Origin of the sequence: Xanthomonas nasturtii (genome assembly GCF_001660815.1) — a bacterium.
In the GTDB taxonomy this organism is placed as follows: Bacteria; Pseudomonadota; Gammaproteobacteria; order Xanthomonadales; family Xanthomonadaceae; genus Xanthomonas; species Xanthomonas nasturtii.
On sequence record NZ_LYMI01000027.1, the window covers coordinates 1 to 57,085 of the forward strand.

The 57,085-nt window shown below is 65.7% G+C and carries 46 protein-coding genes and 1 pseudogene; 23 read left to right on the plus strand and 24 right to left on the minus strand.

From position 1 onward, the window contains the following. The first annotated feature begins 463 nt into the window (after positions 1-463). From A7D16_RS11350 to A7D16_RS11365, 4 genes are all read left to right on the plus strand, one after another. The gene (locus A7D16_RS11350) at positions 464-3,514 is read left to right on the plus strand and encodes a TonB-dependent receptor (RefSeq protein ID WP_064632733.1); all 3,051 of its coding nucleotides are present in this window, start codon (positions 464-466) and stop codon (positions 3,512-3,514) included. Positions 3,515-3,716: 202 nt separating this feature from the next. Continuing rightward, the gene (locus tag A7D16_RS11355; RefSeq protein WP_064632735.1) at positions 3,717-5,858 is read left to right on the plus strand and encodes a M13 family metallopeptidase; all 2,142 of its coding nucleotides are present in this window, start codon (positions 3,717-3,719) and stop codon (positions 5,856-5,858) included. A 368-nt stretch (positions 5,859-6,226) separates the two neighbouring features. Further along, positions 6,227-8,323 (plus strand): M13 family metallopeptidase, encoded by a 2,097-nt coding sequence (locus A7D16_RS11360; protein ID WP_064632738.1) that lies wholly within the window; start codon positions 6,227-6,229, stop codon positions 8,321-8,323. Positions 8,324-8,492: 169 nt separating this feature from the next. Beyond that, complete coding sequence (locus A7D16_RS11365) at positions 8,493-10,508, plus strand: M13 family metallopeptidase (RefSeq protein WP_064632740.1); 2,016 nt, start codon at positions 8,493-8,495, stop codon at positions 10,506-10,508. A gap of 203 nt (positions 10,509-10,711) precedes the next feature. Here the strand turns inward: A7D16_RS11365 and A7D16_RS11370 are convergent, their stop codons facing one another. From A7D16_RS11370 to A7D16_RS11395, 6 genes are all read right to left on the minus strand, one after another. Continuing rightward, positions 10,712-11,410 carry a rhomboid family intramembrane serine protease gene (locus A7D16_RS11370; RefSeq protein ID WP_064632743.1) on the minus strand — a complete coding sequence of 233 codons (699 nt, stop codon included), beginning with the start codon at positions 11,408-11,410 and terminating at the stop codon, positions 10,712-10,714. Between the two features lie 40 nt (positions 11,411-11,450). Beyond that, positions 11,451-11,858 (minus strand): MGMT family protein, encoded by a 408-nt coding sequence (locus A7D16_RS11375; protein WP_064632824.1) that lies wholly within the window; start codon positions 11,856-11,858, stop codon positions 11,451-11,453. Between the two features lie 416 nt (positions 11,859-12,274). Beyond that, a complete protein-coding gene (gene gorA / locus A7D16_RS11380) occupies positions 12,275-13,645 on the minus strand; it encodes a glutathione-disulfide reductase (protein WP_064632745.1) in 1,371 nt (456 codons plus the stop codon). After that, positions 13,642-14,892, minus strand: coding sequence for an NAD(P)/FAD-dependent oxidoreductase (locus A7D16_RS11385; RefSeq protein WP_064632747.1), 1,251 nt, complete (start codon positions 14,890-14,892; stop codon positions 13,642-13,644). The genes gorA and A7D16_RS11385 overlap by 4 nt, the downstream gene beginning before the upstream one ends. A gap of 7 nt (positions 14,893-14,899) precedes the next feature. After that, positions 14,900-16,144, minus strand: coding sequence for a DUF418 domain-containing protein (locus A7D16_RS11390; protein ID WP_064632749.1), 1,245 nt, complete (start codon positions 16,142-16,144; stop codon positions 14,900-14,902). Between the two features lie 229 nt (positions 16,145-16,373). Further along, positions 16,374-16,853 (minus strand): FKBP-type peptidyl-prolyl cis-trans isomerase, encoded by a 480-nt coding sequence (locus tag A7D16_RS11395; protein ID WP_064632751.1) that lies wholly within the window; start codon positions 16,851-16,853, stop codon positions 16,374-16,376. A gap of 109 nt (positions 16,854-16,962) precedes the next feature. On the opposite strand from A7D16_RS11395, the gene A7D16_RS11400 reads away from it, so the two are divergent. Both A7D16_RS11400 and A7D16_RS11405 read left to right on the plus strand, forming a co-directional pair. Next, entirely contained in the window at positions 16,963-17,505 is a 543-nt protein-coding gene (locus A7D16_RS11400; RefSeq protein ID WP_064632826.1) for a C40 family peptidase, read from the plus strand. A 109-nt stretch (positions 17,506-17,614) separates the two neighbouring features. Continuing rightward, positions 17,615-18,364, plus strand: coding sequence for a C40 family peptidase (locus tag A7D16_RS11405; RefSeq protein WP_064632753.1), 750 nt, complete (start codon positions 17,615-17,617; stop codon positions 18,362-18,364). A gap of 434 nt (positions 18,365-18,798) precedes the next feature. On the opposite strand, the gene A7D16_RS11410 is transcribed toward A7D16_RS11405, so the two are convergent. The 3 genes from A7D16_RS11410 to A7D16_RS11420 all read right to left on the minus strand — a co-directional run bounded on the left by A7D16_RS11410 (position 18,799) and on the right by A7D16_RS11420 (position 21,718). Then, on the minus strand, positions 18,799-19,290 hold the full coding sequence (locus A7D16_RS11410; RefSeq protein ID WP_064632756.1) for an acyl-CoA thioesterase: 492 nt from the start codon (positions 19,288-19,290) through the stop codon (positions 18,799-18,801). Positions 19,291-19,533: 243 nt separating this feature from the next. Further along, the gene (locus A7D16_RS11415; protein ID WP_064632828.1) at positions 19,534-20,370 is read right to left on the minus strand and encodes a class I SAM-dependent methyltransferase; all 837 of its coding nucleotides are present in this window, start codon (positions 20,368-20,370) and stop codon (positions 19,534-19,536) included. A gap of 7 nt (positions 20,371-20,377) precedes the next feature. Beyond that, a complete protein-coding gene (locus tag A7D16_RS11420) occupies positions 20,378-21,718 on the minus strand; it encodes a dicarboxylate/amino acid:cation symporter (RefSeq protein WP_064632758.1) in 1,341 nt (446 codons plus the stop codon). A 143-nt stretch (positions 21,719-21,861) separates the two neighbouring features. On the opposite strand from A7D16_RS11420, the gene A7D16_RS11425 reads away from it, so the two are divergent. The 5 genes from A7D16_RS11425 to A7D16_RS11445 all read left to right on the plus strand — a co-directional run bounded on the left by A7D16_RS11425 (position 21,862) and on the right by A7D16_RS11445 (position 27,740). Next, positions 21,862-23,568 carry an alkaline phosphatase gene (locus tag A7D16_RS11425; protein WP_064632760.1) on the plus strand — a complete coding sequence of 569 codons (1,707 nt, stop codon included), beginning with the start codon at positions 21,862-21,864 and terminating at the stop codon, positions 23,566-23,568. Between the two features lie 139 nt (positions 23,569-23,707). Continuing rightward, positions 23,708-25,012 (plus strand): tRNA lysidine(34) synthetase TilS, encoded by a 1,305-nt coding sequence (gene tilS, locus A7D16_RS11430; protein ID WP_064632763.1) that lies wholly within the window; start codon positions 23,708-23,710, stop codon positions 25,010-25,012. Positions 25,013-25,043: 31 nt separating this feature from the next. After that, the gene (locus A7D16_RS11435) at positions 25,044-25,304 is read left to right on the plus strand and encodes an exodeoxyribonuclease VII small subunit (protein ID WP_064632765.1); all 261 of its coding nucleotides are present in this window, start codon (positions 25,044-25,046) and stop codon (positions 25,302-25,304) included. A gap of 1 nt (position 25,305) precedes the next feature. After that, positions 25,306-26,181 carry a polyprenyl synthetase family protein gene (locus tag A7D16_RS11440; protein ID WP_064632767.1) on the plus strand — a complete coding sequence of 292 codons (876 nt, stop codon included), beginning with the start codon at positions 25,306-25,308 and terminating at the stop codon, positions 26,179-26,181. Positions 26,182-26,642: 461 nt separating this feature from the next. Then, positions 26,643-27,740: a M35 family metallo-endopeptidase gene (locus tag A7D16_RS11445; protein ID WP_064632770.1), complete on the plus strand. Its 1,098-nt coding sequence runs from the start codon at positions 26,643-26,645 to the stop codon at positions 27,738-27,740. A gap of 66 nt (positions 27,741-27,806) precedes the next feature. On the opposite strand, the gene A7D16_RS11450 is transcribed toward A7D16_RS11445, so the two are convergent. Together A7D16_RS11450 and pmbA are read right to left on the minus strand one after the other, a co-directional pair. Beyond that, entirely contained in the window at positions 27,807-28,196 is a 390-nt protein-coding gene (locus tag A7D16_RS11450; RefSeq protein ID WP_064632772.1) for a DUF4870 domain-containing protein, read from the minus strand. Positions 28,197-28,423: 227 nt separating this feature from the next. After that, a complete protein-coding gene (gene pmbA / locus A7D16_RS11455) occupies positions 28,424-29,791 on the minus strand; it encodes a metalloprotease PmbA (RefSeq protein WP_064632774.1) in 1,368 nt (455 codons plus the stop codon). 201 nt (positions 29,792-29,992) lie between these two features. On the opposite strand from pmbA, the gene yjgA reads away from it, so the two are divergent. Further along, entirely contained in the window at positions 29,993-30,571 is a 579-nt protein-coding gene (yjgA, locus tag A7D16_RS11460) for a ribosome biogenesis factor YjgA (RefSeq protein WP_064632776.1), read from the plus strand. Positions 30,572-30,828: 257 nt separating this feature from the next. On the opposite strand, the gene tldD is transcribed toward yjgA, so the two are convergent. Then, the gene (tldD, locus tag A7D16_RS11465; RefSeq protein WP_064632779.1) at positions 30,829-32,274 is read right to left on the minus strand and encodes a metalloprotease TldD; all 1,446 of its coding nucleotides are present in this window, start codon (positions 32,272-32,274) and stop codon (positions 30,829-30,831) included. A gap of 97 nt (positions 32,275-32,371) precedes the next feature. Here tldD and A7D16_RS11470 point away from each other — a divergent pair. Continuing rightward, positions 32,372-33,120, plus strand: a pseudogene (locus A7D16_RS11470) (DUF6065 family protein). Positions 33,121-33,240: 120 nt separating this feature from the next. Here A7D16_RS11470 and A7D16_RS11475 read toward each other — a convergent pair. The 3 genes from A7D16_RS11475 to A7D16_RS11485 all read right to left on the minus strand — a co-directional run bounded on the left by A7D16_RS11475 (position 33,241) and on the right by A7D16_RS11485 (position 39,379). Then, a complete protein-coding gene (locus A7D16_RS11475; protein ID WP_064632781.1) occupies positions 33,241-37,167 on the minus strand; it encodes a YhdP family protein in 3,927 nt (1,308 codons plus the stop codon). A gap of 140 nt (positions 37,168-37,307) precedes the next feature. Beyond that, positions 37,308-38,807 (minus strand): ribonuclease G, encoded by a 1,500-nt coding sequence (gene rng, locus A7D16_RS11480; RefSeq protein WP_064632783.1) that lies wholly within the window; start codon positions 38,805-38,807, stop codon positions 37,308-37,310. Next, positions 38,807-39,379 carry a Maf-like protein gene (locus A7D16_RS11485; RefSeq protein ID WP_064632831.1) on the minus strand — a complete coding sequence of 191 codons (573 nt, stop codon included), beginning with the start codon at positions 39,377-39,379 and terminating at the stop codon, positions 38,807-38,809. The genes rng and A7D16_RS11485 overlap by 1 nt, the downstream gene beginning before the upstream one ends. Positions 39,380-39,529: 150 nt before the next feature. Between A7D16_RS11485 and A7D16_RS11490 the strand changes: the two genes are divergently transcribed. Both A7D16_RS11490 and A7D16_RS11495 read left to right on the plus strand, forming a co-directional pair. Then, positions 39,530-40,264, plus strand: coding sequence for an SIMPL domain-containing protein (locus A7D16_RS11490; RefSeq protein ID WP_064632786.1), 735 nt, complete (start codon positions 39,530-39,532; stop codon positions 40,262-40,264). A gap of 368 nt (positions 40,265-40,632) precedes the next feature. Continuing rightward, the gene (locus A7D16_RS11495; RefSeq protein WP_064632788.1) at positions 40,633-41,307 is read left to right on the plus strand and encodes an energy transducer TonB; all 675 of its coding nucleotides are present in this window, start codon (positions 40,633-40,635) and stop codon (positions 41,305-41,307) included. Positions 41,308-41,518: 211 nt separating this feature from the next. On the opposite strand, the gene rlmH is transcribed toward A7D16_RS11495, so the two are convergent. Continuing rightward, complete coding sequence (gene rlmH, locus A7D16_RS11500) at positions 41,519-41,989, minus strand: 23S rRNA (pseudouridine(1915)-N(3))-methyltransferase RlmH (protein WP_064632790.1); 471 nt, start codon at positions 41,987-41,989, stop codon at positions 41,519-41,521. 121 nt (positions 41,990-42,110) lie between these two features. Between rlmH and A7D16_RS24470 the strand changes: the two genes are divergently transcribed. Together A7D16_RS24470 and A7D16_RS24475 are read left to right on the plus strand one after the other, a co-directional pair. Further along, complete coding sequence (locus A7D16_RS24470) at positions 42,111-42,266, plus strand: twin-arginine translocation signal domain-containing protein (protein ID WP_372368174.1); 156 nt, start codon at positions 42,111-42,113, stop codon at positions 42,264-42,266. Positions 42,267-42,302: 36 nt separating this feature from the next. Further along, complete coding sequence (locus tag A7D16_RS24475; RefSeq protein ID WP_374053779.1) at positions 42,303-42,827, plus strand: alkaline phosphatase PhoX; 525 nt, start codon at positions 42,303-42,305, stop codon at positions 42,825-42,827. On the opposite strand, the gene A7D16_RS11510 is transcribed toward A7D16_RS24475, so the two are convergent. From A7D16_RS11510 to A7D16_RS11540, 7 genes are all read right to left on the minus strand, one after another. Then, positions 42,778-43,914: a J domain-containing protein gene (locus A7D16_RS11510; protein ID WP_064632792.1), complete on the minus strand. Its 1,137-nt coding sequence runs from the start codon at positions 43,912-43,914 to the stop codon at positions 42,778-42,780. The two genes, A7D16_RS24475 and A7D16_RS11510, sit on opposite strands and share 50 nt — an antisense overlap. A 10-nt stretch (positions 43,915-43,924) precedes the next feature. After that, positions 43,925-44,335: a ribosome silencing factor gene (gene rsfS / locus A7D16_RS11515; RefSeq protein WP_064632795.1), complete on the minus strand. Its 411-nt coding sequence runs from the start codon at positions 44,333-44,335 to the stop codon at positions 43,925-43,927. Between the two features lie 56 nt (positions 44,336-44,391). Beyond that, positions 44,392-45,078 carry a nicotinate-nucleotide adenylyltransferase gene (nadD, locus tag A7D16_RS11520; protein WP_239686990.1) on the minus strand — a complete coding sequence of 229 codons (687 nt, stop codon included), beginning with the start codon at positions 45,076-45,078 and terminating at the stop codon, positions 44,392-44,394. A gap of 146 nt (positions 45,079-45,224) precedes the next feature. Continuing rightward, the gene (gene holA / locus A7D16_RS11525) at positions 45,225-46,253 is read right to left on the minus strand and encodes a DNA polymerase III subunit delta (protein WP_064632800.1); all 1,029 of its coding nucleotides are present in this window, start codon (positions 46,251-46,253) and stop codon (positions 45,225-45,227) included. Positions 46,254-46,273: 20 nt separating this feature from the next. Continuing rightward, the gene (locus tag A7D16_RS11530; protein ID WP_064632802.1) at positions 46,274-46,915 is read right to left on the minus strand and encodes an LPS-assembly lipoprotein LptE; all 642 of its coding nucleotides are present in this window, start codon (positions 46,913-46,915) and stop codon (positions 46,274-46,276) included. A 575-nt stretch (positions 46,916-47,490) separates the two neighbouring features. Next, on the minus strand, positions 47,491-50,133 hold the full coding sequence (leuS, locus tag A7D16_RS11535; RefSeq protein ID WP_064632805.1) for a leucine--tRNA ligase: 2,643 nt from the start codon (positions 50,131-50,133) through the stop codon (positions 47,491-47,493). A 72-nt stretch (positions 50,134-50,205) separates the two neighbouring features. Then, positions 50,206-50,817: a DUF998 domain-containing protein gene (locus A7D16_RS11540; protein ID WP_064632808.1), complete on the minus strand. Its 612-nt coding sequence runs from the start codon at positions 50,815-50,817 to the stop codon at positions 50,206-50,208. Positions 50,818-51,022: 205 nt separating this feature from the next. On the opposite strand from A7D16_RS11540, the gene trxA reads away from it, so the two are divergent. The 4 genes from trxA to A7D16_RS11560 all read left to right on the plus strand — a co-directional run bounded on the left by trxA (position 51,023) and on the right by A7D16_RS11560 (position 54,021). Continuing rightward, the gene (gene trxA / locus A7D16_RS11545) at positions 51,023-51,883 is read left to right on the plus strand and encodes a thioredoxin (protein WP_064632810.1); all 861 of its coding nucleotides are present in this window, start codon (positions 51,023-51,025) and stop codon (positions 51,881-51,883) included. A gap of 222 nt (positions 51,884-52,105) precedes the next feature. Beyond that, positions 52,106-52,555: a DUF4442 domain-containing protein gene (locus tag A7D16_RS11550; RefSeq protein ID WP_064632812.1), complete on the plus strand. Its 450-nt coding sequence runs from the start codon at positions 52,106-52,108 to the stop codon at positions 52,553-52,555. A gap of 179 nt (positions 52,556-52,734) precedes the next feature. After that, the gene (locus A7D16_RS11555; RefSeq protein WP_064632815.1) at positions 52,735-52,977 is read left to right on the plus strand and encodes a DUF378 domain-containing protein; all 243 of its coding nucleotides are present in this window, start codon (positions 52,735-52,737) and stop codon (positions 52,975-52,977) included. A 138-nt stretch (positions 52,978-53,115) separates the two neighbouring features. Further along, a complete protein-coding gene (locus A7D16_RS11560; protein ID WP_116906253.1) occupies positions 53,116-54,021 on the plus strand; it encodes a peptidylprolyl isomerase in 906 nt (301 codons plus the stop codon). A 31-nt stretch (positions 54,022-54,052) separates the two neighbouring features. Here A7D16_RS11560 and A7D16_RS11565 read toward each other — a convergent pair whose 3' ends face one another. Beyond that, positions 54,053-54,940 carry a DMT family transporter gene (locus A7D16_RS11565; protein ID WP_064632819.1) on the minus strand — a complete coding sequence of 296 codons (888 nt, stop codon included), beginning with the start codon at positions 54,938-54,940 and terminating at the stop codon, positions 54,053-54,055. A 170-nt stretch (positions 54,941-55,110) separates the two neighbouring features. Here A7D16_RS11565 and A7D16_RS11570 point away from each other — a divergent pair, with 170 nt between their 5' ends. Beyond that, positions 55,111-56,103 (plus strand): LysR substrate-binding domain-containing protein, encoded by a 993-nt coding sequence (locus tag A7D16_RS11570; RefSeq protein ID WP_064632821.1) that lies wholly within the window; start codon positions 55,111-55,113, stop codon positions 56,101-56,103. Between the two features lie 533 nt (positions 56,104-56,636). After that, positions 56,637-57,085, plus strand: a 449-nt coding sequence (locus A7D16_RS11575; protein WP_153043155.1) for an IS110 family transposase, incomplete at its 3' end; no start/stop codon positions are given.

Consider the following 57,085-nt stretch of genomic DNA (forward strand, 5'->3'; position numbering starts at 1 on the left):
CCACCGCCTTGAGCGAGATTGAGGTCTTGCAGGCCTCCTTGGCGACCTGAAGTTTGAAGCGTGCATCATATCGATTCATGAAATCCTCGGAGTTGGACGGGGTGTCCAACTTCCGGGGGTCACTTCAGTGTCGGGGCTTTTTTTTTGCGGGTTCGGCGAGCCTGGGACATTCATCCGCCTCTGCATAAAGCAGATGGCGGTCGAGCTAGCTTGGTTGAGCTGGCTGCAATCTTTATCGAACGTAACCATTAACTCGAACATGCAGTCGAGGTTGTTTGTTTGCATGTGCGCCCGGCCGGGATTCTGTGCCGACTTCCTCGCTTCCTGTGCGGATTTCCATTATTTCATTAACAAATCGTTGTAAATGCTTGCACTGCCGCGCAGACATTCATTACGTTCGGGTTAAGGCCATCCGACTCCCCGATGACCGCCCCTTATCCGCACTCCAGTTGAAAGGTCAGGAATGAGCAATCAGTTTCGTCGCCAGGTCCTCAAACGTACCGCCCTTGCCGTCGTGCTCGGTGCTTGCCTAGCCAACGGCGCGGTCTATGCGCAGAGCACCACCGGCAGCATCTACGGCAGCGCTCCCTCCGAAGCGGGCAGCACCATTGTCGTACAGAGCGATACCGGCCTCAGCCGCACCATCACCATCGACGCCACTGGCCGCTATAACCTGGGCTCGCTGCCGGTGGGCGCCTACACCGTCACCCTGAAGCGCGGCGACCAAGTCGTCGATACCCGCACGAACGTGCAGCTGCGCGTCGGCTCGGGCACCGAAGTCTCGTTCGCTGGCGCTGGTGCTTCCGGCGGCAACGCCGATGCAACCACGCTCGGCGCGATCACCGTCACCGCCGCAAACGCACCGAAGATCGATGTCAGCTCCACGTCGTCACGTTCGGTCATCACTTCCCAGCAGCTTGCGATCCTGCCACTTGGACGCAGCGCCGAAGCAATCGCGCTGCTGGCACCAGGGGCCGTCGCAGGCAGCGGCGCGTTCGATAACGGCTCGCGTTCGGTCGTGTCGTTCGGCGGCGCAGGCGTCACCGAAAATGCGTACTACATCAACGGATTCAATGTCAGCAATCCGCTCAGCAACCTGGGTGGCGTGAGCTTGCCGTATGGCGCCATCGACCAGCAGGAAACCTACACCGGCGGTTACAGCGCGCGCTACGGTCGCTCGACTGGCGGCGTGATCAATCAGGTGGGCAAGCGCGGCACCAACGAATGGCACTTCGGCGCTCAGGCCGTGTGGGAGCCCAAGGCACTGGCAAGCTCGCCCGAAAACGTGCGCTTCCCCAACAACACGCTGCCAGCAGATTTCGAATACACCAATCCCGACCAGCCTGGAACGCTTTACCGTAGCCGCAAGGACGACGCAGCCAACCGTACTGTCTATAGCGCTTACGCGGGCGGACCGCTGATCGAAGACAAGTTGTTCGTGTTTGTTGCCGGCGAATCCGACAAGACCGATGGCGTGTCCACCAACTCCAGCGCAGCAAGCGTCCTGGGGCGGAACAACTACTCCTACAGCGCGCCGAAGTTCTACGGCAAGATCGACTGGAACATCAACGACAGCAACATCCTGGAATACACCCGCATCGAAAGCACCGATCGTCGCGCGGGCTACTACACCGATTTCGACTACGACACCTTGTCCGGCGGTGGTCGTAGCGGGACATTCGCCGATGCCTACAAGATCAAGGACCGTTACGACATCTTCAAGTACACCGGTTATCTCACCGATGACCTGACCTTGAACGCCACCTGGGGCCGTAGCCGCCAGGACAATCTGCAGAGCAATCCGTACGTCTCCAACCTGCCTTACCTGCAGAATGTGACCAATCAGGATCCTGCACTGACCGGCGGTGCGCCGATTACCAACGATCAGGCAAGCAGCCGCACCAAGGCCGATCGCCCACAGAACAAGACCCGCAGCCTGCGGCTTGAACTCGAATACCGGCTCGGTGACCACGACCTGACCGCTGGCGTGGACAACATGTATTTCAATGCGTCTGACGAGGGTGTTCGCACCACTGGGCCTGGATACCAGTGGTTGTTCGCACGGCAGTCCAACCCGGCTGTCGACATCCGTCCTAGTCTGGGTGTCGGCCCATCGGGCGGCAATGGCTACTATGCGCAGCGCCGTATCTTCACCACGACCACCAGCATGGCCGTCGAGCAGAAGGCGTACTACCTGGAAGACCGCTGGCAGGTCAGCGACAAGTGGCTGGTCCTGCTGGGCATCCGCAACGACAAGTTCACCAACTTCAATAGTGCCGGCGCTCCGTACGTTGACAGTGGCGACCAATGGGCACCACGTCTGGGCGTGAGCTGGGATGTGTTCGGCGATTCGTCGCTGAAGCTGTATGCCAACCTCGGGCGTTACTACCTGGCGCTGCCAAACAGTGTTGCAGTGCGTGGTGCGTCTGCCTCCACCTACACCGACGAATATTTCGCGTATAGCGGCTTGGATGCAAACGGAGAGCCGACCGGCTTGAGAGCGCTGGGCCCGGGCCCGGTCTCCTCGAACGGCGAATACGGCCAGACGCCCGACCCGAATTCGTTCGCACCGAGCGATCTGAAGTCTCAGTACCAGGATGAGTTCCTGATGGGCTTCGAAAAGACGCTCGGCGAGAAGTGGAACTCGGGTGCAAAGGTGACCTATCGCAAGCTGCAGACCGCGATCGACGATGTCTGCGATACAGGCCGGATCGCCGACAAGCTCGAAGCCGGTGGCATCGACGCCTCATCGGTCGCCATTCCTGGTTGCGTGATGTTCAATCCTGGCGAAACCAACACCTACAACCTGACCAATGTTGACGGCTCGGGCCGCACGCAGGTGCGCATGTCTCAGGAGGATTGGGGATTCACCAGCGGTGCCAAGCGTAACTACGTGTCGGTCGACTTGTTCCTGGAACATCCATTTGACGAAAAGTGGTTCGGCCGCGTCGATTACACCTGGTCGCATCTGTACGGCAACACCGAAGGCCAGGTGAAATCCGATCTGGGACAGGCTGACGTTTCCAAAACGCAGGATTGGGACTCGGCAGAGCTGATGTACTACGCAGGCGGAAGTCTGGCCAATGATCGCCGCCATCAGTTCAAGGCATTCGGTGCCTATCAGTTCACACCGGAATGGATGGCATCTGCCACAGTGCGCGTGTTGTCCGGCACACCCAAATCGTGCTTGGGCTATTTCGGTGAGGGCGAGCAGGATCCGATCGGCTATGAGTCGGCCTACCACTATTGCGCCGGTTCCCCTTCGCGTCCGGGCGACGCAGGCCGCACGCCTTGGCTGACGAATCTGGACCTGGGCGTGACCTATCGCCCGTCGTTTGCCGATCACAAGCTCGCCATCGGGCTGCAGGTCTTCAACGTACTCAACGACCGCGATGCCACCCGTGCGGAAGCGGTGTACGGGGATGACCGTTACACGGTGTCGAACACGTATGGCATGGGCACCTACTTCAACCCACCGCGGTTCGTTCGTCTCTCTGCGGCTTATGACTTTTAAGCGCAGCATTCGGAACTAGAACACGCACTTCACCACGGCCCCGAAAGGGGCCGTTTTTTTAAGTGCGACTGCTGGTGCAGCTGCTTCGCAGCCCGCCTCCCGACCATCTACACACCCCGCACCCATGAACTCCGACACCATGCCATCCGGCTGGCGAGGCGTAGAGTGCCGGCCACGGCCCTGGCGACGGGGCTTCCCATTGATGCTTCTGGAGTCCTTTGTGATTCGTACACCTCATCTGTTGACGTTGACCCTGGCCGTGGCCACCGCGCTGAGCGCTTGCAAGAAGTCTGAAGACGCCGCGCCTGCCGCCCCCGCGGGCGACACAGCGGCAACCACGTCCGCTGCACCCAAGACGCTGACCCTGGACCAGAGCAAGCTGCCGGCGGTGAACCAGTTCACCGCGGCCGATCTGGATGCCAACGGCAACGCCTGCACCGATCTCAATGCCTACGCCAACGCCAAGTTCCTGGCCGCCAACCCGGTGCCGGGCGACCGCACCAGCTGGGGCGCGTTCGAAATGCTCGACGAACGCTCCAATGCGGTCCAGCAGCAGCTGGCCGAACAGGCCGCCGCCGACACCGGCGCCACCGGCGTGGAAAAGATCGTCGGCGACCTGTGGTCCACCGGCATGGACGAAGCCAAGATCAATGCCCAGGGCATCGCGCCGCTGAAGCCGGAACTGGCCGCCATCGACGCCATCAGCGACCAGACCAAGCTGGTGGGCTATCTGCGCAGCAGCGCCGCGAAGGGCCACAACGTTCTCTTCAGCTTCGGCGCCGAGGCTGACTTCAAGAAATCCAGCCAGAACATCGCCTATGCGATGCAGGGTGGCCTGGGTCTGCCGGATCCTGAGTACTACACCAGCCCCGCCAACAAGGCCAAGCTGGAGGCCTATCAGGCGCACGTGGCCAAGGTGCTGGAACTGTCCGGCGTGGCTGCGGCCGATGCCGCCGCGCAGGCCAAGCAGGTGGTCGCATTCGAAACCCGCCTGGCCAAGGTCTCCAAGACCAGCACGCAACTGTCGCGCGATGCCTCGCTGGCCTACAACCCGATCTCCCCGGCCGATGCCGACACGCTGACCCCGAACTGGTCGTGGACCGAGTTCTTCACCTCGCAAGGCGTGGCCACGCCGGAGATGTTCTCGCTGGCGATTCCGGCGTTCCATCAGGAAGTGAGCAAGATGATTGCCGACACCGACCCGGCGATCTGGCGCGCGTACCTGCGCTTCCACATCGTCGATGGCGCCTCGCCGTTCCTGAGCCAGCCATTCGTGGACGAGAACTTCGCGTTCTACAACAAGACCATGCGCGGCCAGAAGGAAATCAAGCCGCGCTGGAAGCGCGTGCTGGCCACCATTAACAGCAAGGCCGGCGAAACACTAGGCCAGATGTACGTCAAGGTCGCCTTCCCGGCCGACTCCAAGGCCAAGATGGAAACCCTGGTGAGCAACCTGCGCACCGCGTTGAAAGCGCGCATCGAAAAGCTGGACTGGATGAGCCCGGAGACCAAGACCAAGGCGATCGCCAAGTGGGAAAGCTTCACGCCCAAGATCGGCTTCCCGGACAAGTGGCGCGAATGGAACGGCCTTGCCACCAGTCGCGATAGCTACCTGGGCAATGTGCTGGCCGCGCAGGAATTCAACTACAAGTGGAACCTGTCCAAGATCGGCAAGCCGGTGGACAAGACCGAATGGGGCATGAGCCCGCAGACGGTCAATGCGTACTACAACCCGCTGCAGAACGAGATCGTGTTCCCGGCCGCGATCCTGCAGCCGCCGTTTTTCGACCCGAACGCACCGGAGGAAATGAACTACGGCGGCATCGGTGCGGTGATCGGGCATGAGATGACCCACGGCTACGACGACCAGGGCAGCCGCTTCGGTGCCGATGGCAACTTCATCCCGGATCCGGGCTGGTGGACGCAGAAAGACCTGGACGCGTTCAAGGCACGCACCGGCAAGCTGGTGGCGCAGTTCGACAGCTACCGCACGCCGGCCGGTGACAAGGTCAAGGGCGATCTGACCCTGGGCGAAAACATTGCCGACCTAGGCGGCCTCAACACCGCCTACGACGCGATGAAAACGGCCACCGCCGGCAAGGACGACCCCAAGACCGACGGCATCACCCGCGACCAGCGCTTCTTCCTCAACTGGGCCACGGTGTGGCGCCGCAATTTCACCCCCGAAGAACTCGTCGTGCGCCTGAAGACCGACCCGCACGCACCGGCCAACTTCCGCGCCATCGGTGCACCGTCGAACATGCCGGCCTTCGCCGCCGCGTTCTCGTGCAAGGCCGGCGATGCGATGGTGCGCCAGGGCGACCGGCAGGTTGTGATCTGGTAACTGCGCAATCGCTGTAAAAAAATGCGGGCGGCGATCGAAAGATCGTCGCCCTTTTTTTGGGAACTGCAGCGTGAGCAGCGAGATCCCTTCACGCGTCCGATGCAGGGCCTGCGCCGTGGGTTGGCTGTGGCCGCGTATCAGTCGCCAATCTCATTGCCCTACAAAGAGTGTTTGCACCCGAACACTGACGTTTACAACGTCACTCTTTGGCTTCAAACAGCCGTGTTCTTGTGTCTTCTGCGCGCCCTCAGAGCCTCTCTGGCGCAACAGCCACTTGCGTTAAATACAAGTCTCAACAAAGCTCAAGCGCATGCGCCAATACGGTTGCGCCCGCCTATCCTCGGCGCTCCTTCCCGCGACCTTCCCCCATGTCAGCCATCAAGACGTCGACACTCGCCCTTGCCCTGCTGGTCGCACTGGCGGGCTGCAAGCGCACATCCGACGACAACAGCGTGCAGACGCAGGCCGCGCCGGCGCCCACTGCGACCGCCCCCCCATCCAAGCCGGCCTTTGATATCGGCCAGCTGGACACCGCGTCAAGCGCGTGTACGAACCTGGATAGCTTCGTCAATGCCAAGTGGGCCAAAGCCAATCCGATCCCACCCGACCAGACCAGCTGGGGGGTGTTCGACGAACTGCTGGAAAAGAGCCTGGCCACGCAGCGACAGATTGTCGAAGCCGCTGCAGAGCAGGCAGACAAACAATCCGATCCCCTGACCCGCAAACTGGGCGTGCTGTACGCCTCGGGCATGGACGAACGCGCCATCGAAGCAGCCGGCTACGACCCCATTCGTCCGCAGCTGGAGGCGATTGCCGCACTCAGCTCCAGCACCGCGATTGCCGACTACATCACCAAACGCTACGCAGAAGGCGACGCACTGGTGTTCAACTTCGGTGCCGGCCCCGATTTCCGCAAGGCCGAACAGCAGATCGCGTTTGCCCAGGAAAGCGGCCTGGGCCTGCCGACCAGGGACTATTACACCGCTGCGCAATACGCTCCCATCCGCGCGGCCTACCTCGCCTACATTGCCAAATCGTTCGAACTCACCGGGAGCGATGCCGACACGGCCAAACGCCAGGCCAACGACGTCATGGCGCTCGAATCGCGCCTGGCTGCTGCATCGCTTGCGCCGACCGACGCTCGCCAACCCAAGAATCAATACCACTTCCTCAGCGTTGCCGATGCCGACAAGATCACACCGCACTTTTCGTGGACAACCTTCTTCGCCGCACAGGGCGTGGATGTCGGCCCCGGCTTCTCGCTATCGCAACCACGCTTTTTCGCGGCATTCGATCAACAATTAGCCACCGCGCCGGTGGCGCAGTGGCAGGCATATCTGCGCTTCCACACCATCGATGACGCGTCCAAGCAGCTCAGCAAGGCATTCGTCGATAGCAACTTCGCCTTTTATGGAAAGACGTTGTCCGGGCAGCCCGAACAACGGCCGCGCTGGAAGCGCGTTCTTGGCGCGGTCAACGGGGCCATGGGCGAAGGCCTGGGCCAACTGTACGTCGCCAAGGTCTTCACGCCCGACACCAAGCAACGCGCCGCAGAATTGGTGGACAACATCCGCGCCGCACTCAAGACACGGATCGAGCACGTCGACTGGATGAGCGAGCAGACCAAGGCCAAGGCCTTGGCAAAGTGGGAAACCTTCCTGCCCAAGATCGGTTACCCGGACACGTGGCGCGACTGGTCCGGGCTGGAAATCGTGCCTGGCGCGTATTACCGCAACCTGCAGGCCGCGGCAAAGTTCAACTACCACTACGACATTGCGCAGATCGGCAAACCCACCGATCGCAAGCGCTGGACGATGACGCCACAGACGGTCAACGCGTACTACAGCCCCCAGACGAACTCCATCAATTTCCCGGCCGCAATCCTGCAGCCGCCATTTTTCGATGCCAACGCGGATGACGCGCTGAACTACGGCGCGATCGGCGCGATCATCGGCCATGAGGCGTCGCATGGTTTCGACGATCAGGGCAGCCAATTCGATGGCGCGGGCAACAATGTCAATTGGTGGACGCCGCAGGATCGCAAGGCCTTCGAAGCGCGCACCGATTTGCTGGTCAAGCAATTCGACGCCTATGTGCCGCTGCCGAACCATCCAACCCTGCACGTCAACGGCAAGCTCACCCTGGGCGAAAACATCGCCGATCTGGGCGGCATCAACATTGCCTACGATGCCTTGCAAACCGCACTGCGCGAGCATCCCGAGCGCGCACAGACGATCGACGACTACCGCCCGGAACAACGGTTTTTCCTGGGCTTTGCACGCAACTGGCGCGAGCAGATCCGCGAACAGCAGCAGCTGGTCTATCTGGCTTCGGACCCACACTCGCCGTCCAACCTGCGGGCCATCGCCTCGCCGTCCAACATGCCGCAGTTCGCCCAGGCGTTCTCCTGCAAGGCAGGCGATGCGATGGTGCGCGCCGACAAGGACCGCGTGGTGATCTGGTAAGCGGCTGCAAGCGCTTCCAATGCGATAACACCGCACAGGCCCGCACGCGCGGGCCTGTCGCGTTCATGCAAACGGCCGGTAGTGCTGACGAACGGCCGCGCCCGCCCGCCTGCGCGGCACGCAGCCTTGCTAAACTCCGCCGACTTTACTTTGGCCACCCTTCTTCTCGATGCCCACCATTCGTCCGCTTGCCCTCGCTCTTGGCTTCAGCCTGATCTCGCTGCTGTCCGCCCCCGACGCCGACGCCGCTCGCAAGAAGAAGGCCGCAGCGCCCAAGGCCCCGGCGGTCTCGGCGGCCTGCACCAATTTCTACGACTACGCCAACGCCAACTGGCTCAAGGCCAATCCGGTGCCGCAGGCCGGCGCCGTCACCGCGCTGGGCCAGTTGTCCGAGCGCGCCCTGCAGCAGCAGCGCGAATTGCTCGATGCATCGATGAAGGCCCCGCAGGGCAACGTGCAGAAGCTGCTTGGCGATTTCTGGGCCAGCGGCCTGGACGAAGCGGCGGTCGAAAAGGACGGCTCCAACCCGATCGCCCCTCTGCTTTCGCGCATCGACGCGATCAAGAAGGCCAAGGACGTCCCCGCTTCCATCGCCGCATTGCATCAGGTCGGCATCCCGGTCGGCTTCAACTTTGGCCCGGACGTGGACCTGAAGGCGCTCGATCGCCACATCGGCTACTTCATGCAGGGCGGCATGGGCCTGCCCGACCCGGCCTTCTACACCCGCACCGACGCCGACACCCAGGCGCTGATGGGCCGTTACCGCGCCTACGTCAAGCAGATCCTGGCGCTGACCGGCACCCCGGCCGACAAGCTCGAAGCCGATGCCGCCTCCGTGCTGCAGATCGAAACCGCACTGGCGCGTAGCGCACAGTCGGTGCAGGGCATCAACAACCCGTTCAACAACTACGCCCCGATCGCCACCAAGGAGCTGACCAAGCAGTACAAGAACCTGCGCCTGGCCGACTTCCTGGAGGCGCAGGGCGTCAAGGACGATCTGGTGTCGATGGCCGACCCGGCCATGTTCAAGCAGCTCGACAGCATGATCGTCAGCATCAAGCCGGAGCAGTGGAAGGCCTACCTGCGCTGGCGCGTGGGCGATGCCATGGCGCCCTACCTGTCCAAGAGCTTCCACGATGCCGAGTCCCAGTTCCGCGGCCGTCTGCTGCGTGGCGACGCCTTGCCGCCGCAGCGTTGGCAGCAGGTGCTGGATGCGATCAACGTCGCTGCCGGCCCGATGCTCGGCCGCGAGTATGTGGCGCGTTACCTGAGCAGCGACACCCGCCGCCAGGCCGAAGCCATCGCCGACCAGGTGCGCGACGCGCAGCTGGCCGCGCTGGAGCGCACCGGCTGGGGCAATGGCGAAGCGGTGGCCGAAGCCAAGGCCAAGCTGGCTGCGATGAAGATCGAAGTCGGCGCACCGCGTCGCGATCTGGACTACACCGTGCAGCCGATGGGCCGCGGCAGCTTCGGCGGCAACATGCTGATCGCCTCGACCTGGCGCCACCGCGAAGAAATGAAGCGCATCGGCAAGGGCAACGCCGACCGTCGCTGGGACGTGTTGCCGCAGCAGCCGGCGCTGGCTTACGACATCGCGCAGAACCGCCTGATCGTCACCGCTGCCGTGTTGCAGGCACCGGTGCTGAGCACCGGCAGCATCCCGGCGGCCCAGTACGGCGCCTACGGTGCGCTGGTCGCGCACGAGCTCACCCGCGCGATCGACGCCAAGGGTTCGCTGGTCGATGCCAAGGGCGAGCTGCGCAGCTGGTGGACGCCGGCAGAAAAGACCAGCTGGACGCTGCTCACCGGCAAGGTGGCCAATCAGTTCTCGACCTACCCGTACCCGGGCGTGCCCAACGCCAAGGTCAATGGCGCGCAGACCGCCGAAGAGAACCTGGCCGACCTGGCCGGCGTCGAACTGGCCTGGCAGGCCTTCAGCAAGGCGCAGCCGGCAGCGACCGAGGCCGACAAACAGGCGTTCTTCACTGCCTGGGCCGGCTTGTGGGCACAGCAGTTGTCGCCCAACGAAGCGGTGCAGCGCGCAAGCGCCGACATCCGCGCACCGGGCCAGTGGCGCACCAACGGCCCGCTGTCGAACCTGCCGGAGTTCGGGGCAGCGTTCACCTGCAAGCCGGGCCAGCCAATGCAGCGTGTGGATGCGGACCAGATCAAGATCTGGCGCTGACTCAAGCGTCTGGTCATCCCTTGCAATCAACCCGTCACCACTGGCAACAAAAAAAGAGCGCGGATTCCGCGCTCTTTTTTTTATGTCCACCGCCTTCCCCGATCACGCAGGAGCGGACCAGGCCGCGATGGACGTAACCGATAAAGCCCCATCGCGGCCAGGGCCGCTCCTACGACGCAGTGCAGCTCCGGTGAGTGGCCGACTCAGCGCACCACGCGCAACGGCGGCTTGCGGCCCTTGCCACCGCCCTTGCGGCCACCGTTGCCGCCGAACGGCGACTGGCCGCGCCAGTAGCGGATCATCAACCAGCCGAACAGCATGCCGCCCAGATGCGCGAAGTGCGCCACGCCCGGCTGCCAGCCGGTTGCACCCAGGAACAATTCGATCGCGCCGAACACGATCACGAAGGTGCGCGCCTTCATCGGAATCGGTGGGAACAGCAGCATCACGCGCTGATTCGGGAACAACATGCCGTAGGCCAGCAGCAAGCCGAACACACCGCCCGACGCACCCACCACCGGCGCACCGCTTTGCGTGAACCAGGCCATCAGCAGCTGGCACACGCCGGCACCGGCCACACACACCAGATAGTACGTGAGAAAGCGCTTCTGGCCCCAGGTCTGTTCCAACGGCGCGCCAAACATGAAAAGCGCCAGCATGTTGAAGAACAGGTGGTTGAAACCGCCATGCAGGAACGCATAGGTCAGCAACTGCCAGGGCATGAAACTGGCGCCCAGCGAAAACGCATCGAAGCCGTTGGAGATCGGCCACAGCATCAACGACGACAGTGCCGTGTCGGACGGCAGCACCCCGGCGCCCAGATCGCCCAAGGCCCACTGCAACAGGAACAAGCCGATATTGGCGATCAACAACGCTTTGGTGACGGGGGGCAGTTGGGGCATGGCGGCCTCCTTCGGAATGCCCCCGATGATAACGGCAGGCTTATGAAGGCGCCCACACGGCCGCATCCAACCGCTGCGCAGCACTGGCCCGGCGCACACGCCCCCGCGCTACCTGCACGCCTTCGGCGCGTAACCGCTGACACTGCTCGCGATAGCCTGCCGAGCCTTCGGGCAGGGCGATCCGGCCGTCGCTGCGCAACACGCGGTGCCAGGGCAACTGTGGGTCGTCATTGCCGCTGAGCACGCGCGCCACCAGCCGCGCCCGTCCGGGAAGACCGGCACGCAGTGCGACTTCGCCGTAGCCGGCCACCTGGCCAGAAGGAATTGCACGGATCACCGCAACAATGCGCAGTCGCGCCTGCTCGCTGGAAAGTGCTTCCGCCTTGAGAGCGGCACGCCCAGCGGGAGTGGCACATGGATGCGACGCTGGCAGGCGGGCTTTGGACATCGCGCAAGCATGCCAGCTAATGGGCACGCCATTGCGCACCACCCTCCCACGCGAAGACAAGCGAAAAGCCCCTCTCCCCTCGGGAGAGGGGTTGGAGTGAGGGTACGGGGCAAAGCCACACACAGAAATCGATCAGCGCGGTCAGTCGTCACTCGACGCCAAGTGACGCGACAGCCAATGTTGGACATCACAGCGAGCTGGATCGATACGTCGCTTGTACCGACCCTCACCCCAACCCCTCTCCCGCAGGGAGAGAGGCTTCGATCGTTCTCCAATCTGGAGAAGGCGGCGCACGGCGCCGGGTGAGGCTACGACGGCAGTGAACTTCGCAACCTGCCCTTGATCGAAGCTTAGGCACCACCAGCTTGCAATCACCCAACAATCCGCAACGGCGACGCTACTCCGCAACCCGACCCTCAATGCATCAACACGATCTCTTCGGACGAGGTGGGGTGAATCGCCACGGTCTCGTCGAAGTCGTGTTTGGTCGCGCCCATCTTCACCGCCACCGCAAAACCTTGCAGCATTTCCTCGGCGCTCTCGCCCAGCAGATGCACGCCGACCACGCGTTCCTCTTCGCCTACGCACACCAGCTTGAATAGGCTGCGCTGCGGCGCGTCGGCCAGTGCGTGCAGCATCGGGCGAAAATTGCTGCGATACACGCGCACCGCGCCGTTGTAACGTGCGCGCGCCTGTTCTTCGGTCAGCCCGACCTGGCCAAGCGGCGGATGCGAAAACACCACGCTGGGGACGCCGTCGTAGTCCATGCGCGCATCGGGCTGGTTGCCGAACAGCCGGTCCATCAGCTTGCGCCCGGCCGCAATCGCCACCGGCGTCAGCCCGACCTTGCCGCCCACATCGCCGATCGCATGAATATTCGGCACGTTGGTGGTCTGGCCGTCGTCCACCACCACCTCACCCTTGTCGCCAAGCGCAACACCCACCGTCTCCAGGCCCAGACCGGCGGTATTGGCGCGGCGTCCCACCGCCAGGAACACCTTGTCGAAGACGTCGTTGCCCTGCTCGCCCGGATGTTTCGGATGACCATGCACGCGCAGGGCACCATGCGCATCGCGCTCCAGCGCCGTGGTGGTGAAACCGAAATGCAGCCGCACCCCCAGATGCCGCAGGTTGTCGGCCAGCTGCAGCGTGAGCTCGGCATCGAAGCGCTCCAGCAAACGCTCGCCCTGCACGAACAGATGGACGCGGCTACCCAAGGCCTGCAACAGCCCGGCGATTTCTACCGCGATATAGCCGCCGCCGATAATCGCAACCTGCGCAGGCGCATGACAGAGATTGAAGAAATCGTCGGAGACTTCACCATGTTCGGCGCCATCCACATCCGGGCGCAGCGGGTACGCACCGGTGGCGATCACGATGTGCTCGGCGGTCACCGGCACGCCGTCGCCACCCATGATGGTGTGACGGTCCTGCAACACGCCGCGCTGCGGGATCAGCACCACCCCGTCTTCATTGAGACGGCGCCGATAACTGGCGTGGATGTTGGCGATGTATCCCTGCCGATGCGTGACCAGTTCCTGCCAGGCCAGCGTCGGGCGCGGCACATCGAATCCCAGTGCACCTGCCAACTCGATCTTGCCGGCCAGATCGGCCGCCAGCCACATCGCCTTCTTCGGCACGCAGCCCAGATTGACGCAGGTGCCGCCCAATTCGTTGGGCTCCATGATCGCCACCCGCGCGCCATGTTTTGCCGCGCGAAATCCGGCGGCCAGGCCGCCGGAGCCGCCGCCCAGAATCACCACGTCGTAGTCGTAACGCGCACTCATGCGAAACGCTCCGCCCGGTAAGGATGCGGGTCCAGCGCAGGTGCGCGGCCCGTGATCAGGTCGGCCATCAATTGTCCGCTTGCTGTGCTCATGCTGATGCCGAGCATGCCATGCCCGGCCGCGAGCCAGACGTGAGGATGCCCAGGCACTGCACCCAACACCGGCACGTCGTCCCAGGTCATCGGCCGCCATCCGTACCAGCGTTCGATCACCGCAGGGCCGCGCGGCGCATGCAGGTAGTCGGCCGCTGCACGTTCCAGTGCGGCCAGGCGCGTGGCGTTGAGCTGCGTATCGCGCCCGGAAAATTCCATCGTGCTGCCGATCCGCAGGCGATCGCGCCACGGCACCACGAACACCCAGCGATCCTTCAGTACCACCGGGCGGCGCGGCATCAGCGCCGGCGCACTGTAGGTGATCGAATAGCCTTTGCCAGCCTGCACCGGCAAGCGCAGACCGAGTTGCCCCGCCAGTATTGGCGACCATGGCCCGGTTGCGATGACCACCTCGCGCGCAGCGTGCTTGCCATGCTCGGTCTGCACGCAGCTGCCAACGCCATCGGGCACGATTGCCTGCACACGGCAGTGCGCATCGATCACCACACCGCGCGCGCGCAGCACCCTCGCCAGCTCGGCGGTGTAACGCTCCGGGCGCAGATGCGCATCGCCGGGGAAGTGGATCGCGCCGGCAATGCCATCGCGAAATGCGGGGTCCTGGCGCACATAGTCCGCACCATCGATCAGCTCGGCCTGGATGCCCCATTGCGACAACAGCGCACATTCGTCGCGGTACTGCGCAAAGCGGCGCGCATCGCCGAACACGTAATCCAGCCCGTCGGTGCGAAACTCGCAGTCCAGCGCATACCGCGCAACCCAGTCATCGAAGCGCTGCCGCGCATCGTGCAACAACGCCGCGCGCGCCTGCGCACTGGATTGCCAATCGCGTGCATTGCAACGCCGTGCGAAGCGCAGCAGCCAGTGCCATAACCCGGGGTCCAGACGTGGCGGGATATACAACGGCGCATCCGGGGTGAGCATCCATTTCATTGCCTGCGCAATCATGCCGGGCGCCGCCAGCGGCGGTGCATGGCTCGGCGTGATGGTGCCGCAGTTGCCGTACGAGGTTGCCGCACCGGGCGCACCGGCATCGAGCACACGTACCTGCCGGCCCGCCTCGACAAGGGCCAGTGCGGTGGCCAGGCCAATCGCGCCCGCACCGATCACCACCACATCATCGCGGGCACCACGCATGCTGGCGCTACCCCGTGCGTGCCGTGCCGCGCCACATCGGCGGCAGCTGCAGGTAGGTCAGGCTGCGCCACAACCATTCCATCGGCCCGAAGCGGAACCAGCGCAGCCAGCAATGGCTCAGCAGTATCTGCAGCACGAACAACGCCAGCGCCAACGGCAATTGCCACACACGCGGCAGCTGTTCGAAATAGCCCAGCCCGTAGCCGGAGAAGATCGCGGTGCACACCAGCGATTGCAGCAGGTAGTTGCTCAACGCCATCCGCCCCGCCGGCGCCAGCCACGCCAGACGCGGTGCCAGGCGCACCACCCACGCGGCATAGCCCAGGCTCATCAACGGCCCGGCAATCAGCGACAGTGCGAACGCGCCGGACAGGCGCAGGTCCAGCCGCGCCGGATCGATCCACGGCTCCAATGCATAACTTGCCAGCATCACCCCCAGCCCGAGCGGCAACAGGCCATAGCGCAGCGTTGCAAACAGGCGCGGGAAGCGCTCGGGCGCGGCGATCGCGCCGCTGCGTACGAACCAGCTGCCGAGCAGGAACATGCCGAGCATGGCCGGGCCGTTGATGCTCAGGCCGGTCATCGCCTCCTGAAAGTCGTGCCAGCGCTGCAGCGTCGCTTGCAGATAGGTGCCGCTTCCGAATGCGACGCGCTGCGCTTGCACAGTCGCCAGCGCCTGCTGCGAAGCGTCGGCCATGGCGGCCTTCCACTGCAGCGCGGCCGCTGGATCGGCCTGCGCAATCTCGCCTGCCACGCCATACAACAGGATCAGCCCAGGGGCGCACAGGTATACCAATGCAGCCAACCACGGCAACGTCACTGTCGGCACGCTGCGCGCGCTCAGCAGCAGTAATGCCAGTAGCGCATAGGTCACCAGAATATCGCCGGACCACACCAGCAATGCGTGGGCGAGGCCGATCGCCAGCAGCCCAAGGGTGCGACGCAGATACTGGCCGAAAAACGCGCACCCAGCCTGCGCTGCGCGCTGCGCCATCATCGCAAAACCCATCCCGAACAACAGCGAAAACAGCGTATAGAACTTGCCTTGCACGAAGACGTAGACCAGCGCATCGGCAAGCCGGTCGGCACCATGCCAGTGCGGCTCGACGCCGGTCATGGCCAGATCGAGCGGCCCGACGAAGGCTTCCATGTTCATCAACAGGATGCCCAGCAGCGCAAAACCGCGCAGGACGTCCAGCACGACGATGCGCTCGGCCGCAGCAATGGGGAACAGCACGTCGCGGGATGTCATCACGGCTCGGCAATCAAGTGCGGCGGCGCGCGCCGCAGAATGCAAACGGCCCGCCGATGAGGCAGGCCGTCAGGAATCGCAATCACGCAAGATGGGTGGCGAGCTGGAGCGACAGACAGGAATCCACCACCGGCGCATGCCACATCGCCGTGCCCGTGTAACGGCAGGCACCGATTGCGCACGCGCGCCATGTCGATCTACTGCTGCGCCACCGCGTTCCTGCACGACCTCAGTGGTGATGACCGCCGTCGCCATGCACATGGCCGTGGTCGCGCTCTTCCGCGGTGGCTTCGCGCACGTCGATGATTTCCACGTCGAAATGCAGATCCTTGCCGGCCATCGGGTGATTGAGGTCCACATCGACCACGCTCATGCCGACCTTCTGCACCGTCACTGCGCGCGGGCCGAAATTGGTCTGCAACACGACCTGGGTGCCCGGCACCAGCTTGGTGGCGCCGAAATGCTTCTTGGGCACGCGCTGGCTCAGGCCTTCGCGGTATTCGCCGTAGGCTTCGGTGGCATTGACGTCCACGCCGAAGCTCTCGCCGGCTTCCTTGTCCATCATGGCCGCTTCCAGGCCCGGGATGATGTTGCCGTGGCCGATCATGATCGCCAACGGGTCACGCTCCTTGGAGCTCTCGATCGGCTCCTGGCCGATCTCCGAAACGGTGTAGTGGAAGCGGACGACGCTGTCTTTTTCGATCTTCATGCCTGGCTCTGAATGGGCTGCCCGGTGGCAGACGGTGGAGGACGGCTTGTCGGCCGCCGGGTGCGCCGCCATCATGGCGACCTTTCGAACCGCCCATTATCCCGGCTCCATGCATATCACGCCAGTTTTCGCCGCCCGCGCCCGGCGCGCCGCGGCCAGCTCGTTGCTGGGCCTGCTGCTGTTGGGCGGTTGTTCGTCGCCACAGCCGGTCCGGCGCCAGCCTGCGCCGCCGCCTACAGCGCGCGCGTGGCCGCAGGTACCGCCCGCCGACCCGGCCGCTGCCAACAACATCCTGATGCGCGCACTGGGGCTGGTGGGCACGCCATACCGATTCGGCGGCAATACGCCGGAGACCGGCTTCGACTGCAGCGGGCTGGTCGCCTATGTCTACAAGGACGTGCTGGCACTGGCGCTGCCGCGTACCTCGCGCGAGCTGGCCGCAATCCAGGGCCCACCGATCCCGCCGGAGCGACTTGCCACCGGAGATCTGGTGTTTTTCGGCTCCGGCGGCAGCGTGACCCACGTCGGTATTTATGTCGGTGAAGGACGCTTCGTCCATGCCCCCACCACCGGCGGTACAGTCCGCCTGGATTTCCTCGACGGCGCCTACTGGCGTGACCATTATTCAGGTTCAAAGCGTGTTTTGCACTGATTTGTGACGCACGTCACAAGTCATAAAACGGAAAGTTAACTTTTTTTGAACGTAACGATTCGTTCACCAAGGCATCATCCCGCATCGACAGCAGAATTGTGATTCCCGCGTGACGAACGACGAACAGATCAACACTGGCGCCGCACCGCTTCCGCCCCGGAAACCGCTCCGCCTGCTATGCGCCACCGCTCTTTGGCTTGCAGCACTTCCGGCATTGGCGCAAACCGCCAACAGCACCCCACCCGCTCCGCAGACGACCACGCCAGACAACGCCGTCGCCGCCGAGAAAGCCGCAACCCGCAGCCGCGCCGACGCCGCTGCCACCGCAACACTGGCCGCCCTGCTTCCGCACCTGGCCGCCAACGACGCCATTCCCCTGATGGACCGCTCGGCGATGTTCGCCGGAGACCTCAGCCGTCTGCTTGCCAACTACGACGTCTCGCAGAGCGCGGCCAATGCCGCCCAGAACGCCGTGGCCGACAGCCGCGTGCAGGTGATCCTGCAGCGCGCCATGGCCCTGCTCGGCACCCCGTACGTGTGGGGCGGCGAGTCCACCGAAGGCTTCGACTGCAGCGGCCTGGTCGGCTATGTGTTCAAGACCGCGCTCGGTATCGACCTGCCGCGCGTCTCGCGCGACATCGCCCGCGACGAATCGGCCGAACTGATCAAGGACCCGACTGCGCTGAAGGCGGGCGACCTGGTGTTCTTCGGCAAGCGTGGCCGCATCGATCATGTCGGTCTGGTGGTCGGTGACGGCAAGTTCCTGCATGCGCCCAGCCGTGGCAAGGACGTGCGCGTGGATTCGCTGGCCAGCGGCTACTGGAGCGAGAAGTTCATCCAGGCGCGTCGGGTGCTCTGACCTGCTCTGCGCCAGCTGCGCTGATATTAGCGCTCCGGGTGCCCACCTGGATGCCAGGCAAGCAAAGGCACTTCGATTGCCACCTGCGTCGATCGCATGACAACAAAAGCCGCGGCGATCCCGCGGTTTTTGTCGTTTTGGGGCGTGAAGCAGTTCTGAAACAAATGCACGCAAGCCTGGAAGCCCCTTTCGCTCGGGGTGAGGAGTTGGGGTGAGGGTATGGCGGCACGGATGGCGCAGCTGGCATCACAGCTTCATAGGACGCCAGCGCAGTCACATGCAGCGCCACATGTCGTGCGCCCCGCTCCCGAAATAAGTCGCGTGGCGCCCACGCACCTTCATCCACTGCCTGTGGGCACGGCGTGCCTGTTCGCGGTGTGGAGGCATCGCGCCTGCTCTTCGGCACACAGTGCCGAGAGGCCAACGGCCCGCAGCTACCGCGACCTATCGGCCTGATAATGGGCCATGGTGTCCTCGATGCCCTTGCTCAATTCCATCACCTTGAGCGCGTATTCGGCCAGGCGCTGATCTTCCGGGGTGTCGGGGCGCCAGGACGGCACTTCCACCGGGCTCACGCCGTCGGGATCCATCGCCACGAACACGATGATGCAATGCGTGCACAGCCGCGAGTCGCCGCCCATCGGGCTGCGCGCCCGCACATCGATGGCGAAATGCATGCTGCTGCGGCCGGTGTAGACCAGCTTGGCCGACACCGCCACCAGATCGCCGATCCGCACCGGCGCCACGAAGCGGATGCCGCCCACTGCCACGGTGACGCAGTAATGCCCGCTCCAACCGCTGGCTGCGGCGAAGCCGACCTGGTCGATCCACTTCATCACCACACCGCCATGCACCTTGCCGCCGAAGTTGACGTCGCTGGGCTCGGCCAGAAACCGAAATGTCAGATCACGCTGTTGGCCAATCACCGCCCGCCCTCGTCAATGGATGAGCTGGAAGTGTGCCATGTGGGTGGGAGACTCGGCGTACCTGCAACGCGATCGCCACACCGGGCGACATGGAGCGCGCAACACACATCGGCACGCGTCAGCGCACTGTCCATGAACCAGACTCGGGATATTTCGACCTTATCGCGCCAGCCGGAAAAGCGGCATCGCCGAATAACCTGAGTCACGTTGCTCCGCGTTTTCAGACAACCTCGACACGCACCCTCAACCGCCACTCACTCCAAGGTTGTCCCGCTTGCGCAGACACAGCCACGGGAAATGCGGCTGCGGCAGCCGGAGCATCTTGCGCGCACGCGCACTCCAGCGGCGCGGGTCGAACAACCACTGCACCGCAAAGCGGTCGAAGGTGGCGTAGGTGTGCTGGTGGTAGTGTGCGGCCAGCTCCGGAACGCCCAACTCGGTGAAATAGCGCAGGCTGCGCGCTGCACTTTCCTGGCCGCGTTGCGGCGTGGCGTAGAGCGGGCTGTCGAGAATATGCAGCTCGCCATCCTCGCGCAGATGGGCAAGCAGGCGTTCGATCAATGCGGCGGGGTCGGCAAAATATTGCACGCAGGCCGGCAACACGATGACGTCGAATACGTCGCGAGGCAGCGCGACGGTGTGGATGTCGGCAGCGACGAAACTCAAACGCTCCTCGTGGCCGAACACACGCGCGGCCTGAGTGAGTTCGGTGCGATTGACGTCGATGCCGCAGACATCGCGCTGCAGCGACTGCGCCAGCAACTGCGACAGCCAACCATTGCCGCAACCGAGTTCGAGCATGGCGCCCGCACCCGCGCGCGCCTGCAGATGCCGCACCAGCAAACCGCTGGACAGCGCGCGTACGCGCCATTCCAGCGTGGCGCCCAATTTGCCGCTCGGACGCGGCAGGCTGCGCACCTGCGCATCGCTGTAAAGCCGGCCTTCCTTGCGCCGGATTTCCAGGTAGTGCTGCGCGAAGGGGTCGTCAGCCAGGCCGCGCTGCACGAATACGCCATCGACACTTTCCAGCTCGGGCAGCTGCTGCAGCCGTTCGCGCAGCATGGGAAATCCGGCACGCATCGGCACCTCAGCGCAGCGGCTTGGCACTGTCGGCAGGCGGATCTTCCAGCCCGACATTGCTCGACGCCGCGTCGTAGATGCGCTTGTCGAGCAAGCCGGTTTCCTTGGCCACCAGCACCGGCACCAGCATCTGCCCGGTCACGTTGGTCATGGTGCGCATCATGTCCAGGATGCGGTCGATGGCATACAGGTAGCCGATCACTTCCAGCGGCAGGTTCGCCGCGCTCAGCACCATCGTGGCCATGATCACCGCCGTGCCCGGCACGCCGGCGGTGCCGAAGCTGCCGAGTACCGAGGCGATCAGCACCACGAAATACTGGTTGGCGGTCAGCGGCACGCCGGTGTATTGCGCAATGAACACCGCGCACAAGGCGGGGAAGATCGCGCCGCAGCCGTCCATCTTGATGCTGGCGCCCAGCGGCACCGCGAATGCGGCGTAGTCCTTGCTGACGCCCAGGTTGTGGGTGATCGAACGCATCGCCACCGGCATTGCCGCAAAGCTCGATGAACTCACGAACGCCACCTGCATGCCGGGCGCCGCGCCGCGGAAGAACTTCCACGGGTTGAGCCCATGCGCAAGCAACAGACCGCTGTAGACCACCAGGATATGGATCGCGCAGGCCACGTAGAGCGCCAGCACGAAATTGCCGAACGGCAGCAGCTTCGCAAAGCCATAGCTGCCGACCAGGCTGGCGATCAGGCCGAAGGTGCCGAGCGGGGTCATCTCCAGCACGAAGCGGGTGACCTGGATCATGATCTCGCTCAGTTGCCCGGTGAGCTTGCGCGCCTCGGCCACCCGCTCGCCGAGCTTGACCATGGCAAAGCCCAGCAGCGCCGCGAAGAAGATCACCGGCAGGATCGAGCCACGCCCCGCCGCCAGCACGGTTTCGCCAGCCGCATTGGTCTTGGTGCCGATGCCGGTCAACGCGTAGAACGGATTGGACGGGACGACATCCAGCAGCACCTTGATCGGGCTGGGCACATCGCGCGGCGTCCAGGCCGAATCCACGCTCAAGCTGAAATGGCCGGCGCCCGGCTGCATGATCGTGCCCACCGCCAGGCCCACGCCCACCGCCAATGCCGCGGTGATGACGAACCACAAGAACGTGCGCCCGCCGAGTGCGGCGACCGACTTTTGCCCGTGCAACGACGAGATCGCATTGATCACCGCGAAAAACACCAGCGGAATCGCAATCATCTTGATCAGGGTGACGTACAGATCGCCAAGTGGGCCGAACCACACATCGGCCGCCGGGCCCATTGCCGCACCGGCCAGCGCGCCCAGCACGAAGCCGGCCACCACGCGTTGCCAGAACGGAATGCGCAACCAGGCCGCAACCAGTTTCATGTCGTCGAATCATCCGGGGGGAGAGTGCATGCACCATAGCCCAGGCCCGCGCTGCCCGCGAGACCACCACTGGAACAGCGCTGTGTCATCGGTGTGACACCAGCCATCGCGGCATAATGGGCGCCGATTCAGCCACGAGTTCGATGCCGATGCGTTACCGCCTGCCTGCCCTCGCCGCCCTGACCACGCTGTGCGTCGCCGCCTGTGCCTCCACTGCCGGAAGCAGCGCCTCTGCCCCCGCGGCGGTCAAGGTCGACGTGCCGCCAGTGACCCATCCGGCCGGCGAGACCCCACAGTGGTGGTACCGCTCCGGCGCGGCGCGGGCGGCCGGCAACGGCGCCATGGCGGGCAAGGCGCGCAACGTGATCCTGTTCCTGGGCGATGGCATGAGCCTGACCACGGTCGCCGCTGCGCGCATCCTGGATGGCCAGCGCAAGGGCGGGCCCGGTGAAGAAAACCTGTTGTCGTGGGAGCAGTTCCCGGCCACCGCCTTCAGCAAGACCTACAACACCGATTCGCAGACGCCGGATTCGGCCGGCACCATGACCGCGATCACCACCGGTGTGAAGTCGCACATGGGTGCGATCGGGGTCAGCAGCGGCAATCGCAGCGACTGCGCCGACAGCTTGAACAAGGGCCTGTTGAGCTGGTTGCAACTGGCCGACAGCGCCGGCATGGCCACCGGCATCGTCACCACCACGCGCCTGACCCATGCCACGCCCGCGGCAACATATGCGCATTCGCCAGACCGCAACTGGGAAAACGACACCGACCTGCCCGAGTCCGCACGCACCGCCGGCTGCCAGGACATCGCCCAGCAATTGCTGTCCACAGCCCGCTACGGACGCGGCCCTCAAGTCGTGCTGGGGGGAGGACGCAGCCAGTTCCAGACCGTGCAGGAGCGCGACCCGGAATACGACGACAAGGTGGGTCTGCGCCTGGACGGCCGCGATCTTTTGGCCGAGTGGAAGCAGGCGCACCCGCAGGGCGCCTATGTGTGGAACGAGCAGCAACTGAAAGCGGCAGCCGGCGCACCCGCGTTGCTGGGGCTGTTCGAACCGGACCACATGCAGTTCGACCACGACCGCAACCGCACCCCGCAGGGCGAGCCCAGCCTGACCGAGATGACCCGCACCGCGATCCAGTCGCTGTCGCGCGACCCGAACGGGTTCGTGCTGATGGTCGAAGGCGGCCGGATCGACCACGCCAATCACGCCGGCAACGCCTACCGCGCGCTCGATGAAACCGTGTCGCTGTCCGATGCGGTGCGCGCTGCCGTGCAGACCGCGCCGCCGGACACGCTGATCATCGTCACCGCCGACCATTCGCACACGCTCAACTTCGTCGGCTACCCGGTGCGCGGCAACCCGATTCTGGGCAAGGTGCGCGGCACCGGCGGCGAAGAAGGCGACCGCAGCCAGTTGGCCACCGATCTGGCCGGCCAGCCCTATACCACGCTCAGCTACGCCAATGGCCCCGGCTATACCGGCGCCAGCAACGCGCAGCCGGCCGGCTCGAAGAAATACCCGCACGAACCCAGCAGCAGCCAGCCGGCCGCCGGCCGCCCGGACCTGACCCACGTCGACACCGAAGCGCCCAGCTACATGCAGGAATCGCTGGTGCCGACCAAGTCAGAAAGCCATGGCGGCGAAGATGTCGGTATCTGGGCCACCGGCCCGGGCAGCGCGGCGTTCCGCGGCACGCTGGAAGAGAACGTGATCTACCACGTCATCGTCCAGGCCACCCCGCGCCTGCGCGAGCGCCTGTGCAAGGCCGGCACCTGCGATACCGCCGGCGTGCCGGTGGACCTGCCCAAGCCGACCACGTTCGAGGCTGCGGCCAGGCGCTGATGCGTGGGCTGCTGCGCGGCGATGGCAGGCAGATGACGCGCCCGCAGGCAACGCGCCGGGCCGGTGACCGCTTGGCAGCCACGCAGCACGTGCAACGCCGGCCCACCGGGCACGCAGCATTCGCCGCCGGATCGCGCTGGTGCTGACCGCCACCCCGCTGCAGCTGCCCGCCACCCCGCCCGGCCCGGTGCTGCTGGCTTACAGCGGCGGAATGGACTCCAGCGTGTTGCTGCATCTGATCGCGGCCATGCCGCGTTATCGGCAGGCAGGATTGCGCGCGCTGCATGTGCATCACGGGCTGCATGCCGATGCCGACGCCTGGGCCGCACACTGCCAACGCAGCTGCGAAGCGCTGCAGGTGCCGCTGCAGATCGTGCAGGTGCGGGTTGCACGCGACAGCGGCCTTGGCCTGGAAGCGGCGGCACGCAATGCGCGCCACGCCGCTTTCGCGCAGGCACTTGGCAGTGGCGAGTGGCTGGCGCTGGCCCACCATCGCGACGATCAGGCCGAGACCTTTCTGCTGCGTGCACTGCGCGCCGCCGGCCCGGACGGGCTGGCGGCGATGCGCCCGCAACGGCCGTTCGCCAACGGCACGCTGTGGCGCCCGTTGCTGGCGCACGCCCGCGCCGAGTTGCTCGCCTACGCGCATGCGCAGGGATTGCGCTGGATCGAAGACCCCAGCAACGCCGATCCGCGCCACGACCGCAATTTCCTGCGCACCCAGGTGCTGCCGTTGCTGCAGCAGCGTTGGCCGCAGGCAGCCGACGCGCTGTCGCGCAGCGCGCAACTGAGTGCCGACGCCAGCGCACTGCTCCTGCAGGACGATCTGGCGCTGTTGCCGGGCATGCGGATAGCGAGCGGCGCGCTGGATCTGCAACGGCTGCGCGCGCAGCCGGCCGCACGCAGGTCGCGCCTGCTGCGCGCCTGGGTGAGCGCCTCGCATGCGCCACCGCTGCCGGCCCAGGGCGTTGCCGCACTGGAACGCGAAATCGACAACACCGCCGCAGACCGGCAGGCCTGCTTTGCGTGGCAGCAGGTGGAAATCCGTCGTTGGCGCCAATGCCTGTTTCTGCATCGCCCGGTTGCGGCCTGGCCGCCACACTGGCAAGCGCAGTGGGATGGCGCGGCGCCGCTTCACTTACCCGACGGTGCGCAGCTGCAGTTGCGCGGCGCGCCCGGCCTGCGCTTTGCGCAACCGATGACGGTGCGTGCGCGCCAGGGCGGCGAGCGCATCGTGTTGCCGCAGCGCGCGCATTCGCATCAACTCAAACACCTGCTGCAGGCGCTGGACCTACCACCGTGGCACCGCGAGCGCCTGCCGATCCTGTGGGACGAGGCGCATGTCCTGGCAGCTGGCGATCGCATCCTCTCCGCGGCCCTGAGCGAGTGGTTGCAGGCCAACGCCGCCACACTGCAATGGCACGCCGATGCCGATGCGAATTGACCCGCCTGCGTGCGCGCCGCACACTTTAGCGATGGCCAAGAAGTCCTTGAACGAAACATCCCCGGTTGCCCGCTTCGAACAGTCGCTGGAAGAACTCGAGCAACTGGTGCAGAAAATGGAAGTTGGCGACCTGAGCCTGGAGCAGTCGCTCACGGCCTACGAGCGCGGCATAGGCTTGTACCGCGATTGCCAGCAGGCGCTGGAACAGGCCGAACTGCGCGTGCGCCTGTTGACCGACCCCGCCCGCCCCGAGCTTGCCGAAGCCTTCGAACCGCCGACGCTGGACGGCTGAGGTGAGTTCGGCGCTGTTCGAACACTGGATCGCCCGCAACGAACGCAGCCTGGAGGCCAGCTTGCCGAGCGCTACGCTTGCGCCGCAGCGTCTGCATGCGGCGATGCGCCACGCAGTGCTGGGCGGTGGCAAGCGCATACGCCCGCTGCTGGTCTACGCAAGCGGCGCACTGTTCGGTGCCGCTGAAGATCAGCTGGACACCCCTGCGGTGGCGGTGGAATTGATTCACGCCTATTCGCTGGTGCACGACGACTTGCCGGCGATGGACGACGACGCACTGCGGCGCGGTCAGCCCACCGTGCATATCGCCTTCGACGAAGCCACTGCGATTCTGGCCGGCGATGCCTTGCAGACGCGCGCCTTCGAGTTGCTGGCTGCGGCACCGGTCGGCGCAGAGCTGCGCGTCGGCTGGATGCAGAGCCTGGCGATCGCTGCGGGCGCGGCCGGCATGTGCGGTGGCCAGGCACTGGATATCGATGCGACCGGGCAACTGCAATCGCTGCAGGATCTTCAACGCATGCATGCGCTCAAGACCGGCGCGCTGATCCGCGCGGCGGTGCGGATGGGTGCATTGACCGGCGGCGCTGCGGTTGCCGACCAGCAACGCCTGGACACGTTTGCCGATGCGCTGGGCCTGGCCTTCCAGGTCCGCGACGACATCCTGGATGTGGAATCGAGCTCGGCGCAGCTGGGCAAGACTGCCGGCAAGGACGCGGCGCAATCCAAATCCACCTACCCCGCCCTGCTCGGGATGGATGGCGCCAAATCGAAATTGGCCGAACTGGCCACGCGCATGCACGACATCCTGCAGCCCTACGGCCAACCCGGCCAGACACTGGCCACCCTGGGCCGGTTCGCAGTGGACCGCGCGCACTAGACACGGTTGGCAACGCCACAGCGCGCCGCAGTGAGCGGGTGCGGCGATGCCCGAATCGATCTCCGACGCAGTCTGCGGCCATGGCGCGCCATTCGCCCATACGGCCACACATCGACCACTGGCGAAAGAAAACCGGACACGCGGGACATGATTTGCGCACTCCGTGCGCCAGCGCACGGTCAACTGCTGCACGCTGGGGCATCAGCTGGAGAGCTTTGTCACAGATTGCAAATTTTCTCGCGCGGGTTTGTGTCAGGCGCTGACACACGCCAGTTGCGCCGTCATGACACGCGCCACACTTTAATGATGAATTATCAACATCGGTGATGTTACGGGCCACGGCATAGGCGCGATACAGACAAAAATATCTGTAATTGAACGACTTGTCGCGCCCGCTCGTCCTGCCTAGGTTTGGGTTGCCCGCATCTGCGGACATCCCCCGACCACATGGAGAGTCACTGGTGAAGAATGTTTTTCTCGCATCGTTTGCAGCAGGCACGCTTGCCGTTGTTGGCGTGCTCGGTTCGGCGCAGGCGCAGTCCGTGCGCGGCCCGGTTCCGTTGACCATCGAACTGTCGCCAGTGGCCGATCAGGCTGGCCGTCATCAAGGCAAGATCGCCGTCACCGTCACCAATAACGGCAGCCAGATCGCACGCGTGCCGACCTACCAGCTGCCGCTGAAGTCGCTGGACAACGGCATTCTGGAAGTGAGCCGCGATGGCACGCCAGTGGACTACACCGGGCGCTTGGTCAAGCGCGGCCTGCCCAAGGCAGCCGACTTCACCATCCTGCAGCCGGGCCAGAGCGTGAAGGGTGAGGTCGATCTGGCCGGCGCCTACGACCTGTCCACCAGCGGCAACTACACCATCCAGGTGCGTTCGACCCTGCAGTACGCCTCGCTGTCCGATGGCAGCCTGATGAAAGCCGCCAACGGCCTGCCGGCGGTGGCCACCAGCACCCCGCTTACCGTCTGGCTGGATGGCGCACGTCGCGGCGTGCAGCGCCAGCTCGCGGTCGGCCCGACCGCCGTGGTGAATGGCATCAACTACCTCAACTGCAGCACCACCCGCACCAATCAGGCCGCCAGTGCGGTCACTGCCGCGCGCAACTACTCGCAGAACTCACGCAATTACCTCAATGCCGGCAGCACCGGGGCGCGTTACACCACCTGGTTCGGCGCTTATAACGCCTCGCGCTACAGCCGGGTCAGCTCCAACTTCGTCAACATCGACAATGCGCTGGACCAGAACAACGGCCAGCTGACGATCAACTGCAGCTGCGAAGCGGATCTGGCGGATGCCTTCGCCTACGTCTATCCGAACCAGCCGTACGAGATCCACGTGTGCAACGCCTTCTGGAGCGCGTCGACCACCGGCACCGATTCCAAGGCCGGCACGCTGGTGCACGAGACCAGCCATTTCACCGTGGTGGCCGGCACCCAGGACCGCGTCTACGGCCAGTCCGGCGCGCGCAGCCTGGCGATCAGCAACCCGGCCCAGGCGATTACCAATGCCGACAGCCACGAGTACTTCGCCGAAAACACTCCGGCGCAGAACTGATCCAGCCATCGTCTGAAACGACAAAGGCCCGGCAGCGATGCCGGGCCTTTGCGTTACGCGGCCAGATTACTTGACCAGGCGCAGCGTGAACGGATAGCGGTAATACTCGCCGTTATTGGCCTTGACCGCGGCCAGGATGCAGAACACCAGGCTACCGATCCATACCAGGGTGGGCAGGAAGGACAGAATGCCGAACGACACCATGGCCAGGATCACCGCCACGATCATGGCCAGGGTCACCGAGATCTGGAAGTTCAACGCTTCCTTGGCCTGATCGGTGGCGAACGGCTTGGACGGGCTGGCGTCCTTGCTGATCAGCCAGATCACCAGCGCGCCGACGAAGTAAGTCACGATGCCCAGCAAATGTGCGGCCAGCGCCAGGGTGCGTTCCTCCGACGGCGTGCTGGTGCCGATCGGCGGTGGCGGCGGTGCGGCGTGGGTGTCGAATTCGCTCATATGTCTCCCCGAACATGATTGTGGTGCGGCGGACTATAACAACGATTCAGCTAGCCACCAGTGTGGGCCGCCATGGTCTCTCACGGCGGCCGGTCCGGTCCGTGCAGTGCGCACCACCCGGACCCGACGTCCCCACCCACTACATGGCAAGACGGACGCCTGCATGATTCATGCGTCACTGCGCCCGAGCGCAGGCGGCGCATTGACCCGGCACACGAACGCCGCGCTCAGCTATCGCCCGCCACGGTCATCCGGTTGACCAGAACCGGGCCGATCTTGACGTGCGACCGAGGATCGACATCGCTGCCCACCGCTTCGATGCCGGCGAACATGTCGCGCAGGTTGCCGGCGATGGTCAGGCCATCCACCGGGTAGGCGATGGCACCGTTCTCGATCCAGAAGCCGCCGGCACCGCGCGAATAATCGCCGGTCACCGGGTTGACGCCGTTGCCCATCAGTTCGGTCACCAGCAGGCCGCGCGACATGCCGGCAATCATCGACGCCAGATCGCCGGCGTTGGCGGTGACCTGCAGGTTGTGCACGCCGCCGGCATTGGCGGTGGTCTGCAAGCCCAGCTTGCGTGCCGAGTAGCTGCCCAGCACATAGCGCTGCAGCACGCCATCGGTGATCAGTGCGGACTGCCGCGTGGCGACGCCTTCGCCATCGAATGCGGCAGAGCGCAGCCCGCGGCGCAGATGCGGCAGTTCTTCGATGGTGAACCAGTCCGGGAACAGCTTGGTGCCGACGCTGTCGAGCAGGAAGCTGGCGCGGCGATACAGCGCGCCGCCGGAGACCGCACCGAGCAGATGACCGACCAGCGAGCGCGCCACTTCCGGGGCGAACAGCACCGGCAACTGGCCGGTGGGCAGCGAGCGCGGCTGCAGACGCGCCAGGGTGCGCTCGGCGGCATGGCGGCCAATGGCCTCCGGCGCTTCGAGGTCTTCGCGCGCCAGGGCGCTGCTGTACCAGCCGTCGCGCTGCATGCCGTCGCCCTGCCCGGCAATCAACGCGCAGCTGATCGAATGATGGGTGCCGCGTTCGCGGCCGATGAAGCCATGCGAGTTGGCGTACACCGACAGGCTGAGCCCGGTGCTGGCCGAGGCGCCGTCGGAATTGCTGATGCGTGCGTCGGCGTCGCGGCCAGCGCTTTCGCAGGCCAGCGCCAGGTCGACTGCGGTGTCGGCGTCCAGCGCCCACGGATGCCAGCTGTCCAGCTCGGGGAACTCGCGCGCCATCAGCTCCGGGTCGGCCAGGCCGGCGGCCACGTCGTCTTCGGTATAGCGGGCGATCGCGCAGGCCTGCGCAACGGTGGATTCCAGGCTGGATTCCTGCAGATCGGCAGTGCTGGCGCTGCCCTTGCGCTTGCCGAAGTAGACCGTGACCGCAATGCCGCGGTCGCGGGTGGATTCGACCGTTTCCACATCGCCGAGCCGCACATTGACGTCCAGGCCGCGCTCTTCGCTGCAGCTCACCTCGGCCTGGGTGGCGCCGGCCGCGCGTGCGCGCTCGAGCAGGCGCTGCGCGATGTCGGTGAGCGCGTCCAGGCGCTGCAGGCTGTCGTCGGTGACACGGATTTCGGAGGAGAGTGCGTTCAATGCTTTATCCTTGGGAACGCGGATCCGTCCGCGAAAGCCCGGCCAACCGTGGCCGGAGTGTTTGATGTGGATGCGGATCCGTCCGCGAACGCTCGGCCGTTCCTGGCCGCAGTGTCTGAATTGAGTGCGGAGTATTCCGCCGGCGTCCGGCCGTTCAAGGCCGGAGATGTTCTATCAACCAAGTTTCGGGATGTAGTGGCAATGCGCGGACGCGATGAACAGACCGGTGAATTTCGCGGCGCCAGCCGTAGCCAGCAGCGGCGCGAGGCGCTGGAAATTTTCGACCTGGGCGAAAAGCTGGTGGCGCTGACCCCGGCGCAGCTGGCCAAGTTGCCGGTGCCCGAGTCGCTGATCCCGCATATCGAAGAGAGCAAGCGCATCACCTCGCATATCGCGCACAAGCGGCAGCTGGCGTTTCTGGCCAAGCACATGCGCCGCGAGGACGATGAAACCCTGGCAGCGATCCGCGATGCGCTGGATGCCAACAGCGACACCGCGCGCCGCGAAGTGGCGGCGATCCATCGGGTCGAACGCTGGCGCGAGCGCCTGCTCGCCGAAGGCGACGTCGCACTGGCCGAACTGCTGGAAGCCTACCCGGCCGCCGACCGCCAGCAACTGCGTCAGCTGGTGCGCAACGCGATCCACGAACGCGCCAAGAACAAGCCCCCGCGGGCCTACCGCGAACTGTTCCAGGTGCTGCGCGACCTGTCTCACGAGCAGGGATTGGAGAGTGGGGATTCGGGATTGGACGACGACCAGGACCTGGAAGACGACGAATAGCACCTGGCGGCCGCCAATCGCCGAGCCGCTCAACCAGCGCCTCCGCCGCTGCCAACCGCGGCAGCATGCGTCCACCATCAGCAACCCGGGTAGGCGACACCTGAGCGCCGAGGATGCTGCGCGCCTCTACCGCCGCGCTTCCCAATGCTCTGATCCCGCATCGCGGCTTCAAGACCGACGCAGCGCAGGGCACGGCCACATGGCGCCCCGCTCCTGCCGTTGCGAATCCCCAATCCCGATTCCCGAATCCCCGCATCTCAGGCCTGCGTTCCGCCAACCGTGATGCCGTCGATCAACAGCGACGGCTGGCCGACGCCGACCGGCACGCTTTGCCCATCCTTGCCGCACACGCCCACGCCTTCGTCCAGTGCAAGATCATTTCCGATCATGCGCACCTTCTGCATGGTCTCCGGGCCGTTGCCGATCAACGTGGCGCCCTTGACCGGTGCGGTGACCTTGCCGTCTTCGATCAGGTAGGCCTCGGTGGCCGAGAACACGTACTTGCCGCTGGTGATGTCGACCTGGCCGCCGCCGAAGTTCACCGCGTAGATGCCCTTCTTGACCGAGCGGATCATCTCTTCCGGGTCGTGCTGGCCGGCGCGCATGTAGGTGTTGGTCATGCGCGGCATGGTCAGGTGCGCGAACGATTCGCGGCGGCCGTTGCCGGTGGGCGCCACGCCCATCAGACGCGCGTTGTGGGTGTCCTGCATGTAGCCGACCAGTACGCCGTCTTCGATCAGCGTGGTGCATTGGGTCGGGGTGCCTTCGTCGTCGATGTTGAGCGAGCCGCGCCGGCCGTCCAGGGTGCCGTCATCGACGATGGTCACGCCCGGCGAGGCCACGCGCTCGCCCATGCGCCCGGCGTAGACGCTGGTGCCCTTGCGATTGAAGTCGCCTTCCAGACCGTGGCCGACCGCTTCGTGCAGCAGCACGCCCGGCCAACCGGGACCGAGCACCACCGGCATCACGCCGGCCGGCGCAGGAATCGCGTCCAGGTTGACCAGCGCCTGGCGCAGCGCTTCGCGCGCGAAATCTTCCGGGCGCCCATCGGCGAATAGCTCGGCGTAGCCGTAGCGCCCGCCGCCGCCGGAATAGCCGGATTCGCGACGCCCGCCCTGTTCGACGATCACCTGCACGTTCATGCGCACCAGCGGACGCACATCGGCTGCCAGCACACCATCGCTGCGGGCGATCAACACCGTGTCCACACCACCGGACAGGCTCACCATCACCTGCTTGACGCGCGGGTCGGCAGCGCGCAGGTACTGGTCGATGCGGCGCAGCAGGTCCACCTTGGTGGCGCTGTCCATGTCGTCGATGGGATCGGTGGCCGGGTACAGCGCGCGGCCGTTGCCGCGCACCAGCGAACGGGTGGATTGCGCCCCGCCCTCACGCGAGATCGCGCGCGCGGACTGCGCGGCTTCCAGCAGCGCATCGCGATGGATGTCGTCGGAATACGCAAAGCCGGTTTTCTCGCCGGCGATCGCGCGCACGCCCACGCCCTGTTCGATGGAATGCGCACCGTCCTTGACGATGCCGTCTTCCACGCTCCAGCTCTCGCGCCGCGAATGCTGGAAATACAGATCGCCGAAGTCGATGCCCGGGCCCAACAGGGCGCCGAAGGTGCGGTCGAGATGGCCGGCGTCCAGGCCGGAAGGAAGCAGCAGCCGGGTTTCGGCCAGAGTGAGAGCGTTATCGGTCATGTGGTCAGGATGGGGCCCGCGCGCCGGGGAGACAAGTCGTTCGGCTGAACATGCGGCGCCGCTATCACTGCCGCCAGCTCTTATCGATCGCCCGCGCATGAAGTTCATCGCCCACGTTCTGGATGGCCACACGCTGGACATCCGCCCCGCCCCGCATGAGCGCGCGTGGATGGACGCCACCGACCAGCGCTACGCCTACCGTTGCCTGCCGCTGGCGATCGCCAATGCGCATGGTTCAGAGCTGCTGTGCCAGTCCGGGTTCGACGCCAGCTGGGACGGCGGCGACGCGCTGGCGGCGATCACCATCAACGCTGATCCAGACACGGTTGCACCGGCGATCAGCCACTTCGGTCAGGGCGTGCTGACCTTCCACGTGCCCTGCCTGTTCCGCACCGACACCGGCATCGATCTGTTCGTCACCGGGCCCTTGAACCGGCCCAAGGATGGCATCGGCGCGCTGAGCGGGCTGGTGGAAACCGACTGGCCCCGCACACCTTCACCATGAACTGGCGCTTCACCCGGCCCGGGCGGGTGCGCTTCGAGGCAGGCGAGCCGTTCTGTCATCTGTTCCCGCTGCAACGGCAGTTGATCGAACAGGTGCAGCCGCAGTGGAAGCCGCTTTCCGAAACGCCGCAGCTGGCGCAGCAACATGCCGACTGGACGCACAGCCGTACGCGTTTTCTGGATGCACTGCCGGATGCGCGTTCGGCGGCGGCGCGTGAAAAATGGCAACGCGGCTACTTTCTGGGCGTACCCGCGCCTGGGCAGCCGCCGACGCATGGGCACCGCTCGCGGCTGCGCTTGCCGATGTTTACGCGCGCCGACAGCGACAGCCCGGCCGAATGAATGCCGCAATGCGTCGGCATGCACGGCGTGCCAGCTGCCGCGTGTGCCGCATTCGATCAATTCAAGGGTTGAGAGCCCAATAAGCACCGACGCTCGCTAACGCGCACGCAATCCGGTGCGTCAGCGTGGCGACCGACCGGGCGGGCGTGGCGTGCCTGGCATTGCGGTTGGTGCGGCCGGTTTGCTCGGCGCACGCTCGCGCGCTTCGCGCTCCACCACGTCCACCTGCGGGTCTTTCCACGGCCCGGTGACGTGATAGGTCTTGGCTCCGATCGCACCCAGCGGTTTGCCCAGCACCGCATTGGCCGCCGCACCCACCGCCGCGCCGACCGGGCCGCCGGCCACCGCACCGACCACGGTCAGCAGGTTGCCGGCCTTCGGGTTCACGTCCACGGTCTGGTCGAAGGTCTGCGCGCGCAGGTCGGTCTGGCCGCGGATGGCGATGTCCGCAGCCGGGCCTTCGATGCGGATGGCGTCGGTCCGTGCGAAGCCCTCGCCGAAGCGCACTTCGCCGGCCAGCTTGTTGAAGGCCAAACCCTTGGAGAAGAAATCGCGGAAGTCGAACATCAGCCGGCGCGGCAGCTGCGCCACGCTGAGCAGGCCGAGCACGCGCCCGGCGCCCGGGTCCACTTCCAGCAACTGGCCGTTGCGTACGTCCACGCGCAGGTTGCCGTCCAGCGAGCCGAGCGCGAAGCCGGTCGGCGAGCCCTGCCAGCCGGCATTGAGTTCCAGCTGGCCTTCGCCGCCGCGCAGCTGGCCGCCCAGGGTGAGGTTCTGCAGCAGATTGCCCAGGTTGCGGCTGTCCACGCGCGCCGACAGACGCGTGCTGGCCGCAGCGCCCTTGCCGCGCCAGGCGCCGGTCAGGCCGATGTTCTGGTCGTTGGAGCGCAGCTGCAGCTGGTCCACCTGCATGCCATCGGTGAGTCGGCTGCTGCGCAGGGTGGCCGCGCCGAGAGTCATCTTGCCGACCTGCAGATCGTCGATATCCAGCGCCAGCGGCGGGATCGAGACCGGGTCGAATTCGGCCACCGCGCGGCGTGCAGGTTCCGGCAAGGCGCCGGCCAGCGGGTCGCCGGGCTCGGGCGCAACCGGCTCGGCAGGCGCTGCCACCGGCTGCCAATGCACCGTCTTCAGCGTGCCCTGCACCGTTGCACCGTCGGCCGTGGGAACAATGAGCTGGCCGGCCAGCGAGGGGCCATCCAGCGTCACCGCCACCGCATCGCGGGTGGGGCGCAGGCGCAGGCGCGTCTGCGGGAATACGCCACCGATCATCAGTAGCCGGTCCGCCTGCACGTCCACCTGCTGCAGCGGCACCGCGTCTTTCTTGGGAATGGCCGGCTGGCCGGGCAGCGGCGGCATGTCCGCATCGCTGCTGCTGCGCGCCAGGCTGATCCAGTCGATCGCATCCAGCGAGGCGGTGCGGCCGGTGACCACCAGCCCGTTGGCCGGCGGCCGTTCGGTCACCGTGTCGGTGCCCATCACCACGCGCACGCCGGTCCGCTCGCCGTGGCTGCTGGCCTTGAGCGCCACCAGCTTGCCGAAGGCCACATCGATATCGCCATCGCCCACCGGCAGCGCGACCTTGACCTGGGTGTCCAGCGGTTGGGGGGCGGCCTTGTCCAGCGGTGCGGGCAGATCCAGCGTGGTGCCGACCAGGTCCGAGCGCAGCGTCAGCATCGCATTCGCACCGGTCTGCCCTGGCGGCGGCAGCGGCACATCCACACCCACCTGCCAGGGCGCGCTGCCGTGCACGTACGGGCGCAGCCATTCCATCTGCGGTGCGCGGTCGAACAGTTCCTTGGCATCCAGGGTGGCGCCAAGCCGCGCCTCGAAGGCTTGCCTGGGGTCGTGCACGAAGCCGCCTGCACGCAACGACAGCTCGCCGCTGCGGCCCTGGTGCTGCACGCTCAACTGCTCGGCGGCGAAGCCGGTGTCGCGGTACTCGGCCTGCCCACTGACCTGGTCGAAGGCCAGATTCCAGCGCGCGTCGGCCAGCTGGGCGCCCTGCAAGGCCACCGTGCCTTGCAGATGGCCGCCCACACCCTTGGTACGCAACGGACGCAGCAGATCGAAGCTCACCGCAGCCGGCCCGGACACGGTGAGGTTGCGCAAGGTGTCGCCATAGCGCCGCTCCAGCGGACTCTTGCGCAACGTGCCGAGCAGCTGCGCCGCATCGGCCTGGGTGGAAGCGCGCACATAGAGCTCGGAGGTGGCGAAGCTGGCAATGCCGGCGTCCAGGCTCGCGATCGGCGTGCCGGCAAGATCGCCTTTACCCTGCAGCGAAAAACCGTTGCCGATGAAGCGTAAATCGGCTTGCACCTGCTCCATTGCCGGCCAGTCAGGGCTGAAGCGGATCACGCCATCGCGGATCTGCCCGAATGCTTCGAAGCGCCCGTCGTTGGTGTCGAACGGCCACTCGTCCAGATCGCCACTGATCAGGCCGGTGCCGCCGGTGACGGTGCCGCCGGCCACCGCCATGTCCAGCCAATCGATGGCGGCCTTGCTCAACTTGGAGCGGATCCAGAACTTGCGTGCCACCGGCAGCGCCACATCGTCCAGCTGCGCGGCCAGCTGCATACGCGGGCGGCTGCCATCGTTCTGGAACCACAGCCCGCCGCGCACGTTGGCGCCGTATTCCTTGGCCTGCACGCGAAGCGCCGCGGTGGCGACCTGCCAGCCAGTGCCTTCGCGCCAGCCGACGATCTTGCCGGCCAACTGGATCTCATGCACCACGCCGAAACCGGTCGGCCAATCGAAGCGCAGCGTGGCGTCGGGCGCGGTGTCCAGTTCCACGCCCTGCGCATCGCCATCGATGTTGCCGCGCAGGCCGCTGATGCCCGGCGAATTGCCCACCGGCAGAAACCCCAACTCTTCGATCCGGGCCTGCGCCCGTAATGCACCGCCCTGCTCGCCGGCGATCTGCAGGTCGGCCACGCGCAGCTGCGGTTTGGACAGGCTCAGCCAGCGCCGCACGCCGGGCGACAACCGTTCGCTCAACGCGGCCGCAGCGATCAGGCCCGAGACGTCCACCTGTTTGCCCACCACCGCATAGTGGCGCCCACCGGCAATGCTCAGCCCGTCCAGGTGCTGCAGTGTTGCCGCCTGGCCCAAGCGCAGCAGCGGCGCGTCCACCCGCCAGCCACCTTCGATGGTCTGCCAGCGCGCGCGCGCCTGCAGTCGTTCCCAGGTCAGCGTGCGGCGCGCGGTTTCGTCCGGCAGCGCGGCCCCGGATAGGCGCAGTTGCTGCAGGTCGGCATCCACGGTCACCGCGGCGATCCGGCGTGCGCGCAGTTGCGCCCAGGCCTGCAGCCGCCCGCCACCGCCATCCACGCGCATATCGCCGAACTGCAGCAGCGACGCCCATGCGGACAAGTCGGCGGGGTCGGCCTGCGCGTAGACGTTGCCGTCGCCACTGTCGCGGTCGAATTCCAGCACCGCCGTCAGCGGCGCACGCTTCAGATCGATCCAGCTGCGGCTACCCACCTTCATCGTGGAGCCGTTCACGCGCAGACGCAGATCGATGCGCGGCAGCCTGGTCTCCAGGCCGATCGACGGCGCCACCACCTGCAAGCGCGCGTCGGCCAACTGGATCTCGCCCAGGCGGCGCAGTGCCTCCAGCGGGTCGGAATGTCTGGCACTGGGCAGGCCCTGCACCGACCACACCCCGTCGTCGCTGCGCCGCAAGGTCAGCGCCAAACCACGCAGGCGTACTTCGGTCAGCGAATGGCCTGGCAACAGCCCGGCATACATCGCCAGCAACACCTCGGCCTGACCGATGCGCACCTCTCCTTGCGGGCCGATGCGCAAGCCATCCAGCCGCAACAGCGGACCACGCCGGGTCCATTCGGTCTGCAGCCGATCGAACGCGATCTGCTGACCGGCGCGCTGGCTCAGCCACTGCGCGATCTGCTGCGGGTGTTCTTCGGCCAACGGCAGCGCCTGGCTGGCCGCGCCCACCAATAACGCGAGCGCCACCAGCGCAAGCGCGCTGGCAGTGATCGCATAGCGGCGAAACAGACGCAGACGGCGGCGCAGCGGGGTGGGCATCAGGAGCGGGGATTAGGCATTGGAGATTCGGGATTCGTCGCAGCAAGACCGCATGCGGTCACTTCAAGCGCCATGTCGGCAAGCCACGCTACCAGAGGCGGCTTTGACCAATCCCGAATCCCGATTCCCCAATCCCGGCCTCACAGCAAAACCACATCGAACTGTTCCTGCAGATACTGGTCGTCGGACTGGAAGCGGATGCTCTTGCCGAGGAACTCTTCCAGCTCGGCCACTGCCGCCGACTCTTCGTCGGTGATACGGGCCACCACTTTGGACGAGGCGATCACCAGCAGTCGCGCGGCGTCGAACTGGCGCACGGCGCGGGTGATCTCGCGGAAGATCTCGTAGGTCACCGTTTCGGCGGTCTTGATGGTGCCGCGCCCGCCGCACTGGCCGCAGGTCTCTGAGAGCTGACGCTCGAGGCTTTCCACGGTGCGCTTGCGGGTCATCTCCACCAGGCCCAGCGGCGAGAACTCGTACACGGTGGTCTTGGCATGGTCGCGTGCCAACGCCTTTTCCAGCGTGCGCAGCACCTGCCGGCGGTGCTCCGGGTCGTCCATGTCGATGAAGTCGATGATGATGATGCCGCCCAGGTTGCGCAGCCGCAGTTGCCGCGCCACCGCCTGTGCGGCTTCCAGATTGGTGCGGAACACGGTCTCTTCCAGATTGCGCTGCCCCACGAACGAGCCGGTATTGACGTCGATGGTGGTCATTGCTTCGGTCTGGTCGATCACCAGATAGCCGCCGGACTTGAGCGGCACCTGCTTGTTCAACGCGCGCCCGATCTCGTCCTCGACCCCGTACAGGTCGAAGATCGGCCGGTCGCCGTTGTACAGCTCCAGCCGCTCGGCCAGCACCGGCATGTACTTGGCGACGAACGCCTGCAGCTGTAGGAAGGTCTCGTTGGAATCGACCTTGACCTTCTCCACATCGCGCCGGATCAGGTCGCGCACCGCACGCAGCGGCAGGCTCAGGTCTTCATAGATGATGCTGCACGACGGCGCTTCGCGACCGCGCCGCTCGACCACATTCCAGACCCGCGACAGATACGCGATGTCCTCGGCCAACGCTTCGGCCGGCTGGCCTTCGGCATTGGTGCGAATGATGTAGCCGAACCCGCCATGCTGGGCCGACACCTCGCTGACGATGGTCTTCAGCCGCAGGCGCTCGGCCTCGTCCTCGATCCGTGCCGAGACCCCGACGATCTTGGATTGCGGCAGCAGCACCAGATAGCGCGAAGGGATGCTGATCTGCGTGGTCAGCCGCGCACCCTTGGTGCCGATCGGGTCCTTGACCACCTGCACCACGATGTCCTGGCCGTCGCGCAGCAACTCCACGATCGGCACCGAAGCGGCCGGCGGCGGCGGAATCGGGGTTTCTTCGGTGTCGACCACGCTGGCCGGTGCCGGCGCCGGGCGGATCACGTCGTTGGCGTGCAGAAACGCGGCGCGCTCCAGCCCCACTTCGACGAATGCGGCCTGCATGCCGGGCATCACCCGCTGCACCTTGCCCTTGTAGATGTTGCCGACCACGCCCCGGCGCCAACCGCGCTCGATATGCAATTCCTGCAGCATGCCGTTCTCGATCACCGCCACACGGGTCTCGCGCGGGGTGACGTTGACCAAAATCTCTTCCGACATCAATGCGCTCCGAAGGCTGTGAGCAACTGCGAGGTGTGATGAAGCGGCAACCCCATCACGCCGGAATAGCTCCCGGACAGATGGCGGATAAAGCGTTCCGCGCGTCCCTGGATCGCATACGCACCGGCCTTGCCCATCGGCTCGCCACAGGCAGCGTAGGCGGCGATCTGCGCGTCATCGAGCGTGTCGAAGGTGACTTCCGAGACCACCAATGCCTGCGCCGGGGCGCGTTGTGCACAGACTAGAACCACCGCCGTGAGCACCTGGTGGGTGCGCCCGGACAACACGCGCAACATCGCGACCGCATCGTCCACATCGACCGGCTTGCCGAACACGCGCTCGCCCAGGACGACCTCGGTATCGGAGCCCAGCACGATGGCGTCGGGGTCGCTGGCCTGCACCTGCGCCAGACCGGCAAGTGCCTTGTCCAGCGCAACGCGTTGCACGTACTGCCCGGGCGATTCGCCGGCCGCGCGCAGCTCGGGCACGTCCAGTTGCAGCGTCTGGAACGGCACGTCCAGGCGTTGCAGCAGTTCTTGTCGGCGCGGCGAGCGGGAAGCGAGATAGAGCATCCGCCCAGCATACCTGTTGGCTGCACTCGCCCGCTTGTTTTGCGCACCCACGCGGCGCTTGCGCATGCCCGCGATGGGCCGTGGTCGCACCCGACTCACAACCCATTCATCGGCATCCCAACACGCTCGCCACATAGACAAGGAGATCTCATGCGTACCTCCCTCAAGCCGTTGTTGCTGGCCCTGTCCATCGCTGCCGGAACCGCCATGACCGCTCACGCCCAGACTGCCCCGAGCTACACCATCCCCAACGACGCCACCCTGCTCAACGTGTCGGCCGAGGCGGAAGCCAAGCGCGTGCCGGATATCGCCACACTGTCTGCCGGCGTGGTCACCCAGGCTGCCGACGGCAACGCCGCCATGCGCCAGAACGCCGAACAGATGAGCAAGGTGATGGCCGCGGTGAAGGCTGCCGGCATCGCCGACAAGGACGTGCAGACCAGCGGCATCAACCTGAGCCCGCAGTACACCTACAAAGAAAACGAGGCGCCCAGGATCAACGGCTACCAGGCCAGCAACACGGTCAACCTCAAGGTCCGCGACATCACCAAGCTGGGCAAGGTGCTCGACGCCCTGGTCGCCCAGGGTGCCAACGACATCAATGGCCCCAGCTTCTCGATCGACCAGCCCGAACCGGTGTATGACGAAGCCCGCGTTGCCGCACTGAAGAAGGCGCAGACCCGGGCAGAAACCTACGCCAAATCACTAGGCCTGAAGGTGCGCCGCATCGTCAGCATCTCCGAAGGCCGCAGCGGCGGCGGCGTCCGTCCGATGATGATGGCCGCCTCGATGCGCTCGGCCAAGGCCGAGATGGACACCCCGGTGGCCCCGGGCGAAAGCACACTGTCGATCAATCTGGATGTGACCTTCGAGCTGGGTCGCTGAGACCGATCGATCGTTGCATGACCGACATGATTCTTGAATTGCCAAGGCCGCAAACATCGGCAACTGATCAGTCGCCGATGTCTAATGAGCGCGGCTAGATCTCCGCCAAGCAATTCAGAGCGTTACGAGTGAGCTGAAACTCGGGTCTAAACCATTGGCCATCGATGCATTCAAGCTCGTGTGTGCTGAAGATTTTCTTGCTTGTTGATCAAGAAGTCGCGGAAAAGTTGTTCAGCCGCTCCAGGGCAGCAGTACAGCCTGCCGGGAAGACTTGCGCTCCTGCAGAGGTCGCGGTAAACCTACGCCACCGGATGGTGATGTGCGTCCGGGTCGCGCTGGTCCTTTCCGCAGTTCCGTTCTGGAGGTGGATGATGGTTCGCACGCAATCGCAGGTTTCTTCCCGTCCTCTTGGCATCGACAGCTCGCGCGTCCTGGCGATGAGCACCGCCGTGGCGTTGCACCTTCTGGCCGGTGGCTTGTTGTTGATTCCGCTCTCGCATCGGGCGATTCCGCAGCAGACCGCGCCGAAAGAGCGGTGGCTTATGCCGGTGAGTATTCCGACCCCGCCGCCACCGGTGGTGTTCCCAGTCAACGTGACGTTCAAGCCGAAAACACATTCACCCACCAAAACGATACCGGTACCGGTGCAGACCGCGGTGATCACTCAGGAGCCCGTTGTCGATCACGCAGCGTTTGCCGTTCCGGCAACGGTCTCCGACGTCGTCGCAGAAAGCACCCCCACGACAGCTGCGCCCAGCGGGCCGATCGAAGCAGGCCAATTGCAGTATTTGAATTCGCCAGCGCCGAGCTACCCGGCGGCCGCATTGCGGGCAGGCCAGCAAGGCACGGTGCTGCTGCGCGTGCTGGTCGGCACCGATGGACGCCCGACCGAAGTGAGCGTGCAGACCAGCAGCGGCCATCGGGTGCTGGATCTGGCCGCACGTAGCCAGGTGCTGCGTAGCTGGCGCTTCCAGCCGGCGATGCAGAACGGCCAGGCCGTGCAGGCGTATGGCTTGGTGCCGGTGAGTTTTTCGTTGAATTGATGAGTGGTCGAACGCGGTGGCCCGGTCGTCGGGTCACCGCAGTCTTCGATGTGTTGCACGGGCATCGATCCATCCCTCCTGGCGCAAGGTCATGGTCTGGATCGCCGCGCGCAATCAGGTTCGGTAGCCATTCCTGCGCCGGCCAACCGCTGTCAGCCTGCCTCAGCCAGCACCGTTACAGCCATGTCCAGAGCCACCACGCGCCCGCCACTTATGCGCGGTGATACGGATGATTGGCCAGCATCGCTGCGGCGCGATACAGCTGCTCGGCGACGATCAGGCGCACCAGCATGTGCGGCAGCGTGAGCGGGCCGATCGACCAGCTTTCGCTGGCGCTTTTCAGCACGTCGGCCGAATGCCCTTCCGGGCCGCCGATCAGAAACGCCAGGTCGCGCCCCTGCCCGCGCCAATGTTCCATGCGCTGGGCCAGCTGTTCGGAACTGAGCGGACGCCCCGGCACATCGAGCGCCACCACGCAGGCATTTTTCGGAAGCGCGGCAAGCACACGGCGGCCTTCGTCGTCGGTGGCGCGCTGCGCATCGCGGCCCTTGCCGCGCAGGCCGGGTTCGATCTCGACGAGCTCCAGCGGCATCCAGTGCGAGAGCCGTTTTTGATATTCGGCAAAACCTTGCGCCACCCAGGCAGGTGCGCGCTCGCCGGTGGCGATGAGTCGGCATTTCATCGCGACATGATATCCGCCTCACAGCCTGGGCAGTCGGTGGCGGTGTGTCGTTGCGTGTCATGGTGTGATTACAGCCGGCAATTAGTGTCGTTCGACCACCCAGCCGCGCAGGAGTCGTTCGATGCCGATTTTCGATCCCGCCCGCCGCCAGGTTCTCAAGGGCAGCGCCGCCGTCATGGCCGCTGGCGCCCTTGGCAGCTTGAGCGCCTTGCAATCGCGCCAGGCCCAGGCCGCCACCTCACCGTCCTCGCGGCCTGTCCCGGTCCCCAGCCGCTAGGGCCCGCTCGCACCGGTGGCCGACCAGGGCAACGGCATGCCGTTGCTGCAATTGCCACGCGGTTTCAGCTACCGCTCGTTCGGCTGGAGCGGCGACCGCATGGACGACGGGCAGCCCTGCCCCGACCGTCACGACGGCATGGCCGTGGTCGGCCTGCGTCGTCCCGACTGGCGACCGGGCAGCGATCCGCTGCGCGCTCTGGAATACGCATTGACCCGCAACCACGAACGCGCCGCCGGCCAGCCCGTTCCGCGCACCGGCCATGTACGACACCGGCATCGCCAGCCAGCAGGCCGGTCGGTCGTAAGTGTCCGGCCACGATCTGCCGGTCGTTGGCCGGCAGTCGTTGTCGCCCTAGTCGCTGGCCGGCCGCTGAGATGGCCGCTGTGCGGCTGTCTTTATGGGTGTATCGAAAAAACAGCGATGCCGGACGCACCAGATGTTGCGCCCGGCATCGCTCAGGTGGCCTGCGGTATCGGCCGATTTCCGCTGGTTGGCGAATGCGTGCCGGTCAGAACCAGGGCGCGCCGGGCATGCCGGTCATGGCGGCCTGCAATTTGAGCCAGCGCTTGACCGCTGGCGCATCGCGTAGTGCATCCACCATCCGTCGCTCATGCCGCACGTCGTCGAGATCCCGGGCGACATCACGTTTGTAGCGAGTCAGCAGTGCATCCAGCCGCTCAGGCTTGGGCTGCGTCGGCAGATCCAGATCGTACGTGTAGCAGAACTCCATCGCGTGCTGAACGAGCTGGTCTTTGAGTTCCTTGCACTGCCGGTGGAGCTCGCGGTTGTATTCCTGCAGGCGCACCGGGTTGATCGCATCCACACCCTTTGCATCCAGTAGACCGATCTCGGCCTGCAGTTCGAGCAGGCCAAGCAGATCGTTGGACTTGTAGGCAGCATTGAGGCGTTGCATAAGCGCAGTGCGCGCGCTGTGATCGTCCGCGTCGGTCGCCCGATCCGGGTGCAGGCTGCTGGCGAGTTTGCGATACAACTCACGCAGCGGAGGCAGTTCGGTCGACACCGCTGCAGCTTTTTTGGCAGAGCGACGACGGCTGGCGCCATGTTGCTGCTCGGCCTGGGCGCGGGCGTGTTCGGCCTGTGCCTGTTCCAGACGCGCGTTGACTCGCTCGAAGAGTTCTTCGGGCGAATCCACACCAGCCACCTCGTCCGAATCCAATCCATACAACTCGCCGATGACGTGTTTCATCATTTCATCGGATTCGGCCATCTCTTCGTCGTAGCCGATCTCGCTGTGCCGCTCGTAAAGGTCCTTGAGTTCGACATGACCGGTTTCGATCAACGGGCCGGCCAGCTCACAGATCTCATCCGACAAGCGGCGACGATCGGTCTTGCTCAACTTTACCGAGGCATGCACGCGGTCCAGCGCCTGGATCTGCTCGATCTCCAGCGCGCGCTGCTGCTCAAACAGCGGCAGCACCTCGGCGTGATAGCGAGCACGCCAACGCTCGACAGCATCGCGCCAGGCATGCAGCTGCGCGCGATGTTGCTGCAGATCGCGCAATAGCCGGTCGAAGCGCTTGCGCGCAGGCGACAGCGTGTGGGCGCTACCTGGTTGCCGGCTCAGCTGCTGAAGTGCCGGTGAAACCGGCAGCGCGGAAGGAGAAACAACGGGTTTCTTGGGCATTGCGGCTCAATTACTCGGCGTCGGCAGAGAGATCTTCATCGGGACGCTGATCGCCCACGGTCCACAACCGTTCCAGCGCGTAGAACTCGCGCACGCGCGGCAGCATCACATGCACCACCACATCGCCCAGGTCGACCAGCACCCACTCGGCTTCGCGCTCGCCTTCCACGCCCAGCGGCATCACATCCAGGCGCTTGGCGAACTTGACCACTTCGTCGGCGATCGATTTGACGTGGCGGGTCGAGGTGCCCGACACCACCACCATGTAGTCGCAGACGCTGGACTTGCCGCGCACATCGATCTCGACCACGTCCTTGGCTTTCAGTTCTTCGACAGCCTCGCGCACTGTGGCCAACAGGGCCGGCACGGACGGCGGCGGATTCGGAATGGAGGTCTTGATGACTTGGGCTTGGCTGGTCAAAGCGGCAACTCGATGGAATTGGCGTGAATTATAGGCCGGTCCGGGCGGACGCGTGTTCAGCTAGCCGGCCGGGCGCTGCCATACAGGCCTTCGCGCTGAATCAATCCGGCCACCGGCGGCGGCACCAGCGCCTGCCAGGCACCGCCCGCAGCAATGCGCGAGCGCACGGCGCTGGCCGATTCACCGCGCAACGGCTGATGCAGCAGATACAGGCGGCCCGCCGGCGCCGCGACCAGGTCGTTGGCGCTGGCGACCCGGCGGCCCTGCACCGCCGCAGCCAGCTGCGGCGCTTCGGCCAGCTCCAGCGCGGTGCCCGGACGTGCGGCCACCACGAAGTGCGCCAGCCCGAACAAGGCCTCCCACTGATGCCATTGCTCCAGCCCGACGAAGGCATCGGCGCCGAGCAGCCAGGCGATCGGGGCGCTGGGGCCAAGTTCGGCACGCAGCTCACGCAAGGTGTCCACGGTGTAGGACGGCGCATCGCTATGCGTGGCGCGCTGCAGTTCGCGGGTATCCAGCACTAGGCCGGGGCGATCGGCAAGCGCCAGCTCCAGCATTTGCGCGCGCTGCGCGGCGGTGGCGCCGGGCGCCGGGCGATGCGGTGGGTCGGCCGCCGGGATCAGTTGCACGCGCGTCTGCAGCTCGTCGCGCGCCGCGCAGGCGATCGCCAGATGGCCGAGGTGGATCGGGTCGAAGGTGCCGCCGTAGTAGAGGTGGAGCCGGGACCGGGGATCGGGGACCAGGGAACCGGAAACCGCAACAGCAGGGCTCTGGGGCTGCGGATCAGGCTGTGGGCGTGGGCTTGCGACGCTGCCAGCAGCCTCTGCCCCTCCGCTTTCCCCGGTCCCGGGTCCCCGTTCCCTGGTCCCGGCTCCACCACCAACCCCCTTCACGCCAACAATCTCACCGCGCGGGCTTCGGCGACGGCGACCAGCAGGCGCTCCAGGCCGACCCAGGCGTCGCCGTCGGCGCGGCCCTTGGCCATGCGATCGACCAAGCCGGCTTCGGCGACGAAGCGCTCCCAGCGGCGCGGTTCGGGGTGGCGTTGCAGCGCGCGCTTGAACGGCGCCTGGCGCGACTCCCACAGCCCCTGCGCCTTCATTTCGGCAGCCAGGTTGCCGCCGTTGGCCTGCACCTTCGCCAATGACGCGGTTCGCAGCAGTTCCTTGATCAGGATCGGCATCAGCGCGGCCACTGCTTCGCCTTCGGCGCGCAGGCCCGCGAGCATGCGGACCACCGCGGCCGGCTGCCCGGAAAAGGTGGTTTCGGCCAGGCGGAACACGTCGTAGCGCGCGGCATCGGCCACCAGCGATTCCATCGCCTCCAGATCCAGTGTCTTGCCATCGGCGAGCAAGGCGAGCTTGTCGATTTCCTGCGCGGCGGCCAGCAGATTGCCTTCCACGCGCTCGCTCAGGCGCTGCACGGCGGCCGCGTCGGCGCGCAGGCCGTGGGCGCGCAGGCGGCGCTCGATCCAGTCGGACAGTTCATGCGGCTTGATCGCCCAGGCCACGGCAATGGTGCCGATGCGGCCGACGGCCTCGGCCCACTTGCCCTGGTGCGCCTTGCTCCAATCGTTGGCAGTGATCAACAGCACCACATCCGGCGGCGGGTTGGCGCAGAAACGGGTGATGACCTCGGCGCCGTCCTTGCCCGGTTTGCCACTGGGCAGGCGCACTTCCACCAGCCGGCGCGGGCTGAACAGGCTGGGCGCGTTGAAGCTGGCGTCCAGCTGGTTCCAGTCGAAATCGCGGCCATCGGCATCGAACACTTCGCGCTCGCCGATGCCTTCGGCGCGCGCGCGCGCGCGCACTGCATCGGCCGCCTCCAGCACGCGCAAGGTTTCCGGGCCTGCGATCAGATAGACCGGCTGCAACGGCTGGTTGGACTGGCCAGCCAACTGCTCGGGGCGAAGTTCCATAACTTAAAAGCGGACGCGGCTTAGTTACCCGAGGTGGGCGCGGGCGGCAGCGAGGCCGGCACGCTCGATTCAGGCGTGGTCGGCTGCACTGGCGGCGTGGGAGCCTGCGGCAACGGCGCGGTTGGCGTGCTTTCCAGAGGTTCGCCGCGCTTGGCGCGCGCGCGCACCACGCTGTCGATGCGGCGCAGGATCGAGGCCGACATGTCCTTGCGCAACTCGTCGGCCAGGATCTCGCGCTCGGTCGCGGTACCGGTGGCATCTACCGGCGGCGACACGTAGTCGCGCGACAGCTCGATCACCTGCTGCGGCACCAGCACCGCGCCGTTGGCGGTGGTGACCGAAAAGATCGCTGCGTAGCGCAGGCTGTATTCCTGCGCACGGCCCTGGCTGTCGATGGCAATCGGCAGATCGCCCCAGCGCTCGGACAACACCTGCAGCTGCGCAAAGCCGGTCTTGGCGTCTTCATCGGCCAGCGTAGCGCCAGCGGCTCTAAGGCCACGCCGCAACAGCTTGGCCAACTCGCTGTACTGCACTGCGGACTGCACCTTCACTGCCGGTGTGTCGGGCGGCAACGCCAGCGAATTGCGCAGATGGAAGCCGCAGGCGGTGAGGCTCGAGGCGAGCACGAGAGACGCAGCGAAGGCAGTAGGGAATCGAATCATGGGCACAGTCTGGATGAGCGCCCCGGCGGCGGCAACAGGCGGCTAGCCTGCCCGACACCGCGTGAACGGGGCTTGAGAGGCGCCGCATCAAAGATGCGGCGACAAATATGGCAAACGCGTCGCCACGCGCCATTGCAATGAATTGCCATGAACCAATGCGGAAACTTCACTCCACACGTCGCCACGCGCCAGTGAAACGAAATACCGGGAACCATCGCGGGAAGCCTACCGACGCGTCGCTCCACGCCAATGCAGTGCCTTGCCGGAAGCCGTCGCACAAACCCCACCAGCGCGCCGTCACGCACCAACGAAATGCAAAAACCAAGACCACCACTGCCCTGCCCTGTGGGTTAAGGCGCAGTGCAGTGCATCGCCAGACCCATCGCAAAGCACACCCGCGCTTCGGCATGCGGGTGCAGGTCCGCCAGCGACGGCAGCTGCTGCGTCCCTGATGCCTTGCTACGCGCTGACACACCAACCGTGGAGAAACGCCTTGGCAACCGCATGAACGCGGCGCTGCGCCGATCCGACGCACTGCCCGGACCGGCGAAGACCACCCGACGTCTCAGCAAGGCTTACCCCGCCACGATATTCACGATCTTGCCCGGCACGATGATGATCTTGCGCACGCTCAGGCCCTCGAGAAACTTGGCGGCGTTCGGCTCGGCCTGCGCCAGCGCTTCGATCTGTTCGCGGGTTGCATCGGCAGCCACATTGATGGTGCCGCGCAGCTTGCCGTTGATCTGCACCGCCAGGGTCACCGCATCGCGCACCAGCGCGCTGGCATCGACCTGCGGAAACGCGACATCTTCCAGCAGCGTCTCGCCACGGCCCAGCACCTGCCAAAGCGCGTGGCTGGCATGCGGGGTGATCGGGTTGAGCAGCAGCACCATCGCTTCCAGCGCTTCCTGGCGCACCGCGCGGCCCTGGTCGCTGGCGTCGTCGAACTTGGCCAGCGCGTTGGACAGTTCCATCACCGCGGCAATGGCGGTGTTGAAGCTGTGGCGGCGGCCGTAGTCGTCGTTGACCTTGCCGATGGTTTCGTGGGTCTTGCGGCGGATCGCCTTCTGCTCGGCGCTCAGGCTGGCGGCATCCAGCGCGACTGCTGCGCCCTCGCCCACATGCTTGTGCACCTGCACCCACAGCCGGCGCATGAAGCGCGCCATGCCATCGACGCCGGCCTCGTTCCACTCCAGCGACTGCTCCGGCGGGGCGGCGAACATCGAGAACAACCGCACGGTGTCGGCGCCGTACTTGGCCACCATCGACTGCGGGTCCACGCCGTTGTTCTTGGACTTGGACATCTTCTCGGTGCCGCCGATGTGCACCGGCTGGCCATCGGCGATCAGCAGCGCGCCGGTGACGCGGCCGCGCTCATCGCGCTGGATCTCGACATCGGCCGGATTGATCCAGTCCTTGCCGCCGTTGTCGGCATCGCGATAGAAGGTGTCGGCGATGACCATGCCCTGGGTGAGCAGGTTGGTCACCGGCTCGTCGCTATCCACCAGCCGCGCGTCGCGCATGAGCTTGTGATAGAAGCGGAAATACATCAGGTGCAGGATCGCGTGCTCGATGCCGCCCACGTACAGGTCGGCCGGCATCCAGTAATTGGCGCGGCGGTCGACCATGTCGCGTGCGTTCGGGCTGGTATAGCGCGCCACGTACCAGCTCGACTCCATGAAGGTATCGAAGGTGTCGGTTTCGCGCTCGGCCGGGCCGCCGCAGTCCGGGCAGGTGGTCTTGCGCCAATTCGGGTCGGTCTTGATCGGCGAGCCGGTCCCGGCAAATTCCACGTTTTCCGGCAGCACCACCGGCAGCTGGTCTTCCGGCACCGGCACCGCGCCGCATTTGGCGCAGTAGATCACCGGAATCGGGCAGCCCCAGTAGCGCTGGCGGCTCACGCCCCAGTCGCGCAGGCGGTAGTTGATGCGGCGCTGGCCCTGGCCCTTGCGCTCGAAGCGCTCGGCCAAGGCTTCGAAGGCGCCTCCGAAATCCAGCCCGTCGAACTCGGCCGAATTGATCAGCTCCAGTTCGCGGCTCTTGTCGGTATACCAGTCGCGCCACTGGGTGACGTCCCAGGTCTGCTCGTCTTCATTGCGCGGCTCGCGCAGCTTGACCACCTGCACGATCGGCAGGGCGTACTTGTTGGCGAATTCGAAATCGCGCTGGTCGTGGCCGGGCACGGCCATCACTGCGCCGGTGCCGTAGCCCATCAGCACGAAGTTGGCCACCCAGACCGGCACCTGCTCCCCGCTGATCGGGTGCACGGCAGTCAGGCCGGTGGCCATGCCGCGTTTTTCCTGGGTTTCCAGCTCGGCTTCGGAAACGCCGCCGTGCTTGAGCGTTTCCAGCAGCGCGGCCAGCTCCGGGTTGGATTTGGCCGCGTGCAGCGCCAGCGGATGCTCGGCGGCGATCGACACGAAGGTCACGCCCATCAGCGTGTCCGGGCGGGTGGTGAACACACGCAACGGGTCCAGCGGCGCACCGTTGGTGTCGCGCACGTCGAACTGGATCTCCAGCCCTTCCGAGCGGCCGATCCAGTTGCGCTGCATGGTCTTGACTGAATCCGGCCAGCCGTCCAGCTGGTCCAGGCCGTCGAGCAATTCCTGCGCGTAATCGGTGATGCGCAGGAACCACTGCGGAATCTCGCGTTTTTCCACCAACGCGCCGGAGCGCCAGCCGCGGCCGTCGATGACCTGCTCGTTGGCCAGCACGGTCTGGTCGACCGGGTCCCAGTTCACCACCGCATTGCGGCGGTAGGCCAGGCCCTTGCGCATCAGCCGGGTGAACATGCGCTGCTCGTGCACGTAATAGTCCGGCGTGCAGGTAGCGAACTCGCGCGACCAATCGATGGCGTAGCCCAGCGATTTGAGCTGCCCGCGCATGTGTTCGATGTTGGCGTAGGTCCACTTGGCCGGCGCGGTCTTGTTCTTGATCGCGGCATTTTCCGCCGGCAAGCCGAATGCATCCCAGCCCATCGGTTGCAGCACGTTGTGGCCTGTCATGCGCTTGTAGCGGCTGACCACATCGGAAATGGTGTAGTTGCGCACATGCCCCATGTGCAGCGCACCGGACGGGTACGGCAGCATCGACAGGCAATAGAACTTGGGTTTCTCCGAGTTCTCGTCGACCTGAAAGGCGCGGGTGGCATCCCAGAACTGCTGGGCGGAGGTTTCGACCTGCTGCGGGTCGTAGACGTTCGGTTCGACGGTGGACATTGGGAGCGGATGCTCGGGCGGTGCAAAGCGGTACAGGGTACCGCAGTGCAGCAGGTGCACCAAACCGTCGTCTCAGGCGGCGGACTTTGCCGGCCACGCCCAGGCCGCCACCGCCAGCCACCCCACCCAGGCCAGAAACGCCAGCCGCTGCGCAATGGCCTGGCGCAGCAGGCCCGGCGGGCCGAACGCCAGCACCGCCACCAGCAGCCCTGCCGCCAGGCTCAGCCAGGCCAGCATGCGGGTGTTGCCACCGTTGAACGGGGCCGCGGCCATCAACAACATGGCGGGCACGAATGCCACCGCCCACAGCAACCAGGCGGTGGCATGGGCCTGACTGGCACGGCCATCCAGATCGGCAGGGTCCAGCGGCAACATGCCCATGCCGAGAAAGGCCAGCCCGGCCAGCACGATCAGCTGCCCGCCCACGCGCAGGCTCCAGCTGGCCTTGCGCGGCATGCGCGTCAGCAGGCTGACCCCGGTGGCCATCCCCAGCGCGCCCACCAGCACGAACGCCAGCAGATTGAAGCCCAGCGCATGCGGCACGCCGTGCGCGCCCAACAGCGCAACCGGGTGGCTGGCCTGCAGATAGCCCGGCAGCGCGGCACCGAAACCGGCAAGCGCCAGCACGAAGACCGTCGCGGCGATCAAGCCCATGTAGCGCTGTGCGCTGTCGGTGGTTGCCATTGCCCTGCTCCAACGCGGGGCGCGATGCGCCGCCAGAACGCGGCATTGTCGTGCCGGGCGGGCGCGGCGTGAACCCCCGACGCTGCCAGCGCAGCGCTGCAGGCGGCCACGCCGGGCGCCGAAGCGCGGCATTGCGGCTAGGCTTGTGTCAGCCGTGTTTGCCACCATTACCTCCCACTGTTGCCGCTCTCACTTCTGGAAGCCCATGTCCGACACGCCGCATGTATTCGATGCCACCACCGACACCTTCGAGACCGAGGTCCTGCAGAAATCGCTGACGACACCGGTACTGGTGGACTTCTGGGCCACCTGGTGCGGGCCCTGCAAGTCGCTGACGCCGATCCTGGAAAAGTTGGCTGGCGAATACAACGGCGCCTTCGAGCTGGGCAAGGTCGATGTGGACAAGGAACAGCAGATCGCCGCGGCATTTCAGATCCGCTCGGTGCCGACGGTATTCCTGGTCAAGGGCGGCGAGATCGTCGACGGCTTCCCCGGCGCGATGCCGGAAGGCCAGGTGCGCGAATTCCTCACCCAGCATGGCGTGCTGCCGGCCGAGCCGCAGGTGGTAGAAGAAGAGCTGCCGTTGGCGCCGCTCGACCCGCAGGCGCAGGCCGCAGCGCTGCGTGAGGCCATCGCTGCCGAGCCGGACAAGGACGAACTCAAGCTGGACCTGGCGTTGGCCCTGCTCAAGACCGGTGACACCGCCGAGGCCGAGCAGTTGATCGACGCCCTGCCCGCCAACCTGGCCACCGACGACCGCGCGGTGCGTGCCAAGGCGCGGCTGAGCTTTGCCAACGTGCTCAAGGACGCCCCCGACGCCGGCGCGTTGCAGGCCAGCGTGGACGCCAATGGCGCGGACCTGCGCGCGCGCCACCTGCTCGGTGTGCGCCACCTGCTCGACGGCAACGACGAAGCCGCGTTGGACCAGTTCCTGGAGATGCTGCGGCAGGATCGCGCGTTCGAGGACAACCTGCCGCGCCGCAGCCTGATCGATGCGTTCCGCGTGATCGAAGACGAAGACCTGGTCGGCCGTTATCGCCGCAAGATGTCGGCGCTGGTGTTCTGATCGCCCATGGCGCTGCGGCGCCACATCGGCACGCAGGAGCGGCCCCGGCCGCGATAAGGCAACGCCGCTGATCGCCGATGGAGGCTTCACCGGTAACGTGCCGTCGCGGCCAGATCTGCTCCTAAGAACACGGGCGGCTGGCCCGATGTGGATGGGCCAACTCCATCCATACGCATGCGAATGTTATGCTGGCACCCGCCCTCGCCAAGGAACCAGGCCCTTATGCGCGCATCGCTGTTCAAGTTCGGTCTCAATCTGTGGCCGCCGTTCCTGTTCGCCGGCATCCACGTCACCGTGCTGTCGGCCGACTACCGTTTTGCGCGCGTGGAACTGCGCCAGCGCCCCTGGAATCGCAATTACGTCGGCACCCATTTCGGCGGCAGCCTGTTCGCAATGACCGACCCGTTCTGGATGCTGCTGACCATGCACAACCTTGGTCGCGACTATTACGTGTGGGACAAGGCCGGCAGCATCGAATTCGTCAAACCCGGGCGCGGCACGGTGACCGCCGATTTCGTCATCGACGACAACGTGCTGACGCAACTGCGCAACGCCACCGCAGGCGGCGAGAAACATCTGCGCTGGTTCGAAAACGACGTACACAACCGCGATGGCGAGGTTGTCGCACGCGTGCGCAAGCAGCTCTACGTCAAACGCAAACCTGCGCGTTGATCGCGATACCGACGCTGCGCGGGTTGCAGATCGCGTGTGCCGCGGCAGGATCGGTTGAGCGGGCGTCCGCGTCATGTGAGCGCACTGTCTGCATTGCACGCATCGCGGCGACAACGCTCACGGGACATTGCCCGCCGCATGCGGACTCTGGGGTCTCCCAACCCACATGGAATGCTTTCATGAAAGCGATCAACATCATCACCCTGGTGCTTCTTATCGTCGGCGGATTGAACTGGGGGCTGGTCGGTCTGTTCCAGTTCGATCTGGTGGCCGCACTGTTCGGCGGGCAGGATGCGCTGCTGTCGCGTGTGGTCTACACGCTGGTCGGCATCTCCGCGCTGTGGCAACTGGTGCCGCTGTTTCGCAACAACCACGGCGCCACCGAGCATCACACCAGCCCACACGTGCGCAACACCCCGTAAGCACACGCTCGCGGCAGGCATTCGTTTTTCGGCATGACGCCGGCGCAGCGCGTCGGCGTCATGTTGTGTGTCACCTGCGCTTTGCGTCCGGGCGCCTGGTCGGCAAGAATCGCAGGCACCTCCCTGCTGGCTGCCTTCATGCTCCTGCGCACTGTTGCTTCCGCCTGCCTGCTCGCTCTGCTGTTACCCGCAGCCGCCCACGCGGCCTACCGTAGCCCGCAACAGATTCTGGACAGCTCGCCGGCCAGCGCGTGGCGTCTGCTTGACCCGGAGCGCACGCTGTACCTGGAACTGGATGCCGGGCGGGTGATCATCGAACTGGCGCCGCAATTTGCGCCCCAGCATGTGGGCAACATCCGCACGCTGGCGCACGAACGCTTCTGGGATGGGCTGAGCATCTATCGCTCGCAGGACAATTTCGTGGTGCAGTTCGGCGACCCGGATGGCGAGACGCCGGGCAAGGCCAAATCGCTGGGCTCGGCCAAGACGCATCTGCCGGCCGAATTCGAACGCGCATCGCAGGGTCTGGATTTCCAGCGCCTGCCCGATAGCGATGGCTGGGCGCCGCAGGTGGGCTTTGTCGACGGCTTCCCGGTTGGCCGCGATAACGCCACCGGCAAGACCTGGCTGGCGCATTGCTACGGCACCCTGGGCGCCGGCCGCAACAACGACGAAGACAGCAGCATCGGCGCCGAGTTGTACGTGGTCACCGGGCAATCGCCACGCCAGCTGGACCGCAACATCACTGTGGTCGGGCGCGTGGTCAAGGGTATGGAATTGCTCAGCGTGACCCCGCGCGGTCCCGACCCGATGGGGTTTTACGACGACCCTACGCAACGCGCGCCGATCCGCGCGATTCGGCTGGCCAGCGAAGTGCCTGCGCCCGAGCGCACACCGCTGCAGTTGCTGCGTACCGATAGCCAGACCTTCCGCGCTGTGGCCGAGGCGCGCCGCAACCGCAAGGACGACTTCTACAAGCGCCCGGCCGGGCATATCGATCTGTGCAATGTGCCGTTGCCGGTGCGGGCACCGCCTGCTGGTTGAATCGGGAATCGGAAAAGCGAAACGCGCTCGCTTAGCGGGCGCGTTGGCTGAAGGCGACGCTGCCCAGGATCAGCACCGCGGCGACCAGCATGGTCCAGGTCAACGGTTCGCCCAGCAGCGACCACGCCAGCAATGCACCGAACACCGGCACCAGATAGGTCACCGTGGACGCACGTGCCGGGCCGATGCGCTGGATCAGCCGGTAATACATCAAGAACGCCAGCCCGGTGCAGACTACGCCCAGCGCAGTGGCGCAGGCCCAGGCCACCGCCGGCACCGGCGTGGCCGGCCACTGCCACCAGGCCAGCGGCGCCAGCAACAACGCACTGCAGCCCAGCGTGGAGGCCGCCGAGGCGGCCGGCGGCAAATCGCCCATATGGCGCTTCACCAGGTTGTAGCCGATGCCATACAGCAGCGAGGCGGTTGCGCCGGCCAGCGCCGCCGGCCCGACACTCAAGCCGGCGGATTTGCCGGTAGCCAGCACCAGCACGCCGATAAACCCCACCAGCAACGCCAGTGCGCGACGCGTGCCGATTCGTTCGCCGAAAAACAGGAACGCGATCAGCGCGGTAAACAGCACCGTCATCGCGTTGCAGATCGCCCCGACTGCCGCCGGTGCATGTTGCGCGCCCCAGGCGAACAGCAGGAACGGCAATGCCGAATTGAGCACACCGATCGCCGCAAGCATCGGCCAGCGATGCAACGGGAAGCGTTCGCGTGCCAGCCACAGGAATGGCAGCAGCACCAAGGCGCCCAGCGCCAGCCGAATTTCCACCAACACCACGGTGCCGAACCTGGGCGCTGCCACGCGCATGAACAGGAACGAGCAGCCCCACACAATGCCCAGAAACCCCAGCTCAAGCGGGGTGCGCCATGCGCGCGTTGCAAGCTCCGGCTGCATCGACGGCTGCGCGCTCATGGCCGTGCTCCTGCACTGTGCCGCAGTGCGATGAAACGGCAGAAGACAGCATCCGGCAGGCAGGGGCACATGGCACGATCATCGCGATGGGATGACGCAGCATCGGTTGCCGCTACGGGCGCGACAAGCGCGTAGTATCGGGGCGAGCCACAAATCTCACTCATGCCTCGATGAATCTGCGTCCGACCCTGTTGCCTGCGCTGGGCGTGTTTGCGGCCGCCGCCCGCCATCAGAATTTCGCCCATGCTGCCGAAGAGCTGCACCTCACCGCCAGCGCGGTGAGCCACCACGTGCGCAAGCTCGAAGCGCTGCTGGGTGCCACCTTGTTCCAGCGGCTGCCGCGCGGGGTCAAGCTCACCGCCGAAGGCCGTCAGCTGGCCGATGCGGCCACCGCCGCACTGGCCGAAATTGCCGCTGTGGCTGGCAACCTGTACCCGCGCGAAGACGCCATACCGCTGCGCGTGACCACGCTGCGGTCGCTGTCGTATTGCTGGCTGTTGCCGCGGCTGCCGCGCTTTTGTCGCGCCTATCCGCATATCCGCGTGGACCTGCAATCGGACGCGGCGTTTTCGCGTTTCGAAGACGGCGGCCCGGATCTGGGCATCCGCTACGGACAGGGCGCGTGGCCCGGATTGACCTCGCATCATCTGATGGATGACGAACTCTTCCCCGTGGCCTCGCCCTCGTTGCCGGAAGTGGCCGCGCTGCGCACGCCGGCACAGATCGCGCAGTTGCCGTTGTTGAGCGACATGTCGCCGCAGGGCTGGCGCGACTGGTTCCGCGCCGCACAGGTGCGCGGCACCACGCTGCCGCCGATGCACACTTTCAACGACAGCACCGACGCCATGCGCGCGGCGGTGTACGGCCTGGGCGCGGTGTTGGCACGCAAGCACATCGCCCAGCCCTACCTGCAACGTTACGAACTGGTGCGCCTGCCCGGCCCCACGCTCAAGGCGCGCTATGCGTATTACATCGTGCATCCCAGCCACCGCGCGCTCAGCCCGGCAGCGGCATTGTTCATCGACTGGCTCAAGCGCGAAGCCCTGGACGAATACACCCCGATGCCGGCACTGCCTGCCGAGTTGGTCGCGTTGCCGCCGAGCGATGGCGTGCACGAGCGGCGGGGGCGTCGAAATTCGCGCAAGGCATCGGTTGCGGATTGAGGTAGCCCTGAAATCTTGGCAGTTACGTGAAAAATCGCTGTCCCTTCTTCCTGCGGGACAGGCCCCCGTTATGGGGAGAAGGTGTCCCGAAGGGGCAGATGAGGGTGCGAGCAAAGCCTGGTGGAGTCTGGACGCGCGCGTGGCTTCGCGCCGTACCCTCACCCCAACCCCTCTCCCGCAGGGAGAGGGGCTTTGTTGCACCAGAGAATCTAGATTCCCTTCTCCCCCCGGGAGAAGGTGCCCCGAAGGGGCGGATGAGGGTGCGGGCGAAGCCTGGTGGAGTCTGATGGCGCGCGTGGCTTTACCCGGCGCCCACCCCAACCCCTTATCTCTTGGCGATCTGCCAGATTAGGTGTCGAGAGCCGGCGTGGTCGACCGATAACCCACAGGTCTAAACAACCGCGGGAGAGCGAGGTCGCCACGCCGGGATCTCCTGGCAAACGCCCGAACAGTTGCTGGAGTTGGCACTCGTAACGATCAGGCTGGGCAGCCCAGGAGAGCTCTCGACCCTTCGAGCATAGCGGAGTTTTTCCATGGCATACGGCGTAGGTATCGATGTCAGCAAGCAGTGGTTGGATGTGCATGTGCATGGCTGCAAGGGCGAGCGGCGCTTCCCCAACACGGCGGCAGGTCTGCGCCAGCTGCGCAGCTGGCTGGGACACATGGAGCTGCACCAAGTGGTGCTGGAGGCCACGGGCGGCTACGAACTGGCAGCGTTGGATGCGCTGCATGCGGCCGGCCTGCCGGTGGCGCGTGTGAACCCTCGCCAGGCGCGTGACTTTGCCAAGGCCATCGGCCAACTAGCCAAGACCGACACCTTGGATGCGCGTGTGCTGGCGCAGATGGCGATGCTGTTATCACTCACGCCCTACCAGCCGCTGGAAGGCTGGCGCCGTCAGCTGCGCGAGTACCAGCAGCGCCGCACGCAGGTGTTGGCGACGGTGCAGCAGGAGCGCCAGCGGCTGTCTCAACTGACCGATGT

Coding starts and splice junctions, on each gene's coding strand:
- A7D16_RS11350 (WP_064632733.1), top strand. CDS start 464: ATGAGCAATCAGTTTCGTCGCCAGGTCCTCAAACGTACCGCCCTTGCC.
- A7D16_RS11355 (WP_064632735.1), top strand. CDS start 3,717: ATGCTTCTGGAGTCCTTTGTGATTCGTACACCTCATCTGTTGACGTTG.
- A7D16_RS11360 (WP_064632738.1), top strand. CDS start 6,227: ATGTCAGCCATCAAGACGTCGACACTCGCCCTTGCCCTGCTGGTCGCA.
- A7D16_RS11365 (WP_064632740.1), top strand. CDS start 8,493: ATGCCCACCATTCGTCCGCTTGCCCTCGCTCTTGGCTTCAGCCTGATC.
- A7D16_RS11370 (WP_064632743.1), bottom strand. CDS start 11,410: ATGCCCCAACTGCCCCCCGTCACCAAAGCGTTGTTGATCGCCAATATC.
- A7D16_RS11375 (WP_064632824.1), bottom strand. CDS start 11,858: ATGTCCAAAGCCCGCCTGCCAGCGTCGCATCCATGTGCCACTCCCGCT.
- gorA (WP_064632745.1), bottom strand. CDS start 13,645: ATGAGTGCGCGTTACGACTACGACGTGGTGATTCTGGGCGGCGGCTCC.
- A7D16_RS11385 (WP_064632747.1), bottom strand. CDS start 14,892: ATGCGTGGTGCCCGCGATGATGTGGTGGTGATCGGTGCGGGCGCGATT.
- A7D16_RS11390 (WP_064632749.1), bottom strand. CDS start 16,144: ATGACATCCCGCGACGTGCTGTTCCCCATTGCTGCGGCCGAGCGCATC.
- A7D16_RS11395 (WP_064632751.1), bottom strand. CDS start 16,853: ATGAAGATCGAAAAAGACAGCGTCGTCCGCTTCCACTACACCGTTTCG.
- A7D16_RS11400 (WP_064632826.1), top strand. CDS start 16,963: ATGCATATCACGCCAGTTTTCGCCGCCCGCGCCCGGCGCGCCGCGGCC.
- A7D16_RS11415 (WP_064632828.1), bottom strand. CDS start 20,370: ATGCGTGCCGGATTTCCCATGCTGCGCGAACGGCTGCAGCAGCTGCCC.
- A7D16_RS11420 (WP_064632758.1), bottom strand. CDS start 21,718: ATGAAACTGGTTGCGGCCTGGTTGCGCATTCCGTTCTGGCAACGCGTG.
- A7D16_RS11425 (WP_064632760.1), top strand. CDS start 21,862: ATGCCGATGCGTTACCGCCTGCCTGCCCTCGCCGCCCTGACCACGCTG.
- A7D16_RS11435 (WP_064632765.1), top strand. CDS start 25,044: ATGGCCAAGAAGTCCTTGAACGAAACATCCCCGGTTGCCCGCTTCGAA.
- A7D16_RS11450 (WP_064632772.1), bottom strand. CDS start 28,196: ATGAGCGAATTCGACACCCACGCCGCACCGCCGCCACCGCCGATCGGC.
- yjgA (WP_064632776.1), top strand. CDS start 29,993: ATGCGCGGACGCGATGAACAGACCGGTGAATTTCGCGGCGCCAGCCGT.
- tldD (WP_064632779.1), bottom strand. CDS start 32,274: ATGACCGATAACGCTCTCACTCTGGCCGAAACCCGGCTGCTGCTTCCT.
- A7D16_RS11475 (WP_064632781.1), bottom strand. CDS start 37,167: ATGCCCACCCCGCTGCGCCGCCGTCTGCGTCTGTTTCGCCGCTATGCG.
- rng (WP_064632783.1), bottom strand. CDS start 38,807: ATGTCGGAAGAGATTTTGGTCAACGTCACCCCGCGCGAGACCCGTGTG.
- A7D16_RS11485 (WP_064632831.1), bottom strand. CDS start 39,379: ATGCTCTATCTCGCTTCCCGCTCGCCGCGCCGACAAGAACTGCTGCAA.
- A7D16_RS11490 (WP_064632786.1), top strand. CDS start 39,530: ATGCGTACCTCCCTCAAGCCGTTGTTGCTGGCCCTGTCCATCGCTGCC.
- A7D16_RS11495 (WP_064632788.1), top strand. CDS start 40,633: ATGATGGTTCGCACGCAATCGCAGGTTTCTTCCCGTCCTCTTGGCATC.
- rlmH (WP_064632790.1), bottom strand. CDS start 41,989: ATGAAATGCCGACTCATCGCCACCGGCGAGCGCGCACCTGCCTGGGTG.
- A7D16_RS24470 (WP_372368174.1), top strand. CDS start 42,111: ATGCCGATTTTCGATCCCGCCCGCCGCCAGGTTCTCAAGGGCAGCGCC.
- A7D16_RS24475 (WP_374053779.1), top strand. CDS start 42,303: ATGCCGTTGCTGCAATTGCCACGCGGTTTCAGCTACCGCTCGTTCGGC.
- A7D16_RS11510 (WP_064632792.1), bottom strand. CDS start 43,914: ATGCCCAAGAAACCCGTTGTTTCTCCTTCCGCGCTGCCGGTTTCACCG.
- holA (WP_064632800.1), bottom strand. CDS start 46,253: ATGGAACTTCGCCCCGAGCAGTTGGCTGGCCAGTCCAACCAGCCGTTG.
- A7D16_RS11530 (WP_064632802.1), bottom strand. CDS start 46,915: ATGATTCGATTCCCTACTGCCTTCGCTGCGTCTCTCGTGCTCGCCTCG.
- leuS (WP_064632805.1), bottom strand. CDS start 50,133: ATGTCCACCGTCGAACCGAACGTCTACGACCCGCAGCAGGTCGAAACC.
- A7D16_RS11540 (WP_064632808.1), bottom strand. CDS start 50,817: ATGGCAACCACCGACAGCGCACAGCGCTACATGGGCTTGATCGCCGCG.
- trxA (WP_064632810.1), top strand. CDS start 51,023: ATGTCCGACACGCCGCATGTATTCGATGCCACCACCGACACCTTCGAG.
- A7D16_RS11550 (WP_064632812.1), top strand. CDS start 52,106: ATGCGCGCATCGCTGTTCAAGTTCGGTCTCAATCTGTGGCCGCCGTTC.
- A7D16_RS11555 (WP_064632815.1), top strand. CDS start 52,735: ATGAAAGCGATCAACATCATCACCCTGGTGCTTCTTATCGTCGGCGGA.
- A7D16_RS11560 (WP_116906253.1), top strand. CDS start 53,116: ATGCTCCTGCGCACTGTTGCTTCCGCCTGCCTGCTCGCTCTGCTGTTA.
- A7D16_RS11565 (WP_064632819.1), bottom strand. CDS start 54,940: ATGAGCGCGCAGCCGTCGATGCAGCCGGAGCTTGCAACGCGCGCATGG.
- A7D16_RS11570 (WP_064632821.1), top strand. CDS start 55,111: ATGAATCTGCGTCCGACCCTGTTGCCTGCGCTGGGCGTGTTTGCGGCC.